The organism is Pseudomonas putida (genome assembly GCF_028682475.1).
Taxonomy (GTDB): domain Bacteria; phylum Pseudomonadota; class Gammaproteobacteria; order Pseudomonadales; family Pseudomonadaceae; genus Aquipseudomonas; species Aquipseudomonas putida_AG.
Window position 1 is genome coordinate 338,594 of the sequence record NZ_JANHLE010000001.1, and the last position, 54,689, is coordinate 393,282.

Annotated in this window: 56 protein-coding genes, 3 tRNA genes and 3 pseudogenes (1 of these 62 cut by a window edge); 31 read left to right on the forward strand and 31 right to left on the reverse strand. The window is 62.7% G+C overall.

Annotation, left to right across the window (positions count from 1 at the left end; translation table 11 throughout):
• Nucleotides 1–104: the 3' end of a hypothetical protein gene (locus NPS47_RS01670; RefSeq protein WP_274293391.1), read on the forward strand. Its footprint begins 721 nt before the window's first position; 104 of the gene's 825 nt are visible here — the last part of the coding sequence; the start codon falls outside the window, past its left edge; it ends in the stop codon at nt 102–104.
• A 460-nt stretch (nt 105–564) separates the two neighbouring features.
• On the opposite strand, the gene NPS47_RS01675 is transcribed toward NPS47_RS01670, so the two are convergent.
• From NPS47_RS01675 to thrS, 9 genes are all read right to left on the reverse strand, one after another.
• A tRNA-Pro gene (locus NPS47_RS01675) sits at nt 565–641 on the reverse strand.
• Between the two features lie 106 nt (nt 642–747).
• On the reverse strand, nt 748–1,104 hold the full coding sequence (locus NPS47_RS01680) for a MerR family transcriptional regulator (protein WP_010222411.1): 357 nt from the start codon (nt 1,102–1,104) through the stop codon (nt 748–750).
• Entirely contained in the window at nt 1,085–1,387 is a 303-nt protein-coding gene (ihfA, locus tag NPS47_RS01685) for an integration host factor subunit alpha (protein ID WP_002553164.1), read from the reverse strand. The genes NPS47_RS01680 and ihfA overlap by 20 nt, the downstream gene beginning before the upstream one ends.
• Before the next feature lie 3 nt (nt 1,388–1,390).
• Nucleotides 1,391–3,766 (reverse strand): phenylalanine--tRNA ligase subunit beta, encoded by a 2,376-nt coding sequence (gene pheT, locus NPS47_RS01690; protein WP_274293392.1) that lies wholly within the window; start codon nt 3,764–3,766, stop codon nt 1,391–1,393.
• A 36-nt stretch (nt 3,767–3,802) separates the two neighbouring features.
• Nucleotides 3,803–4,819 (reverse strand): phenylalanine--tRNA ligase subunit alpha, encoded by a 1,017-nt coding sequence (gene pheS / locus NPS47_RS01695; protein ID WP_028941672.1) that lies wholly within the window; start codon nt 4,817–4,819, stop codon nt 3,803–3,805.
• 102 nt (nt 4,820–4,921) lie between these two features.
• Entirely contained in the window at nt 4,922–5,278 is a 357-nt protein-coding gene (rplT, locus tag NPS47_RS01700; RefSeq protein ID WP_010222414.1) for a 50S ribosomal protein L20, read from the reverse strand.
• Nucleotides 5,279–5,307: 29 nt separating this feature from the next.
• Nucleotides 5,308–5,502, reverse strand: a complete 195-nt coding sequence (gene rpmI, locus NPS47_RS01705) for a 50S ribosomal protein L35 (protein WP_027620572.1) — start codon at nt 5,500–5,502, stop codon at nt 5,308–5,310.
• A 60-nt stretch (nt 5,503–5,562) separates the two neighbouring features.
• On the reverse strand, nt 5,563–6,114 hold the full coding sequence (infC, locus tag NPS47_RS01710; RefSeq protein WP_274293471.1) for a translation initiation factor IF-3: 552 nt from the start codon (nt 6,112–6,114) through the stop codon (nt 5,563–5,565).
• A complete protein-coding gene (thrS, locus tag NPS47_RS01715; RefSeq protein WP_274293393.1) occupies nt 6,114–8,036 on the reverse strand; it encodes a threonine--tRNA ligase in 1,923 nt (640 codons plus the stop codon). The genes infC and thrS overlap by 1 nt, the downstream gene beginning before the upstream one ends.
• A 320-nt stretch (nt 8,037–8,356) precedes the next feature.
• On the opposite strand from thrS, the gene NPS47_RS01720 reads away from it, so the two are divergent.
• On the forward strand, nt 8,357–8,656 hold the full coding sequence (locus NPS47_RS01720) for a hypothetical protein (protein WP_274293394.1): 300 nt from the start codon (nt 8,357–8,359) through the stop codon (nt 8,654–8,656).
• 160 nt (nt 8,657–8,816) lie between these two features.
• Complete coding sequence (locus NPS47_RS01725) at nt 8,817–9,029, forward strand: cold-shock protein (protein WP_007956027.1); 213 nt, start codon at nt 8,817–8,819, stop codon at nt 9,027–9,029.
• Nucleotides 9,030–9,178: 149 nt separating this feature from the next.
• Here the strand turns inward: NPS47_RS01725 and NPS47_RS01730 are convergent, their stop codons facing one another.
• Entirely contained in the window at nt 9,179–9,487 is a 309-nt protein-coding gene (locus tag NPS47_RS01730; protein ID WP_274293395.1) for an I78 family peptidase inhibitor, read from the reverse strand.
• 145 nt (nt 9,488–9,632) lie between these two features.
• Nucleotides 9,633–9,935: a hypothetical protein gene (locus NPS47_RS01735; RefSeq protein ID WP_274293396.1), complete on the reverse strand. Its 303-nt coding sequence runs from the start codon at nt 9,933–9,935 to the stop codon at nt 9,633–9,635.
• Between the two features lie 191 nt (nt 9,936–10,126).
• Here NPS47_RS01735 and NPS47_RS01740 point away from each other — a divergent pair, with 191 nt between their 5' ends.
• On the forward strand, nt 10,127–10,333 hold the full coding sequence (locus NPS47_RS01740; protein WP_274293397.1) for a hypothetical protein: 207 nt from the start codon (nt 10,127–10,129) through the stop codon (nt 10,331–10,333).
• Here NPS47_RS01740 and NPS47_RS01745 read toward each other — a convergent pair.
• The 7 genes from NPS47_RS01745 to NPS47_RS01775 form a co-directional block, all read right to left on the reverse strand.
• Nucleotides 10,305–11,279, reverse strand: coding sequence for a nucleoside hydrolase (locus NPS47_RS01745; RefSeq protein ID WP_274293398.1), 975 nt, complete (start codon nt 11,277–11,279; stop codon nt 10,305–10,307). The two genes, NPS47_RS01740 and NPS47_RS01745, sit on opposite strands and share 29 nt — an antisense overlap.
• Nucleotides 11,280–11,356: 77 nt before the next feature.
• Nucleotides 11,357–11,761, reverse strand: coding sequence for a D-ribose pyranase (gene rbsD / locus NPS47_RS01750; protein ID WP_274293399.1), 405 nt, complete (start codon nt 11,759–11,761; stop codon nt 11,357–11,359).
• The gene (rbsK, locus tag NPS47_RS01755) at nt 11,758–12,666 is read right to left on the reverse strand and encodes a ribokinase (protein WP_274293400.1); all 909 of its coding nucleotides are present in this window, start codon (nt 12,664–12,666) and stop codon (nt 11,758–11,760) included. Before rbsK ends, rbsD begins: the two co-directional genes overlap by 4 nt.
• 13 nt (nt 12,667–12,679) lie before the next feature.
• Nucleotides 12,680–13,702 (reverse strand): LacI family DNA-binding transcriptional regulator, encoded by a 1,023-nt coding sequence (locus NPS47_RS01760; protein WP_274293401.1) that lies wholly within the window; start codon nt 13,700–13,702, stop codon nt 12,680–12,682.
• A gap of 3 nt (nt 13,703–13,705) precedes the next feature.
• On the reverse strand, nt 13,706–14,698 hold the full coding sequence (locus NPS47_RS01765; protein WP_274293402.1) for an ABC transporter permease: 993 nt from the start codon (nt 14,696–14,698) through the stop codon (nt 13,706–13,708).
• Complete coding sequence (locus tag NPS47_RS01770) at nt 14,695–16,245, reverse strand: sugar ABC transporter ATP-binding protein (RefSeq protein WP_274293403.1); 1,551 nt, start codon at nt 16,243–16,245, stop codon at nt 14,695–14,697. The genes NPS47_RS01765 and NPS47_RS01770 overlap by 4 nt, the downstream gene beginning before the upstream one ends.
• 47 nt (nt 16,246–16,292) lie before the next feature.
• Nucleotides 16,293–17,249 (reverse strand): sugar ABC transporter substrate-binding protein, encoded by a 957-nt coding sequence (locus NPS47_RS01775; RefSeq protein ID WP_274293404.1) that lies wholly within the window; start codon nt 17,247–17,249, stop codon nt 16,293–16,295.
• A 334-nt stretch (nt 17,250–17,583) separates the two neighbouring features.
• Between NPS47_RS01775 and NPS47_RS01780 the strand changes: the two genes are divergently transcribed.
• From NPS47_RS01780 to NPS47_RS01790, 3 genes are all read left to right on the forward strand, one after another.
• Nucleotides 17,584–18,672: an asparaginase gene (locus tag NPS47_RS01780; protein ID WP_274293405.1), complete on the forward strand. Its 1,089-nt coding sequence runs from the start codon at nt 17,584–17,586 to the stop codon at nt 18,670–18,672.
• Nucleotides 18,673–18,838: 166 nt separating this feature from the next.
• On the forward strand, nt 18,839–19,108 hold the full coding sequence (locus NPS47_RS01785; RefSeq protein ID WP_045184252.1) for a DUF1654 domain-containing protein: 270 nt from the start codon (nt 18,839–18,841) through the stop codon (nt 19,106–19,108).
• A gap of 6 nt (nt 19,109–19,114) precedes the next feature.
• Complete coding sequence (locus NPS47_RS01790) at nt 19,115–19,810, forward strand: endonuclease I family protein (RefSeq protein ID WP_274293406.1); 696 nt, start codon at nt 19,115–19,117, stop codon at nt 19,808–19,810.
• A 3-nt stretch (nt 19,811–19,813) separates the two neighbouring features.
• On the opposite strand, the gene NPS47_RS01795 is transcribed toward NPS47_RS01790, so the two are convergent.
• From NPS47_RS01795 to NPS47_RS01810, 4 genes and pseudogenes are all read right to left on the reverse strand, one after another.
• Complete coding sequence (locus NPS47_RS01795; protein WP_274293407.1) at nt 19,814–20,239, reverse strand: GTP pyrophosphokinase; 426 nt, start codon at nt 20,237–20,239, stop codon at nt 19,814–19,816.
• 13 nt (nt 20,240–20,252) lie between these two features.
• Nucleotides 20,253–20,369, reverse strand: a pseudogene (locus tag NPS47_RS01800) (GNAT family N-acetyltransferase); the annotation flags it as partial.
• Between the two features lie 152 nt (nt 20,370–20,521).
• The gene (locus tag NPS47_RS01805) at nt 20,522–21,091 is read right to left on the reverse strand and encodes an SPOR domain-containing protein (RefSeq protein ID WP_274293408.1); all 570 of its coding nucleotides are present in this window, start codon (nt 21,089–21,091) and stop codon (nt 20,522–20,524) included.
• A gap of 129 nt (nt 21,092–21,220) precedes the next feature.
• A tRNA-Val gene (locus tag NPS47_RS01810) sits at nt 21,221–21,297 on the reverse strand.
• 262 nt (nt 21,298–21,559) lie between these two features.
• Between NPS47_RS01810 and NPS47_RS01815 the strand changes: the two genes are divergently transcribed.
• The 8 genes and pseudogenes from NPS47_RS01815 to NPS47_RS01845 all read left to right on the forward strand — a co-directional run bounded on the left by NPS47_RS01815 (nt 21,560) and on the right by NPS47_RS01845 (nt 28,667).
• Nucleotides 21,560–22,885: a hypothetical protein gene (locus NPS47_RS01815; protein WP_274293409.1), complete on the forward strand. Its 1,326-nt coding sequence runs from the start codon at nt 21,560–21,562 to the stop codon at nt 22,883–22,885.
• Between the two features lie 283 nt (nt 22,886–23,168).
• Nucleotides 23,169–24,236 (forward strand): annotated as a pseudogene (locus tag NPS47_RS25660) (HAMP domain-containing protein); the annotation flags it as partial.
• A 261-nt stretch (nt 24,237–24,497) separates the two neighbouring features.
• Nucleotides 24,498–25,094, forward strand: a pseudogene (locus NPS47_RS25665) (methyl-accepting chemotaxis protein); the annotation flags it as partial.
• Nucleotides 25,095–25,244: 150 nt separating this feature from the next.
• The gene (locus tag NPS47_RS01825) at nt 25,245–26,399 is read left to right on the forward strand and encodes an amine dehydrogenase large subunit (protein ID WP_274293411.1); all 1,155 of its coding nucleotides are present in this window, start codon (nt 25,245–25,247) and stop codon (nt 26,397–26,399) included.
• A 13-nt stretch (nt 26,400–26,412) separates the two neighbouring features.
• A complete protein-coding gene (locus tag NPS47_RS01830; protein ID WP_274293412.1) occupies nt 26,413–26,952 on the forward strand; it encodes a MauE/DoxX family redox-associated membrane protein in 540 nt (179 codons plus the stop codon).
• A 4-nt stretch (nt 26,953–26,956) separates the two neighbouring features.
• On the forward strand, nt 26,957–27,592 hold the full coding sequence (mauD, locus tag NPS47_RS01835; protein ID WP_274293413.1) for a methylamine dehydrogenase accessory protein MauD: 636 nt from the start codon (nt 26,957–26,959) through the stop codon (nt 27,590–27,592).
• Nucleotides 27,593–27,613: 21 nt separating this feature from the next.
• Nucleotides 27,614–28,135, forward strand: coding sequence for a methylamine dehydrogenase light chain (locus NPS47_RS01840; RefSeq protein WP_274293414.1), 522 nt, complete (start codon nt 27,614–27,616; stop codon nt 28,133–28,135).
• A 10-nt stretch (nt 28,136–28,145) separates the two neighbouring features.
• Entirely contained in the window at nt 28,146–28,667 is a 522-nt protein-coding gene (locus NPS47_RS01845) for a cytochrome C (protein WP_274293415.1), read from the forward strand.
• 426 nt (nt 28,668–29,093) lie between these two features.
• On the opposite strand, the gene NPS47_RS01850 is transcribed toward NPS47_RS01845, so the two are convergent.
• From NPS47_RS01850 to paaN, 6 genes are all read right to left on the reverse strand, one after another.
• A complete protein-coding gene (locus NPS47_RS01850) occupies nt 29,094–30,581 on the reverse strand; it encodes an aldehyde dehydrogenase family protein (protein ID WP_274293416.1) in 1,488 nt (495 codons plus the stop codon).
• Nucleotides 30,582–30,616: 35 nt separating this feature from the next.
• A complete protein-coding gene (locus tag NPS47_RS01855) occupies nt 30,617–31,015 on the reverse strand; it encodes a c-type cytochrome (protein ID WP_274293417.1) in 399 nt (132 codons plus the stop codon).
• A gap of 246 nt (nt 31,016–31,261) precedes the next feature.
• On the reverse strand, nt 31,262–32,179 hold the full coding sequence (feaR, locus tag NPS47_RS01860; protein ID WP_274293418.1) for a transcriptional regulator FeaR: 918 nt from the start codon (nt 32,177–32,179) through the stop codon (nt 31,262–31,264).
• 79 nt (nt 32,180–32,258) lie between these two features.
• Nucleotides 32,259–33,182 (reverse strand): phenylacetic acid degradation operon negative regulatory protein PaaX, encoded by a 924-nt coding sequence (gene paaX, locus NPS47_RS01865; RefSeq protein ID WP_274293419.1) that lies wholly within the window; start codon nt 33,180–33,182, stop codon nt 32,259–32,261.
• A gap of 83 nt (nt 33,183–33,265) precedes the next feature.
• Nucleotides 33,266–33,862 carry a phenylacetic acid degradation protein PaaY gene (paaY, locus tag NPS47_RS01870; RefSeq protein WP_274293420.1) on the reverse strand — a complete coding sequence of 199 codons (597 nt, stop codon included), beginning with the start codon at nt 33,860–33,862 and terminating at the stop codon, nt 33,266–33,268.
• A 10-nt stretch (nt 33,863–33,872) separates the two neighbouring features.
• Nucleotides 33,873–35,558: a phenylacetic acid degradation protein PaaN gene (paaN, locus tag NPS47_RS01875; RefSeq protein WP_274293421.1), complete on the reverse strand. Its 1,686-nt coding sequence runs from the start codon at nt 35,556–35,558 to the stop codon at nt 33,873–33,875.
• A 394-nt stretch (nt 35,559–35,952) separates the two neighbouring features.
• Between paaN and paaF the strand changes: the two genes are divergently transcribed.
• From paaF to paaZ, 15 genes are all read left to right on the forward strand, one after another.
• Nucleotides 35,953–36,726 (forward strand): 2,3-dehydroadipyl-CoA hydratase PaaF, encoded by a 774-nt coding sequence (paaF, locus tag NPS47_RS01880; protein WP_274293422.1) that lies wholly within the window; start codon nt 35,953–35,955, stop codon nt 36,724–36,726.
• A 43-nt stretch (nt 36,727–36,769) separates the two neighbouring features.
• On the forward strand, nt 36,770–37,561 hold the full coding sequence (gene paaG / locus NPS47_RS01885; RefSeq protein WP_274293423.1) for a 2-(1,2-epoxy-1,2-dihydrophenyl)acetyl-CoA isomerase PaaG: 792 nt from the start codon (nt 36,770–36,772) through the stop codon (nt 37,559–37,561).
• 3 nt (nt 37,562–37,564) lie between these two features.
• The gene (gene paaH, locus NPS47_RS01890; RefSeq protein ID WP_274293424.1) at nt 37,565–39,082 is read left to right on the forward strand and encodes a 3-hydroxyacyl-CoA dehydrogenase PaaH; all 1,518 of its coding nucleotides are present in this window, start codon (nt 37,565–37,567) and stop codon (nt 39,080–39,082) included.
• Complete coding sequence (gene paaI, locus NPS47_RS01895; RefSeq protein ID WP_274293425.1) at nt 39,075–39,524, forward strand: hydroxyphenylacetyl-CoA thioesterase PaaI; 450 nt, start codon at nt 39,075–39,077, stop codon at nt 39,522–39,524. Before paaH ends, paaI begins: the two co-directional genes overlap by 8 nt.
• A complete protein-coding gene (gene pcaF, locus NPS47_RS01900; RefSeq protein WP_274293426.1) occupies nt 39,517–40,722 on the forward strand; it encodes a 3-oxoadipyl-CoA thiolase in 1,206 nt (401 codons plus the stop codon). The genes paaI and pcaF overlap by 8 nt, the downstream gene beginning before the upstream one ends.
• An 86-nt stretch (nt 40,723–40,808) precedes the next feature.
• Nucleotides 40,809–42,122, forward strand: a complete 1,314-nt coding sequence (gene paaK / locus NPS47_RS01905; RefSeq protein WP_274293427.1) for a phenylacetate--CoA ligase PaaK — start codon at nt 40,809–40,811, stop codon at nt 42,120–42,122.
• Nucleotides 42,123–42,377: 255 nt separating this feature from the next.
• Nucleotides 42,378–43,370 (forward strand): 1,2-phenylacetyl-CoA epoxidase subunit PaaA, encoded by a 993-nt coding sequence (gene paaA / locus NPS47_RS01910; protein WP_274293428.1) that lies wholly within the window; start codon nt 42,378–42,380, stop codon nt 43,368–43,370.
• A gap of 27 nt (nt 43,371–43,397) precedes the next feature.
• Nucleotides 43,398–43,679 carry a 1,2-phenylacetyl-CoA epoxidase subunit PaaB gene (paaB, locus tag NPS47_RS01915; RefSeq protein WP_128324817.1) on the forward strand — a complete coding sequence of 94 codons (282 nt, stop codon included), beginning with the start codon at nt 43,398–43,400 and terminating at the stop codon, nt 43,677–43,679.
• 10 nt (nt 43,680–43,689) lie between these two features.
• Nucleotides 43,690–44,451 (forward strand): 1,2-phenylacetyl-CoA epoxidase subunit PaaC, encoded by a 762-nt coding sequence (paaC, locus tag NPS47_RS01920; protein WP_274293429.1) that lies wholly within the window; start codon nt 43,690–43,692, stop codon nt 44,449–44,451.
• Complete coding sequence (gene paaD, locus NPS47_RS01925; protein WP_274293430.1) at nt 44,438–44,971, forward strand: 1,2-phenylacetyl-CoA epoxidase subunit PaaD; 534 nt, start codon at nt 44,438–44,440, stop codon at nt 44,969–44,971. Before paaC ends, paaD begins: the two co-directional genes overlap by 14 nt.
• A gap of 26 nt (nt 44,972–44,997) precedes the next feature.
• The gene (gene paaE, locus NPS47_RS01930; RefSeq protein ID WP_274293431.1) at nt 44,998–46,074 is read left to right on the forward strand and encodes a 1,2-phenylacetyl-CoA epoxidase subunit PaaE; all 1,077 of its coding nucleotides are present in this window, start codon (nt 44,998–45,000) and stop codon (nt 46,072–46,074) included.
• 117 nt (nt 46,075–46,191) lie between these two features.
• Entirely contained in the window at nt 46,192–46,500 is a 309-nt protein-coding gene (locus NPS47_RS01935; protein WP_274293432.1) for a DUF485 domain-containing protein, read from the forward strand.
• Complete coding sequence (locus tag NPS47_RS01940) at nt 46,497–48,143, forward strand: cation acetate symporter (RefSeq protein WP_274293433.1); 1,647 nt, start codon at nt 46,497–46,499, stop codon at nt 48,141–48,143. Before NPS47_RS01935 ends, NPS47_RS01940 begins: the two co-directional genes overlap by 4 nt.
• A gap of 72 nt (nt 48,144–48,215) precedes the next feature.
• Entirely contained in the window at nt 48,216–49,400 is a 1,185-nt protein-coding gene (locus NPS47_RS01945; RefSeq protein WP_274293472.1) for an OprD family porin, read from the forward strand.
• 56 nt (nt 49,401–49,456) lie between these two features.
• Entirely contained in the window at nt 49,457–51,511 is a 2,055-nt protein-coding gene (gene paaZ / locus NPS47_RS01950; protein ID WP_274293434.1) for a phenylacetic acid degradation bifunctional protein PaaZ, read from the forward strand.
• A gap of 110 nt (nt 51,512–51,621) precedes the next feature.
• Here paaZ and NPS47_RS01955 read toward each other — a convergent pair whose 3' ends face one another.
• Together NPS47_RS01955 and NPS47_RS01960 are read right to left on the reverse strand one after the other, a co-directional pair.
• Entirely contained in the window at nt 51,622–52,059 is a 438-nt protein-coding gene (locus NPS47_RS01955) for a hypothetical protein (protein ID WP_274293435.1), read from the reverse strand.
• 178 nt (nt 52,060–52,237) lie between these two features.
• Nucleotides 52,238–52,314 (reverse strand) — tRNA-Val (locus tag NPS47_RS01960).
• Between the two features lie 187 nt (nt 52,315–52,501).
• Here NPS47_RS01960 and NPS47_RS01965 point away from each other — a divergent pair.
• Complete coding sequence (locus NPS47_RS01965) at nt 52,502–53,785, forward strand: NAD(P)/FAD-dependent oxidoreductase (RefSeq protein WP_274293436.1); 1,284 nt, start codon at nt 52,502–52,504, stop codon at nt 53,783–53,785.
• A 21-nt stretch (nt 53,786–53,806) separates the two neighbouring features.
• Here the strand turns inward: NPS47_RS01965 and NPS47_RS01970 are convergent, their stop codons facing one another.
• Entirely contained in the window at nt 53,807–54,550 is a 744-nt protein-coding gene (locus NPS47_RS01970; RefSeq protein WP_274293437.1) for a peptidase C39 family protein, read from the reverse strand.
• Between the last annotated feature and the right edge of the window lie 139 nt (nt 54,551–54,689).

Sequence of the window (54,689 nt, forward strand, 5' to 3'; positions counted from 1 at the left end):
TTGCCCAGGAACATAAGCTGTCTAGGACGAAAATCCTCGAACAGCTAATCCTCAACGAGGCAGAGACAGGCTTGCACCTTGGACAGATGCTCCACAAGGCTTAAGTACGGAATCCAGTATTCCAAACGGTATTCCAAACAAAAAAACAAACTTATTTTCTACAATAAAATCATGAAGTTATTGGTCCTGTTCAGATTACCCCGGCACATCGACTCACATTGGTAGCCAGGTGCTTGAGCCTTTCATCAAAGCTCGTCAGAGCGAAACTCTGGCAAGAGAAAACTACGCCTTGCTTTGCCTTGACATCCTTCATCAGGCTTCACGATCTGATGCACACGGAGTAACCGAGAAAGATCGCAAGGTACTATCACAAACCTCTGTTCCGGCGCCGAACGTGGTCATCTGATCCTGGCGGCAAACATGGCATCAACCACTGATTCGAGAGGGCCCGTGCTGCCAATTCTGGATAGGAGGCCAGGATGAAGAAAAAGGCGAAACCACCAAAAAGACACTAAGCCCAGAAACAACAAAGCCACCCGAAGGTGGCTTAGTCGTTCTAAATAATGGTCGGGACGGAGTGATTCGAACACTCGACCCCTTGCACCCCATGCAAGTGCGCTACCGGGCTGCGCTACGCCCCGACTGGGCTTGAAGCATGTTCCCCTAGTTGCTGAGAACGTTGAAGAATGTACCCTAACCTTTTGAATTATGGAAGCATTTTTTCCAAAATTCCCGGCCCAATACAGGCTACTTCTTCAGCACCACCAACACGTCTTCCAACTCGACAATCATCTGCCGGATCAGCTGTTTGTACTGGGTGGTGTCGTCCTTGGCTTCATCGCCAGAGAGGCGCAAACGCGCCCCGCCGATGGTGAAGCCCTGGTCGTACAGCAGCGCGCGGATCTGGCGGATCATCAGCACATCCTGGCGCTGATAGTACCGCCGATTACCGCGGCGCTTCACCGGGTTGAGTTGCGGGAATTCCTGCTCCCAGTAGCGGAGCACATGCGGTTTTACCGCGCAAAGCTCACTCACTTCACCAATGGTGAAGTAGCGTTTGCCTGGAATCGGCGGAAGCTCGTCGTTATGACTTGGTTCCAGCATAGGCCTCAACTCGGGCTTTCAACTTTTGCCCTGGACGAAAGGTGACGACTCGACGCGCCGTGATCGGGATCTCTTCCCCTGTCTTGGGGTTGCGGCCCGGCCGCTGGCGTTTGTCACGCAGGTCAAAATTGCCGAATCCGGACAATTTGACCTGCTCGTTGTCTTCCAGAGCGTGCCTGATTTCCTCAAAGAACAGTTCGACCAATTCCTTGGCTTCACGTTTGTTCAGGCCCAGCTCCTCGTACAGCCGTTCGGCCATCTCAGCTTTCGTCAGAGCACCCATACGCTATTTCCTTAACGTGGTGTTCAACCTTTGTTCGAGCGAGGTGAGGATGTTTTGTGTCGCAGTATTCACCTCTTCATCGTTAAGAGTGCGCGACGGATGCTGCCAGGTCAAGCCTACGGCCAGGCTTTTTCTATCAGGATCAATGCCTTTACCCTGATAAACATCAAACAGCCTGAGGTCCGTGAGCCATTCGCCTGCATTGTCACGAATTACTTCAAGCACCGAGCTCGAAGCAACATCACGTCCTGCGACCAAGGCCAGGTCACGACGCACTTCCGGGAATTTCGACAGTTCGCTGAACTTCGGCAGGCGGCCATCGGCCACTTCACCCAGGACCAGCTCGAAGACGAACACCGGACGGTCGAGGCCGAGGGTCTTGGCCAGTTCCGGGTGGATGGCACCCAGGTAGCCGACTTCGCGACCGTCACGCTCGATGCGTGCCGTCTGGCCCGGGTGCAGCGCCGGGTGTTTGCCCGGTACGAAGCTGAACTCGGCCAGCGAGCCGGAGAAGCCCAGCACCGCTTCTACGTCGGCTTTCACGTCGAAGAAGTCGATGGTGTCACGGCCGTTGGCCCAACCTTCCGGCAGGCGGCTGCCGCAGACGACACCGGCAAGCATTGGCTCTTGCTTGAGGTCGCCCAGCTGGCCTACGAAGCGCAGGCCGCTTTCGAACATGCGGACGCGGTCTTGCTGACGGTTGAGGTTGTGCTGCAGCGACTTGACCAGGCCCGGCCACAGGGAGGCACGCATGGCCGCCATGTCGCTGGAGATCGGGTTGGCCAGCAGCAGCGGCTCGACGCCAGGGGTGAACAGTTCGAACAGTTTCGGGTCGATGAAGCTGTAGGTGATCGCTTCCTGGTAGCCACGGGCAACCAGCAGACGGCGCAGGGCCGGCAAGTCGCCACGGGCTTCGGCCTTGGCCTGCGGGGCCAGGCGCGCTTGCGGGTAACGCACCGGCAGGCGGTTGTAGCCGTACAGGCGAGCCAGCTCTTCGATCAGGTCGACTTCCAGGCTGATGTCGAAGCGATGGCTTGGCACTTCGACCTGCCACTGGCCTTCGCCAGCGGTGGTTTTCAGGCCCAGGCCGTTGAGCAGCTGCTCGACTTCGGCGCTGGCCATTTCCATGCCCAGCATCTGGGTCAGGCGCTCGGCACGCAAGGTGATCGGCGCAACCTTCGGCAGGTGCGCTTCGCTGGTGACGTCAACCACTGGGCCGGCTTCGCCGCCGACGATTTCCAGCAGCAGGCCAGTGGCGCGCTCGATGGCTTCGCGGGCCAGCTGCGAGTCGACGCCGCGCTCGTAGCGGTGCGAGGCATCGGTGTGCAGGCCGTAGGAACGGGCCTTGCCGGCAACCGAGATCGGCTCGAAGAAGGCGCTTTCGAGGAAGATGTCGCGGGTGGTGGCGGAAACGCCGCTGTGCTCGCCACCCATGACGCCGGCGATAGCCAGGGCGCGGGAGTGGTCGGCGATGACCAGGGTGTCGCTACGCAGCGCCACTTCCTGACCGTCGAGCAGAACGAGCTTCTCGCCCTCCTCGGCCATGCGCACGCGGATGCCACCGTTGATCTCGGCGAGATCGAAGGCGTGCATCGGCTGGCCCAGTTCGAGCATCACGTAGTTGGTGATGTCGACGGCAGCGTCGATGCTGCGCACGTCGGAGCGACGCAGGCGCTCGACCATCCACAGCGGGGTCGGACGCGACAGGTCGACGTTACGGATAACGCGGCCCAGGTAGCGTGGGCAGGCTGCTGGAGCCAGCACTTCAACCGGACGCACTTCGTCGTGGGCGGCCGCAACGGCCGGCACCGCCAGGCGGGTGACCGGTGCGTCGTACAGGGCACCGACGTCACGCGCAAGGCCAGCCACCGACAGGCAGTCGCCACGGTTCGGGGTCAGGCCGATTTCGATGCTGGCGTCGTCCAGGTCGAGGTACGCGCGAATGTCTTCGCCAACCGGGGCGTCGGCAGCCAGTTCCAGCAGGCCGTCGTTCTCTTCGCTGATCTGCAGCTCTGCAGCCGAGCACAGCATGCCGTTGGACTCAACGCCACGCAGCTTGGCTTTCTTGATTTTGAAGTCGCCCGGCAGTTCGGCGCCGATCATCGCGAACGGGATCTTCAGGCCAGGGCGCACGTTTGGCGCGCCGCACACTACCTGGAAGGTCTCGCTGCCGTTGCTGACCTGGCACACGCGCAGTTTGTCGGCGTCGGGGTGCTGTTCGGTGCTCAGCACCTCACCGACGACGATGCCGCTGAACTGACCGGCAGCCGGGGTTACGCTGTCGACTTCAAGGCCGGCCATCGAAAGACGGGCAACCAGATCGTCTCGGGATACCTGCGGGTTGACCCAACCGCGCAGCCATTTTTCACTGAATTTCATCCTGCTCTCCTGAAAGATTCGTTACGGGTGCGCGACCTAGCGAAATTGCGCAAGGAACCGCAAGTCGTTGTCGAAGAACAGGCGCAAATCGTTGACGCCGTAACGCAGCATGGCCAGGCGCTCGGCGCCCATGCCGAAGGCAAAGCCCTGGAACTCTTCCGGGTCGATGCCAGACATGCGCAGCACGTTCGGGTGAACCATGCCGCAACCCATGACTTCCAGCCAGCCGGTCTGTTTGCACACGCGGCAGCCTTTGCCCGAGCACATCACGCACTGGATGTCGACTTCAGCCGATGGCTCGGTGAAGGGGAAGAAGGACGGACGGAAACGTACCGCCAGTTCCTTTTCGAAGAACACCCGCAGGAATTCTTCGATGGTGCCTTTGAGGTCGGCGAAATTGATGTCGCGATCGATCAGCAGGCCTTCGACCTGGTGAAACATCGGCGAGTGGGTCAGGTCCGAGTCGCAGCGGTAGACGCGGCCCGGGCAGACAATGCGGATTGGCGGCTGGCTGGACTCCATGGTCCGCACCTGCACCGGCGAGGTGTGGGTACGCAGCAGCATGTTGGCATTGAAGTAGAAGGTGTCATGCATTGCCCGGGCCGGGTGGTGGCCGGGAATGTTGAGGGCTTCGAAGTTGTGGTAGTCGTCTTCGACCTCAGGGCCTTCGGCGATGCCGTAGCCGATGTGGGTGAAGAACTGCTCGATGCGCTCCAGGGTGCGGGTGATCGGATGCAGACCACCGGAGGTCTGGCCACGGCCCGGCAGGGTCACATCAATGCACTCGGCAGCCAGACGGGCGCTGAGTTCGGCTTCTTCGAAAGCCGCCTTGCGCGCGTTGAGCACCTCGGTGACGCGTTCCTTGGCGTCGTTGATCAGCGCACCAACTTTTGGCCGCTCTTCGGCAGGCATGTTGCCCAGGGTCTTCATCACCTGGGTCAGTTCGCCTTTCTTGCCAAGGAATTGAACCCGGATCTGTTCCAGGGCATTGATGTCTTCAGCGCGTTCCACGGCCTCCAGGGCTTGGGAGACCAGCGCGTCCAGGTTTTCCATGTACAGACTCCAGATACAAAATAGGGGAAGAGCGCAGGCTCTTCCCCTATTAAGACGTTAACACCTGGCGCCGGAAATGACGCCGGGTGATTGTCGGGGTACTTAAGCCAGCGAGGCTTTAGCTTTCTCGACAATCGCAGCAAACGCCGCTTTTTCGTTCACTGCCAGATCAGCCAGAACCTTACGGTCGATTTCGATCGACGCTTTTTTCAGGCCAGCGATCAGGCGGCTGTAGGACAGACCGTTGATACGCGCACCAGCGTTGATACGAGCGATCCACAGAGCGCGGAACTGACGTTTTTTCTGACGACGGTCGCGGTAGGCGTATTGGCCTGCCTTGATGACCGCTTGCTTGGCAACACGGAATACGCGCGAGCGTGCGCCGTAGTAACCTTTAGCCAGTTTCAGAATTTTCTTGTGACGCTTACGAGCGATGACGCCACGCTTTACACGAGCCATGAGTAACTTCCTCTATCTAGAACCAAAAATTAACGAAGGCGCAGCATGCGCTCGACTTTTGCAACGTCCGACGCGTGCAGCAGGCTGCTACCGCGAAGTTGACGCTTACGCTTGGTCGACATTTTGGTCAGGATGTGGCTCTTGAAAGCGTGCTTGTGCTTGATGCCGTTAGCGGTTTTCAAAAAACGCTTGGCTGCACCGCTTTTGGTTTTCATTTTTGGCATGTTCGGATACTCCGCATTCAGTTGATAAACATAACCGCAAGGCCTGCCGTGCCCTGGTGGTTATTTCTTTTTCTTGGGGGCGATGACCATCAAAAGCTGGCGTCCTTCCATCTTCGGATGCTGTTCGACGGTCCCGTATTCGGCGAGATCAGCTTCGATCCGCTTCAACAGTTCCATACCCAGCTCCTGGTGGGCCATCTCACGACCACGGAATCTCAGAGAGATCTTGGTCTTGTCCCCATCACTAAGGAAACGTACCAGGTTGCGTAGTTTTACCTGGTAATCCCCTTCCTCCGTCCCTGGACGAAACTTGATTTCTTTGATCTGGATGATCTTCTGGTTCTTCTTCGCCGCAGCCTGCTGCTTTTTCTTCTCGAACAGGCTCTTGCCGTAGTCGAGGACTTTGCAGACAGGGGGTACAGCGTCAGCAGAAATTTCTACCAGATCCAGTTTCGCTTCTTCAGCGATACGAAGCGCTTCTTCAATCGAGACGATGCCCAACTGCTCACCGTCAGCGCCAATTAACCGAACCTCACGTGCCGAGATATTCTCGTTGATCGGGGCCTTCGGTGCAGCTCGTTTGTCTTGTCTCATATCACGCTTAATAGTAATTACTCCGAATCTTGGCGACCACGCCGGGAAACCGCTTGCGCGAGCAATTCCGTGAACTGGGCGACGGGCATCGAGCCCAGGTCTGCACCTTCACGGGTACGCACAGCGACAGTTTGCGTTTCGACTTCCCGATCCCCGATAACCAGGAGATAAGGAACCTTGAGCAAGGTATGCTCGCGGATCTTAAAGCCAATTTTCTCATTTCTCAAGTCGGACTTGGCACGGAAACCGCTTTCGGCCAGAGTTTTTTCCACTTGCTGAGCAAATTCAGCCTGTTTGTCGGTGATATTCATGATCACCGCCTGGGTTGGCGCCAGCCAAGCCGGGAACGCACCTTCGTAGTGCTCGATGAGAATTCCGACGAAGCGCTCGAACGACCCGAGGATGGCACGGTGCAGCATCACCGGATGCTTGCGGCCGTTGTCTTCGGAGACGAATTCGGCACCGAGACGGATCGGCAGGTTGAAGTCGAGCTGCAGGGTACCACATTGCCAGACACGGCCCAGGCAATCCTTGAGCGAGAACTCGATCTTCGGACCGTAGAAGGCGCCCTCGCCCGGCTGCAGGTCGTACGGCAGGCCGGCGCTGTCGAGTGCAGCGGCCAGGGCGGCTTCGGCGCGATCCCACAGCTCATCGGAACCGACGCGCTTTTCAGGGCGGGTCGAGAGCTTCATCACCACGTCGGTAAAGCCGAAGTCGGCGTAGACATCCATGGTCAGTTTGATGAACGCAGCGGATTCGGACTGCATCTGCTCTTCGGTGCAGAAGATGTGTGCGTCGTCCTGGGTGAAGCCACGCACGCGCATGATCCCGTGCAGGGCACCGGACGGCTCGTTACGGTGGCAGGCACCGAACTCGGCCAGACGCAGCGGCAGCTCGCGGTAGCTCTTCAGGCCCTGGTTGAACACCTGCACGTGGCATGGGCAGTTCATTGGCTTGATGGCGTAGTCGCGGTTTTCCGACTGGGTGGTGAACATGTTGTCGGCGTAGTTGGCCCAGTGGCCAGACTTTTCCCACAGCGAACGGTCAACAACCTGCGGCGTCTTGATCTCGAGGTAGCCGTTGTCGCGCTGAACCTTGCGCATGTACTGTTCCAGTACCTGGTACAGGGTCCAGCCGTTCGGGTGCCAGAACACCATGCCCGGCGCTTCTTCCTGGAGGTGGAACAGGCCCAGGCGCTTGCCGATTTTACGGTGATCGCGTTTTTCCGCTTCTTCGATGCGCTGAATGTAAGCAGCCAGCTGCTTCTTGTCGGCCCAGGCGGTGCCGTAGACGCGCTGCAGCTGCTCGTTCTTGGCATCGCCGCGCCAGTAGGCGCCGGACAGCTTGGTCAGCTTGAAGGATTTGAGGAAACGGGTGTTCGGCACGTGCGGACCGCGGCACATGTCGACGTATTCTTCGTGGTAGTACAGGCCCATGGCCTGTTCATCCGGCATGTCTTCGACCAGGCGCAGCTTGTAGTCTTCGCCGCGGGCCTTGAACACTTCGATCACTTCGGCGCGCGGCGTGACTTTCTTGATGACATCGTAATCGGTGTCGATCAGCTGCTGCATGCGCTGCTCGATGGCCGCCATGTCGTCAGGCGTGAAAGGACGCTCGTAGGCGATGTCGTAGTAGAAGCCTTCGTCGATGACCGGACCGATGACCATTTTCGCGGTCGGGTACAGCTGTTTGACCGCGTGACCGACCAGGTGGGCGCACGAGTGACGGATGATCTCCAGCCCCTCTTCGTCCTTGGGCGTGATGATTTGCAGTTTGGCGTCGTGTTCGATCAGGTCGCAGGCGTCGACCAGCTTGCCGTCGACTTTACCGGCAACGGTGGCTTTGGCCAGGCCAGCACCAATGGATGCTGCGACTTCGGCTACGGATACGGCCTTGTCGAAGGAACGTTGACTGCCATCGGGAAGAGTAATAATGGGCATGGCGCCTCCTCTCCTAGTGGTGACCCCTACCAAAGGTCACGTGGGTTGGGATGAGCCAGTACGCGATCCGCCCCTGTCTTTGCACAAGCAAAGCCTGCCTCACAGTGGCAGAAGCCCGAAAGCCTGCCAGGGAACGAACCAGAGTGACTGGAATAAAAAAAGTTGGGAGCCGCGCTACAGCAGGTGCTGGCGCGTTTCCGAGCTGAGCATGCTAGCACAAAGCGTTGCGGCGATTGCGGGGAACTTGGGTGGAAATTTTCCGCTCAGAGTTTGTGAAGCGTCCTACTCTTGTGAGACTAGACCCCAAGGAGTGTTTGGTTATGCGACTTCCGTCTCTTCTGGCCCTGGCAACTGCCTCTGCGCTGTTGCTGCCGCTCAGCGCCAACGCTGGCAAGCTGCCCGCCGACTATCAGGCTACCTGCGTGGCTCAGGCGCAAAAGCAGCAAGGCGTGACCAAGGAAAAAGCCGAAGCGCACTGCACCTGCGCCGCCAAGGTGCTGGAAAAAAACCTCAGCGATGACCAGATCAAAGACCTGGACAGCCTGGAGGATGGCGTAAATGCGACCCTGATGGAGAACACGCGTAAACAGGTCGCAGCTGCCTGCGCCCCGAAAAAATAGGCCTTTGGCCAGGTAATCCATCGCTATTTTGCTCCAGATCAGCAATCTGCGAAGGTAAAAGGGGCTACAAGCCCATAATTAGACTATGATGGTCGGCGTGCACCCTGTTGGCCTCGGCAACACCGCACTACTGAAAATCATGTTTCTTGGAGATACACCCATGTCTAATCGCCAAACCGGCACCGTAAAATGGTTCAACGATGAGAAAGGCTTCGGCTTCATCACTCCACAAGGTGGCGGCGACGACCTGTTCGTTCACTTCAAGGCTATCGAAACCGACGGTTTCAAAAGCCTGAAGGAAGGCCAGACTGTCTCCTTCGTTGCCGAAAAAGGCCAGAAGGGCATGCAGGCTGCACAAGTTCGTCCAGAGTAAGCTCTGACCGAATAAAAAAACCCGTCCATGTGACGGGTTTTTTTGTGCCTGCTGTTTGGGGTCGCTTTGCGCCCCATCGCTGTCAAGGCCAGCTCCCACATTGTGTGGCAGCGCTGCCATTGTGGGAGCCGGCCTTGCCGGCGATCGGATCAGCCGCAGTTGACGCTGGTGACCACGCCCTGGGCATCGGTGTGCAGGTTCAACCGCTCGGAGCGGTAGTCCATGGTCATGACATCACGCGGACCAAGGGCATGCGCCATTTGCGAGCCGCTGGCCTTGCGCGCCTGCTCGACCAAGGCCGGGGTAGCCTGCTTGCCGATGGCAAACGCGGCGCCACGCGCCTCGCAACGGCCATCGTTGTTCGCTGCCGCTTCTGGCGCCTTCGACGACGAACCACCAGTGCTGCAACCGGCCAGAACGGCAACCGCCAACAGGCTCATCAATGATGCACGGAACATGAATCCTCCTTTAAAAACAGAAATACTGCTGCCTATGTGACAGTCTCGCTGGTTTTTCGTTGCAAAACCCGTCAAGTCTGCCTGAGCCAGCGCTCTCAGGTAAAAGCGCAATCGTCACGGGATTTTGCACAAACGCCGTCGCCACTCAGTACAGGTCGATGTAATCGCTCGAGGGTTTCGGCCAGTTGGCCTTTAACACGTTGAACACCTGCAACACCCAGCGCTCGTCCGCCGCAGCCTGTTCACCGACACAGCCAGAGCCGGCCGCCCAGGTTTCCAGACGAAAGGCCAGGCCCTCCAGCTCGCGGCCACCGACCACCTGCGACAGCCAGGCAATGCCGCTACGGTTGACCCGCAGCTGGTTGTGCACGGCATTGCTGCCAGCGCCCAGCATGCTGCGCACCGCCTCAAGGGTGAACTGTTCAGGGTTGTTCAAATCGATCTGCACAGCGCGGTTCCGACTAGCTGGAAACCGTTAGTTTGCCACGACCCCCGCGCTTATGCCTAAGTCGCAGTGCCTTGGCAGGCAGCGGCATGATTTACTGCAGCCTACGGCGGAGCGCAATCAGGCCTCCCCTTTCAAACGCCAGGGCCCGGCATTTGAACCCACAGTGCGCGCAGTTATTACCGGAACAGCTTATGACAAGCCACATCATCGATGCCGACATCAAGGTCAAATGGCCCGAGGGCCAGAGCGCCTACAGCCCTGCCAGCGCCGAAGAGCTGATGCTGATTGCCGTCGACCTGCTGGTCAAAGACCTGGGCAACGACGCTGCGCGCAGCTTCGTCGAACAGGTCTTCGAGCGCTATTCGCACGCTACTTCAGACGCGCAAGCCGCGTACTGAGCAGGTCGAAAAAGCCCTGGGCATCGCCACTAGCGATCCACATCACATTGCTCGGCTGCTCAAGGGTGTTGTACCAGTCGGCAATGGTCTGGCCGTAGGTCGGGCCTTCGCGGCTGTCGACCTGCATATGTATCTGCCGTCCTTTGAACAGTTCAGGTTTAAGCAGGTAGGCAATCACGCTGGCGTCGTGCACCGGGCCGCCGGGCATGCCGTAGTGGTCCATGTCGGTCTTGATATAGGCATTGAGAATATCCACCACCAGTTTGCTGGCCTGGTTGTTCACCGCTGCCAGCTGGCTGAGGCGCGCGTCACTGGTCAGCACTTTATGGGTGACGTCCAGTGGCAGGTAAGTCAGTTTGACCCCGCTGCTGAGCACCACTTCGGCGGCCTCCGGGTCGGCGAACAGGTTGAACTCGGCCACCGGGGTGATGTTGCCGCCGTTGAAATGCGCACCGCCCATCACCACCACTTCCTTGATCCCACGGGTGATTTCGGGGGCCTGGATCAAGGCCAGGGCGAGGTTGGTCTGCGGGCCGAGCATGGCCAGGGTGATGCTCTTTGGCTCGGCCTTGCTCAGGGTATCGATCAGGTATTGCACGGCGTTGCCTTTGGCCAGGCCTGCCTTGGGCTCATGCACCGGAACACCAGGCAAGCCCTCCTCGCCATGAATGTTCGCCGCGTAGATGGGCTTGCGCAGCAAGGGTTTCGACGCACCGGCATACACCGGAATGTCCTCGCGCCCGCCCCACTCCCTGGCCAGCCGTGCGTTGCGCGAGGTCTTGTCCAGGCGCACGTTGCCGGCCACGGTGGTGATGGCGCGAATCTTCAGCTCATCGGGTGAAGCCATGGCCAGCAGCAAGGCCACTACGTCGTCGGCACCGGGATCGGTGTCGATGATCAGATCGATCGGTGCGGCCTGGGCGGCACCTGCCGACAACAGGGACATCAGCAGTACTCCTTGGAGCAAACGTTTGGCAGGTTGAATCCATTCAATCATTGGACAGGTCCTTGTAAGGCAAGCTTCTAGAAAGTCACGCCAGCGATCAAGACGATGTTGCTGTAGGGCTGGCATTCACCCGTGCGCACCACGGCGCGGGCACCACGGCTGAGCTGTTTGAACTCGGCGTGGCTGAGCAGGTTGCGGACACCGAGCTGGCCATGCGCATGGCATTGCTCGATGGCGGTCAGGGCCGGGGGATTGGCCTTGAAGATTTCTTCGGCGAGTACATGGCTTTCTACCTGCATCTCGCTCAACACAGTGCGCAGGACACTGGCAAAGTCCGGTATTCCTGGGGTCAGCGCGAGGTCAATCAGCTCGACGCCGGGCGGCACCGGCAAGCCGGCGTCGCCGATGACCAGGATGTCGCCGTGGCCCAGCGAGGCGATGACCCGTGACAGGGCGATATTGAGCAAGGGCGTCTTTTTCATGGCTGCAACTCGGCCAGGTAGGGAATCGAAGGCTGGGCGCCCGCACGGGTGACCGACAGGGCCGCAGCGCGCTGGCCGAAAGCAATGGCCTCACCCTCCTCCGCCCCGCGTGCCAGCGCCGCGGCAAAGCCGCCGACGAAGGTGTCGCCCGCCGCGGTGGTGTCCACTGGCTGCACTACGGGTGCCGGGAAGTGTTTGAACCCCTGGGCATTGGCAAACAACGCGCCTTGGGCACCAAGGGTGACGATGACGTTTTTCACCCCGAGGCTGCGCAGATGGCTGGCTACGGCTTCGGCGCTGGCAAGATCAGTCACCGGTAGCCCGGTCAGCGCCTGGGCTTCGCTTTCGTTGGGGATCAGGTAGTCGATGGCGCTGTACCAGTTCAACGGCAACGGGCCGGTGCATGGCGCCGGGTTGAGAATCACGGTCTTGCCCAAAGCACGGCCACGCTCCAGGGTATAGGCCACGGTCTGCGCAGGCACTTCCAGTTGGCAGATGATCACCTCGGCACCTTGCAGCAAGGCGTCGAAGGCTTGCACCGATTCAGGCAGCAACTGGCCGTTGCCACCGGGAATGATGACGATGGAGTTCTGGCTGCTGGCATCGACCACGATCAGCGCCAAGCCGCTCGATATCCCCGCGCACACCGCCACACCCTGACAGTCGATCTGTTCATCGAGCAAGGCCTGGCGCAGCTGTTGACCGTAAGCATCGTCACCGACGTTACCGATCATCGCCACCGGCGCGCCCAGGCGTGCTGCGGCCACGGCCTGGTTGGCGCCCTTGCCACCCGGCACCGTGGCAAACGACTCGCCGGCCAGGGTCTCGCCGGCACGCGGCAGGCGCTGGGCGCGGGCGACCAGGTCCATGTTGAGGCTACCTACCACTACGACCTTGGCGTGCATGGCTGTTCTGTTCTCAGCGGTAATCATTGAAAAGGTCTGGGCGCGGGGCGGTGGATTCACGCAGCACGATCTTCGGCGCGACGATGCGTTGCTCCGGGGCACCGCGCAGCGGTTGGGCGATACGCGACAGCAACAGGGCGGCGGCACTTTCGCCCAGTTCGCGAATCGACTGGCCGACCGTGGTCAGCGCCGGGAACACGTAGCGGCTGAGCTGGATGTCGTCGAAGCCGATCACCGACAGCTCGCCGGGCACGCAGATGTTGCGTTCGGCGGCGGCGCGCAATACGCCGATGCCGATCATGTCGTTACCGGCAAAAATCGCCGTCGGTCGCTGGCCGTCGAGCAATTGCGCGGCGGCGGCATAACCGCCCAGGCTGGTGAAATCGCTGTTGACGATGTGTTCGTCGGCCACCGCCACCCCGGCTTCAGCCAGGGCGCGGCGGAACCCGGCCAGGCGCAATTGCGCGGTACTGGTGCTGACCGGGCCGCCGATGCAGGCGATTTCACGGTGGCCTAGCTCGAGCAAATGCCGGGTCGCCAGGTAAGCGCCCTGCTCGTGGTCGATGCTCACCAGATCGGCTTCGACGCCTTCCAGGGCACGGTCGACGATCACCATCGGCGTGCGCACATTGGCCAGGCTGCCCTGCAGATCGCTGTCTTCACCCACCGAGGCGACGATCAAGCCGTCGATGCGTTTCTCCAGCAGCACGCGCAGGTAGCTGCGCTGCTTTTGCGGGTTGTCGTCGGAGTTGCACAGGATCACGCAGTAGCCGTTGCGCTCGCAGGCATCCTCGATGCCGCGGGCCAGCTCGGCGAAGTACGGGTTGACGCTGTTGGGCACCAGCAGGCCAATGGTGGCGGTGCTGCGCGCCTTGAGCGAACGGGCGACGGCGCTGGGCACGTAGTCGAGTTCAGCGATGGCCGCCTCGACTTTCAGGCGCACCGGTTCGCTGACCGGTCGGGTCTTGTTCAGTACATGGGACACGGTGGTGTAGGAAATCCCCGCCAGTGCCGCGACATCTTTGATGGTTGCCATGGGTCAGTTCCGCCGACTTGCACGTCGGCTACGGTAGGTATCGAGGACCACGGCGATCACGATGACCGCCCCGGTGATAATGCGTTTGGTGGGTTCCGAGGCGCCGATCTGGGCCAGGCCTGCGGCCAGCACGGAGATGATCAGTACGCCGAAGAAGGTGCTGATCACCGAGCCGCGCCCGCCCATCAGGCTGGTGCCGCCGATCACCACGGCGGCGATGACTTGCAGCTCAAGGCCGGAACCGGCATTGGGGTCGGCGGCTTCCAGGCGGGAAATCTGGAACAGTGCGGCAAGGCCGGCCAGCAGCCCCATCAGCGAGAACACCAGAATCTTGTACGGGCGCGGGTCGATACCGGCCAGGCGCACCGCCTCTTCGTTGGTGCCGATGCCGATCAGGTAGCGGCCGAACACCGTGCGGGTCAGCACCAGCTGGGCGAGGATGATCACCAGCAAGGCAATGATGAACGATGGCGATACGCCAAACGCCAGCGGATTGGAGAGCCAGGCAAAGGCGTCGCCGATGTAGGCGGTGCGCGAGTCGGTCAATTGATAGGCCAGGCCTCGGGCCATTTCCAGCACGCCCAGAGAAACGATGAACGATGGAATCCGCCAGGCCACGGTGATCGAGCCGGTGATACTGCCGGCCAGCGCCGCCACGCCCATGCCGAGCAACGCCGCCGGCAGCACGCTCCAGCCCCAGCCGAGGATCGCCACACTGACCGCCGAGGCCGCCAGGGCCAGCACCGACCCCACCGAAAGGTCGATACCGCCGATGATCAGCACGAAGGTCATGCCTACGGCCAATACCATCAGGTCGGGGATCTGGTTGGCCAGGGTGCTGAAGGTGCCGTAAGACAGGAAATGACTGCTGAGGAAGGAAAACAGCACGATCATTGCCAGCAAGGCGCCCGCCAGGCCCAGGTAGGTGCCCAGGCCGTAATAGCTACCGCTGCGTTTGCTGCTCGGGGCAGCGGTGTCCACGGGAGTGGTTTTCATATGGTTGTCCTGGGTGCCGCTTCATGCAGCAACGCATCACGTTTCTGATAGCCGGCAAAGGCTGCGGCCAGTAGTTGATCCTGGGTCCAATGTTCGCGTTCGAAGGTGTCGATCAGGTGTCCGGCACTGAGTACGCCGATGCGGTCACAGATCAGCATCAATTCGCGCAGGTCACTGGAGACCACCACCAGCGCCTTGCCCTGGCGCGCCAGTTCGGCGAGCAGGCCGTAGATGTCGAACTTGGCGCCGACGTCGATGCCACGGGTCGGTTCGTCGAACAGCAGCACCGTACAATCGCGCTCCAGCCAGCGGCCGATGACCACCTTCTGCTGGTTGCCACCGGACAGCTCGCCCACCACCTGATCGGGGCTGGAGCTGCGAATGCGCATGGCGCTGATCTGGCGTTGGGCCAACTCACGCTCGGCATTACCGTCGAGCACGCCAGCGCGGGAAATCGCCGGCAGATTACCCAAGGCGATGTTGGCGCTGATCGATTGCGACAGCAGCAGGCCTTCGCCCTTGCGGTCTTCAGTGATCAGGGCGATGCCTTCGCGCACTGCAGCTACAGGTGAATTGATCTGCACCGGGCGCAATGGCTGGCCCAGCTCGATAGAGCCGCTGTCGGCGCGATCGGCACCGTAGATCAAACGCAGCAGTTCGGTCCGACCGGCACCGATCAGCCCGGAGATGCCGAAAATCTCGCCACTGCGCACCTCGAAAGAGACATCACGTACCTTGTCGCCCCGGCTCAGGCCAGTGACCTTGAGAATCGGCGCGCCGATCCGGCGCTGGCCCAGGTCGATGTGCTCGGCCAGTTCGCGGCCGACCATCAGGTTGACCAACTCTGCGCTGCTGTAGCGCGCCATGGGCTCGACACACACCAGCTTGCCATCGCGCAACACGGCGATGCGCTGGGCGATGCGCTTGAGCTCTTCCAGGCGGTGAGAGATGTAGACGATGGCCACCCCACGCTGCTGCAGGCGTTCGATCTGGGTGAACAGCAACTCGACCTCGCGCGCAGTGAGCATGGCCGTGGGTTCATCGAAGATCAGCACATGGCAGTCGCCGATCAGGTTGCGGGCGATTTCCACCATCTGCTGGTGGCCGATGCCCAGTTCACCGACCGGAGTGTCCGGATCGATCGCATCGAGACCGACCTGGGCCATGGCGGCCCGGGCCTGTTCACGCAAGCGCTTGCGGCTGATCCAGCCGCCACGGCTGGGCAGGTTGTCGAGAAACAGGTTCTCGGCCACGGTCAGGGTTGGCAGCAGGTTGAGCTCCTGCATGACCATACGCACGCCAAGGCGCTCGGCAGCGGCACGGCTGCCGGGCTGGTAAGGCTGATTCTGGTAGCGCATCTGCCCGGTGGTCGGCAGCTCAAGGCCACCGATGATTTTCGACAGGGTGCTTTTGCCCGCGCCGTTCTCGCCGGTGAGGGCCAGCACCTCGCCGCGATACAGGCTCAGGTCGATATCGCCGAGCACCGGCTGCGCATAGGTCTTGCCGATTGCGCTGACTGAAAGCACGACATCCGCAGTCGCTGACATTGCTTGATCTCCTGGCGCCTGCCGTCGGGCAGGCGCACACCGTGCCGCTACTGGGTGACCAATTCGACCGGGGTCTGGATGACGTTGTCGGCATCGACGTCTGTTTTTTCTTTTTTGAGCATCTTCAACGCCGCCTCGATACCGAACACCGCCTGTTTGGCAGCGTACTGGTCGGCAGTGGCAAGCACACGACCGTCCTTGAGCATCGGCTTGATGGCGTTGATGTTGTCATAGCCGACCACCTGGACCTGGCCGGCCTTGCCCGCCGCACGCACCGCCGAGACCGCGCCCAGGGCCATGCTGTCGTTACCGGCCAGCAACGCCTTGAGCTCGGGATGGGCATTGAGCATGGAGGCGGCGACCGCGTTGCCTTTGGCAATTTCCCAGTCACCCGATTGCACCGAGACGATCTTGACCTGCGCCGCCTCCATCGCATCCTTGAAACCGGCGGTGCGCTGCTGGGCGTTGGTGGTGGTCGAGACACCTTCGATGATGCCGACCTCATCACCGGCCTTGAGTTTTTCCTTGGCCAGGTACTCACCCACCAGGCGCGCGCCTTTGCGGTTGTCCGGGCCTACGAACGGTACGCTGAGGTTTTTGCTTTTGAGGACGTCAGGGTCCAGGCGGTTGTCGATGTTGACCACGGTGATGCCGGCGTCCATGGCCTTTTTCACCACCGGCACCAGGGCCTTGGAGTCCGCCGGGGCAATCACCAGGGCGTTGACCCCGGAAACGATCATCTGCTCGACAATGCGAATCTGGTTACTGGAGTCGGTCTCATCCTTGATGCCGTTGGAGACCAATTCAAATTCACCCGCGTGTTCCTTCTGGTACGCCTTGGCGCCGTCTTCCATGGTCAGGAAGAACTCGTTGGCGAGGGACTTCATCACCAGCGCCACTTTGGGCTTGGCGTCATCCGCCTGGGCGTGGGACAAGGGCATCGCGAGGGAGAGCGATGACAGTACGGCAACCGCCAAAAGGCGTCCAGCGAACGGCAGCTTCATGTATTTACTCCGAATTTTATGATTTTTATCGGGTCGCAAACGTTTGCGTTAACTCACTATGGGAACGCAACCAGACTTTGTCAAATTCGACGGCGCAAACTTGCTGGAAGTTGCCTGTAGGAATTATCGTCAAATTACTCGGAAAACCGAACCCCCTAGATAGAGTTATTCGGATTTTCGAATGCCAAGCCCCTCATACGCCTTCGCCACGTCAAATGAAAGCTCATATAAATCAATAGATTGAACATGAAATACGACGAACGGCAGAGCTGGCTCGATTTCTGCTCTTTCCTGCGGGTTACACAGCGAACTCCAGTCATAAGAGAGAACAACAATGAAAGCTGCGCTTCACTCCTTCGTTCCGGGCGCTTTGGCCCTGCTGCTGTTACTGCCCGCAGGCGTCAACGCCAAGGAAGTCGAGAACCAACAGAAACTGGCCAACGTGGTGATTCTCGCCACCGGTGGCACCATCGCCGGCGCCGGCGCCAGCGCCGCCAACAGCGCGACCTACCAGGCCGCCAAGCTGGGCGTGGACAAGCTGATCGCCGGCGTTCCGGAATTGGCAAACCTTGCCCATGTGCGTGGCGAACAGGTGATGCAGATCGCCTCCGAAAGCATCAGCAACGACAACCTGCTGCAACTGGGCAAGCGCGTGGCCGAGCTTGCCGACAGCAAGGACGTCGACGGCATCGTCATCACCCACGGCACCGACACCCTGGAAGAGACCGCCTACTTCCTCAACCTGGTCGAGAAGACCGACAAGCCGATCGTGGTGGTTGGCTCGATGCGTCCGGGCACGGCGATGTCCGCCGACGGCATGCTCAACCTGTACAACGCCGTGGCAGTTGCCAGCAACAAGGATTCGCGCGGTAAAGGCGTGCTGGTCACCATGAACGACGAGATCCAGTCGGGTCGCGACGTCAGCAAGACCGTCAACATCAAGACCGAAGCCTTCAAGAGCGCATGGGGCCCGCTGGGCATGGTGGTCGAAGGCAAATCCTACTGGTTCCGCCTGCCGGCCAAGCGCCACACCGTGGATTCGGAATTCGACATCAAGAAAATCAGCAGCCTGCCCCAGGTGGACATCGCCTACGGCTACGGCAACGTGACCGACACCGCCTACAAGGCGCTGGCCCAAGGCGGCGCCAAGGCGATCATCCATGCCGGCACCGGCAACGGTTCAGTGTCGTCGCGTGTAGTGCCTGCCCTGCAGGAGCTGCGCAAGGAAGGCGTGCAGATCATTCGTTCCTCCCACGTCAACGCCGGCGGCTTCGTGCTGCGCAACGCCGAACAGCCTGACGACAAGAACGACTGGGTCGTGGCCCACGACCTGAACCCGCAAAAAGCGCGGATTCTGGCCATGGTCGCCCTGACCAAGACCCAGGACAGCAAAGAGCTGCAGCGGATCTTCTGGGAGTACTGATTCCAGTCCCCCGGCCACGCTTGCCCGCCCTGTAGGACGGGCAAGCGTACCTCCCCCACCCTCAGCAAATAAACTTTAAACAGACCGCAGCAAACTGCGCGGTTTGCGGTCACATGCGCTCTTTCACTGACGAGCTGTTGCGAAATTGCTTACAGTAAAATACTGTATGCGCATACAGCTAAATAAGGAACGTTTCGTGGCCACCACTTCCGCCCCTGCCAGCAGTTACGAGCAACTGGGCATCCGCATCCAGAAAATCATCAATTCACCGACCGCACAGAAAGCGCGGGCCGCCCTGATCTTCCGCCTGGAGCATGAGTCCCCCGACGACTGGGCGACCTTGCTTGAGGAAATTGCCGAGAACGACAACGTCACCCTCGCTTACCGCGATGACGGTGGCGTGCAGATTTTCTGGGTTGTGCCAAAGGAAGACTGAACCGGCATGAGAGTTTCGTTTTTTGCAGTCGCTTGCCTGCTGTTCAGTGTCACCACCAGCGCCTACGCCGATGCACCGCGCACCTTCAGCGAAGCCAAGAAGGTCGCCTGGCGCCTGTATGCACCGCAGTCCACCGAGTTCTACTGTGGCTGCAAGTACAACGGCAACAAGGTCGATCTCGCGGCGTGCGGCTACATCCCGCGCAAAAACGCCAACCGCGCTTCGCGCATCGAATGGGAGCATATTGTCCCGGCCTGGCAGATCGGCCATCAGCGTCAGTGCTGGCAAGCCGGCGGGCGCCAGAACTGTTCGCGCAACGACAAGGTCTACCAACGCGCCGAGGCCGACCTGCACAACCTGGTGCCGAGCATCGGCGAGGTCAACGGTGATCGCAGCAACTTCAGTTTCGGCTGGTTGCCCGAGCAGCGCGGGCAGTACGGCTCGTGCCTGACCCAGGTCGACTTCAAGGCCAAGAAGGTCATGCCGCGGCCGTCGATCCGCGGGATGATCGCGCGCACCTACTTCTATATGAGCAAACAGTACAACCTCAAGCTGTCCAAGCAGGACCGCCAGCTCTATGAAGCCTGGAACAAGACCTACCCGCCGCAGCCCTGGGAACGCCAGCGCAACCAGCGGGTGGCCTGTGTGATGGGCCACGGCAACGCGTTTGTCGGCCCGGTGAACCTCAGCGCCTGCGGGTAAGCCTCAGGCCAGCGTCTGCAGGTAGGCGCTGGCCTGCTGGTAACGGGCCAGGCGCGCCATGTCTTCAGGGCCGGGCATGGCGATGCGCGAGAGGTCGCTGTTGTCGGCCAGGTCAGCCAGCTTCACCACCCGTGCCAATGGATCGCCGCCGAGGCGAATGACGAACGCCTCATAGCTCTCCTGTTCACGGCGGCTCAGCGCCTGCACCGCCGCGAGGATCTTCAGGGCAAAGCCCTCGCGCGCCAGGTCCGACAAGGTCATGGAGGAATCCTCAAGCACATCGTGCAATACCGCAACGATGCGCTGCTCGACGGTCGAGACCCGCATCATCACCCGCAACGGGTGCAGGATATAGGCGGCGCCGCCCTTGTCCTGCTGCCCTTCGTGCGCCCTGGCCGCCACCGCAATGGCTCGTTCCAGCGTAGACATAAGGCCCTCCCGCTCAACGTTCGCGTCGTTGCAGACGCGCCATGCTGTAGACATCGGTCAACCTGCCGTCACGCATAGCATAGTCACGCAATTGCCCTTCGACTTCAAAGCCATGGCGCTTATACAGGGCCTGACGGGTGACTTGCGGATGACTGTACAACGCGACCAGCCCGTCGATGTGCTGTTCGGTGGCGCGCTGCAGGGTAATGGCGGGGGATGCTTCCTTCATCACGGCTCTCCTTGCGTTGAACCGTGAGTGTACGGGGCCGGGAAAGCTGCTGGCTAGCGCGGCGCGTCGTGCTGAATGACGATCGAGTCGGTGCCCAGGCGTGCCATTACATCCGCCTGCCTGGCTTCGGCTTCGGCTTTGCTCGGGAACGGGCCGAGCAACACCACCGGTTTACCGTCGCGGTACACCACTGAGGAAGGGATCTGTTTTTCGATCAGGCGCGCGGTCATATCGCTCAGGGCGCCCATGTTCGGGCCTTGCACGATTTCCACATCCCAGCCCTCAGGCGCAGGCTTGTCTGCCATGGCTTCGGCGCTGCGCTGCAGTTCTGCACCGCCACAGGCTTCACGAATGCGCAGGTTGCTGCCCTTGTCGGCGAGGACGATCTCGTAACCGTCAGCCTGCTTGAAGGCGACATAGCTGCGGTAAGGCAAGAAGGTGCCGGCGTCATCTTTACTGCGTACCTGACCGCAGATCGTGCCCTGCTTGTCGATTCGCACGTTGCCGAACTTGGCCGTCTTGGGATTGGGCAGCTGATCGGCAATCTGCTTGTGCACGCCTTCGACTGCATTCTCGCAGCCGGCCAGAGCCAGTACTGCCATTACCATCGCCACTTTGCGCACGCGTCTATCTCCTGGATACAAGCGGCGGATTTTAGCATTTGTGGGGAGGTCAGAGGTTACATTCGGCGGCCTTGCCGGCGATGAATGCAAAAAGGGCGATCCTTGCGGATCGCCCTTTCTGTCGAGATTTGGTAGGCACAATTGGACTCGAACCAACGACCCCCACCATGTCAAGGTGGTGCTCTAACCAACTGAGCTATGTGCCTGCTGTGGGGCGCATAATACGCAGGTGCTTCCCTTTCGTAAAGCGAAATTTTATAAAAAAATCAAAAAAATCAGCAGCTTTAGTCTGCCCTGAAAACGCCGCGCCTGCCCCTTGGGAACAAGCGCCTGAGGTGCAGCGACAATCTGGCAGACACACGCAAACGGATGGCAAGCAGGCAAAAGGATAGCCTGAAGCGACGACTTAGTATCCGGAACTACTCAATCGAGTTACCCGCCGACACTAATAAGAACGGAACCCCGTCCATGCTCAAGTCGCCCTTGCTTCGCCTCTCCACGCTAGCCCTGCTGATCACAGCTGCCACCCAGGCCAGTGCCTATGAGCTGTATGCCGATGACAACAGCCACCTGAACGCCAACCTCGAAGCGGTGTTCGGGCTGTTCCACAGCGAGGAAAACTACGCCATCAGCGGGCGCCTGCAAGAAGGGTCGTCCGCCTGGCGCGAGGGTTACATCAAATATGGATTGAGCGGCGACCAGGGCCTGGCCGGCGTCGGCACTGCCTATGGCGCATTCTCGCTGCTCAGCTCGGGAACCTGGGGCGACGGTGATGCCGCCGGTTTCAGCGATGGCTCCGAGCGCACCACCAAGATCGAAGACGCCTACCTCGGCTGGCGCTCCGGCAACCTCCTGCCAAGCCTTGGCGAAGACGGGATCGACTTCTCCTTCGGCCGCCAGAACATCAGCGTAGGTGACGGTTTTTTGATTCAAGGCGACGCGCTCAATCTGGGCAAAGGCCTGGCCGATGGTGAGTTCAATCGCGGCGGCGCCTACTACCTGGCCGCGCGCAAAGCCTTTGACCAGACCGCCGTGCTGCGCCTGGGTGGCAAACAAGGCTGGCGCAGCGACCTGATGTGGCTGAAGTCGGACAACCGCGCCCAGGCCAAGACCGAAATGTACGTCGCCACCCTGGAGCACGTGGCCGATGCCGGCACCGTAGGCCTGACCTACATCGACACCACGGATGTGGATGAAGAATTTGCGTCGCCGGCACAACTGGAACGCGACGGCATGAAGACCTACAGCCTGCGCGCCGCCGGTAACGCCGGGGTAGAAAACCTGTTCCTCTCCGGCGAATACGCCACCCAGGACAAGCCCCACACCAGCACCGAAAACGCCTGGTACCTGGAAGCCGGCTGGACCTTCGCCGACGTCGCCTGGTCGCCGAATGTCAGCTATCGCTACAGCCGCTACTCGGAAGCCTTCGACCCGCTGTTCAACGGTTTTAGCCGTGGCTACGGCACCTGGTTCCAGGGTGAGGTCGCCGGCAACTATGCCGGCCCGTTCAACAGCAACACGCGCGTGCAGAAAGTCGAGTTCAAGGTCTCGCCGCTGGAAAACCTGAACATCGGCCTGCTGGCGTTCAACTTCGACACCATCGACCGCAACCTGGGCATCACCGACGGTCAGGAATTCGACCTGTATGCCGAATGGGGCGTCAGCGAGCACCTGATGGTGATGCCGCTCGTTGGCCTGTACCAACCGGACAAGAGCGCAGAACAAGGCGGCACCCAACTGGGCAACACCAACAACAACCTGTACACCCAGCTGATCTTCGCCACTTCCTTCTGAAGCCTTGCGGGTGGCGGCAGCGCCGTCACCCGCAGAGCATTCTGCCTCGATCCGGGTCCCTCCCATGCGCGCAAGTCTCCTGACTATCCAAAGCAAGATCACCCTGCTCGCCAGCCTCTGCCTCCTGTTGATTGTCGCCCTGTTGGTGGGGCTGTCGCTGTACCAGGCCGGGGAAAGCAGCGAACAGGTCAAGCATTCCAGCAGCACCATGCTGGCCAGCGCCGCCGAAAGCCATATGCAGGCACTGGCCAAGGTGCAAGCCTTGCAGGTGCAACGCACCTTCATGCAAACCCACGAATACGGCCAGGGGCTGTCGCGCTACCTGCTCTATCTGCGCCAGCGCGCGCAGCACGGCGAGCTGGCGCCGCAGCAATTGCGCCAGGAACTGACCCGGCAACTGCGCCAGGCCTTGATCGACAAGCCCGACCTGCTCGGCCTTTATGTGATTTTCGAAGCCAACGCTCTGGACGGGGCCGACAGCCATTTCGCCGGCCAGACCGAGCTGGGCAGCAACGAGGCCGGACGCTACGCCCTGTACTGGGTGCAGAGCACGCCAGGCGAGCTGCAAGCGGTCATCGGCGACGAGGGCTTGCTGGCCAATACCCAGCCCGGCCCCAGCGGCAGTCCGTACAACGCGTTCTATACCTGCGCCCGCGACCGCCAGGCAGCCTGCGTCCTCGAACCCTATTTCGACGAGGCATCCGGTACGCGCAAGCTGGTCACCAGCATCGCCTTCCCGCTCGTGGAAAACGGCAAGGTCATCGCGGTGATCGGGCTCGACATCAACCTCGCCGCCCTGCAACAGAGCAGCGAAGCCAGCAGCCGTGGCTTGTTCGACGGCAACGGCCGGATCAGCATCCTCAGCCCGAGCGGCGTGATCGCGGCGCACAGCCAGGATGCCAGCCGACTCGGCCAGCGCCTGAACCAGGTGCTGGGCAGCGAGGCCGGCGAGGTACTGGCCGCACTGCAACAGCAACAGGCCAAGGTGTTCGTCGACCCGCAACAGATCAGCGTACTCGAGCCGTTGGCGCCCATCGCCGACGCCGCGCCCTGGGCCATCCTCGTCGGCGTGCCGCAGCACATCCTGCTGGCACCGACGGAGCGCCTGCAACAAGAGCTCGACCAGCACCGCGAACAGGCTACCACCCTGGAACTGCTGCTCGGTGGTGGCGCGGCCCTGCTCGGCGTGCTGCTGATCTGGCTGGCCGCGCTGCGCATCACCCGCCCGCTGCAGAGCCTGACCCACATGCTCGAAGACATTGCCGAGGGTGAAGGCGACCTGACCCGACGCCTGGCCGTGCAGTCGCGCGACGAGATCGGCCAGCTGGCCAAGGCGTTCAATCGCTTCGTCGAACGCATCCACAGCTCGATCCGTGAAGTCTCTTCGACCACCCGCCAGCTCAACGAGGTGGCCATTCGGGTGGTCAGTGCCTCCACGTCTTCCATGGCCAACAGCGACGAACAGGCCAGCCGCACCGGTAGCGTCGCCGCCGCGATCAACCAACTGGGCGCCGCCGCCGAGGAAATCGCGCGCAACGCCGCCCACGCATCGCATCAAGCCTCGGATGTCCGGCAACTGGCCGAAGAAGGTAGCCAGGTACTGAAAAGAACCATTGCCGCGATGCACCAGCTGTCGAGCAAGATCGGCGCTTCGAGCAGCACTATCGAGACGCTCAACAGCAAAACCGTGGATATTGGCCAGATCCTCGAAGTGATCAAAAGCATCTCCGAGCAGACCAACCTGCTTGCGCTCAATGCCGCCATCGAAGCGGCACGCGCCGGGGAAGCCGGGCGCGGTTTTGCCGTGGTCGCCGACGAGGTGCGCAACCTGGCCCATCGCACCCAGGCGTCGGCGCAGCAAATCCAGACGATGATCGAAGGCCTGCAGGTGGACGCCCGCGATTCGGTCACGACCATGAGCGAAAGCCAGAGCCACAGCGCAGACAGCGTGACCATCGCCAATCAGGCTGGCGAACGCCTGGGCAGCGTCACTCAGCGTATCGGTGAGATCGACGGCATGAACCAGTCGGTGGCCACCGCCACCGAAGAGCAAACCTCGGTGATCGAGGCCCTGAACATGGATATCAGCGAGATCAACACCCTCAACCAGCAAGGCGTGGAGAACCTCAACGCCACCCTCCTCGCTTGCGCCGACCTTGAACAGCAGGCGGCGCGCCTGAAGCACCTGGTGGACAGTTTCCGCATTTGACCCCCAGCGCCAGCACGGACTGGCACAGGTACACAACGGATTGGCAGGCACAACAATGCCGCCTGTACGCCCTCAGGGCAGACTAGACCTGCAAAACCCTGCCAATGCCTTCGCGATCCGCTAAATCCAATAATTAAGGGAGCCCCCCTGATGCGAATAACCAGGATCCTTGCCCAAACTACCCTGGCTCTTGGCGTGTCGCTCGCCGGCGCGTACCCCGCCCTTGCCGAGCTGCCCGCTGACAGCGGCATCGGCCAGACCGTGTTGCCGTTTCCGCCATCGCCGCACCGCGCCTATATGATCGATGTCGAGTTCGACAACTTTGTCACCGGCCGTGTGGTCGTGGTCGACCCGGACCAGAAGCGCTTCCTCGGCATGATCAGCACCGGCTTCGCCGCGCCTTCGACCCTGAGCCGTGACGGCAAGCTGCTGTACAGCGCCGACCTGTTCTATTCGCGCGGCACCCGCGGCACCCGCACCGACGTGCTGACCGCCTGGGATACTTCCAAGCTGGCGCCGGAATGGGAAGTGGTGATTCCGGCCAAGCGCGCCGAGTCGCTGACCCAGCGTTTCGGCCTGTCCACCAGCGCCGACGACCGCTTCGTCTACGTCTACAACTTCACCCCGTCGACCTCGATCACCGTGGTCGACACCCAGTCCAAGGCCGTGGCCGGCGAAATCGCCATTCCCGGCTGCGTGCTCAGCTACCCGGTGGGCAAGCGCCGCATCGCCTCGCTGTGCGGCGACGGCAGCATCCAGCTGCTGACCCTCGACGACAGCGGCAAGGAAACCGCGCGCACCCAGACCAAATTCTTCGACCCCAACGCGGAGAAGCTGGTCGAGCGCGGGGTAAACGTCGGCGACACCTTCTACTTCACCAGCACCACCGGCACTGTGCACACCCTCGATCTGTCCGGTAAGGAAGCGAAAATCCTGCCGACCTGGTCGCTGGTCAACGACGAAGAGAAAAAGGCCGGCTGGGCGCCGGGTGGCTGGCAGCTGCTGGCTGTCGCGCCGAAGCTCAACCGCCTGTACGTGCTGATGCACGACGCCCACGAGGCGATGAAGTGGGAAGACCCGAGCAACACCATCTGGGCCTTCGACCTGAAAACCCAGAAGAAGGTCGCCACCCTGAGCACCGAAGGCGCGCCGATCTGGAGCCTGCAGGCCACCAGCGACGACAACCCGCTGCTGCTCGGCATCAACGTTGGCGGCGGCATGGACATCTTCGATCTCAAGAGCGGCAAGCACACCGGCACGATGGAAAAGCTGCATAAAACCGCCACGCAGATTCTCAGCCACTGAGCGAGGTGAATTCATGCACACCGATCCGATCCTGATCATCGCCAGCGCGATCGCCGTTGCGGTGATCCTGGCCAGCGCCGCGACCCACAAACTCCGTGCGCCGGTGCGTTTTACCAAGCAGCTGGAGGATTACCAGTTGCTGCCAAAGGCGCTGCTCAAGCTGGTCGCCCGCGGCCTGCCGCTAGTGGAAATCGGCGTGGCCTTTGCCCTGCTGGTTCCAGCCAGCCGGCCGAGCGCCGCCCTGCTCGCCGCGGCGCTGCTGGCGCTGTACGCGGCGGCCATCGGCATCAACCTGTGGCGCGGTCGCGCCGACATCGACTGCGGCTGCTCGGGCCCCGACCAGGCGCAACCGCTGCGCCCGGTACTGCTTGCCCGCAACAGCGTGCTGGTGGCGTTGGCGCTGGTCGCCGGCATTGCCCCGCAAGCGCGCGATCTCGGCATCTTTGACGGTTTCGTGGTGATCGCCGCGAGCACCGTTGCACTGTTCATCTACGCAGCTACCGAAGGCCTGCTGGCCAACGGTCCTCGTCTGTTCAAACTGATTGGAAGGTAAAATTATGGAAGGCTTGATCGTCTCCAACATCCTGCTCTGGGCACTGCTGATCGCCCTCGCCTTTGCCGTGATGGGTCTGGTCCGCCAGATCGGCGTGCTGCACTCGCGTCTGGCCCCGGCCGGCGCACTGATGGTCGACAAAGGCGTTGCGGTCAACGAGCCGGCGCCACAAGTCACCGCCGCCGACCGCAACGGCCGCCCGGTCAACTTCGGCTATGCCGGTGAAAAAGCCCAACTGCTGTTCTTCCTCTCGCCGACCTGCCCGATCTGCAAATCGCTGCTGCCGGCGATCAAGTCGATCGCCAAGGAACAGGCCAACCGCCTCGACGTGGTGTTCGTCAGCGACGGCGACATGGACGCCCAGCAGAAGCTGATCCAGGAACACAAACTGGAAGACGCCACCTACGTGGTCGGCCCGCAGGTCGGCATGACCTACCAGATCGGCAAGCTGCCCTACGCGGCGCTGATCGACCAGAACGGCGTGTTGCGTGCCAAGGGCCTGGTCAACTCGCGCGAACACCTCGACAGCCTGTTCGAAACCGAGCACCTGGGCAGCGCCACCCTGCAGCAGTACCTGCACGGTAACGGCCATGCGCATGCACATGCGCACGATCACAGCACCCCACATTCCCACGCATAACGATAACGAAAGGACAGGCCCATGAAACTCCTCGACCTCCTGTTCGAGCGCTCTGCCCGCCACGTCGCCGACACCACCTCGCGACGCAAACTCCTCGGCCGCATCGGTTCGCTGATGATTGCCGGCGCGGCCCTGCCTGTACTGCTGCCGATCGACCGCACCAGCAAGGCCCTGGCCGCCGACAAGCCGATGGCTGGCGATCCGGGTGATCCGAACAGCTGCGACTACTGGCGCTATTGCTCGATCGACGGTTTCCTGTGCTCCTGCTGCGGCGGTAGCGTGACCTCCTGCCCGCCCGGCACCGAGGCTTCTCAGGTGACCTGGATCGGCACCTGCCGTAACCCTGCGGATGGCAAGGATTACATCATTTCCTACAACGACTGCTGCGGTAAGCACAGCTGCAACCAGTGCGCCTGTACCCGCAACGACAGCGAAGAGCCCGCCTATCGTCCGTTCAACAACAACGACGTGAACTGGTGCCTGGCCGCCAAGTCGCACATCTACCACTGCACCGTGTCGGTCATCCGCGGCATCGCGGTCTGAGGTGGCGAAGATGCGCTCTTTGCTGATCATCGGTCTGACCTGCGCCCTGGCAGCTCCGCTGGCCTTGGCGCGGGCCATTCCCGATCCGAACCAGAAGCACGCGCCTGGCAACGAAGCGGTGCAAACCCCGATCGCCCAGGCGGGTTACAGTGCTGCGGTGAACTATCAGTTGCAGTGCGCGGGCTGCCACCTCGGCGACGGCAGTGGCTCCAGGGCCAATGATGTGCCACGCATGAAGGACTTTGTCGGTAATTTCCTCAAGGTCGACGGCGGGCGTGAGTTTCTCGTGCGGGTGCCAGGGATGGCCCAATCGGCACTCAACGATGAACAACTGGCTGTGCTGATCAACTGGCTGATGCGTAAGGACGGTATTGCCGGTGCGAGTCTGCCTGAGCACTACCAGCCCTACACTGGCGAGGAGGTGGCGGCGGTGAGGCACAGGTCGGTGCTCAATGTGCCGAATGCTCGTGCCGGGCTGATCAGCCAGATGCGTGCCAAGGGTATCGCTATAGAAGACGGTATGAATTATTGAGTGTGCGCTCAGATTGAGCCCGCCTGTTGGCGGGCTTTTTTTATGGATGGGTTGAAACTGTGGGCTTATCCGGTTTGGGCGGCGTCTGCGCTGACGCATCTTCGAAAGCAGACGCTGGCGGAGCCAGGCTGATGCCATCGCGGGGCAAGCCCGCTCCCACCGGGGTAATGGGTCACCCGGTGGGAGCGGGCTTGCCCCGCGATATCGACCTGCCAGTTACATCGCATCACGGAAAAATGCGCTTCAAGGTGTTGATCTTGACCTTCATGCACACCTGTCCACCATGTGTCCGGTCCGTACACCAAGACAAAAGGGACCCGCCGTAAGGGCGGAAGGGGCCAACAGCCTCACCACACAAAATGGATAAGCTCACAACCCCACAAAAAAAAGGCAGACCCACGGCCTGCCCTAAGGAGCAAAAAACGATCAGTGAGCGATGCACACCGATTTGATCTCGGTATAAGCCTCAACCACCGCACGGCCAAACTCACGCCCCATGCCCGACTGTTTGACACCCCCAAACGGCATGTTCGGATCGAGCAACACATGGGCATTGACCCAGACCGTACCGGCCTCGATACGCGGCACCAGGTTCATCGCCTTGGTCAGGTCATTGGTCCACAGACTGGCAGCCAGCCCGTAGACACTGTCGTTGGCCATGGCAATCGCCTGGTCCTCATCATCAAACGGAATCACCGACAACACCGGACCGAACACTTCAGCGCGAGCCACGGCCATCTCATGGTTGACGTCGGCAAGCACCGTCGGCTGCACATAGAAACCGGCACTCTCCACCAGCTCGCCACCGGTGACCACACGAGCGCCTTCCTGCTTGGCCGTCTCAATGTGCTTGAGCACACTCTGCTGCTGCTTGCGCGACACCAGCGGGTTGACTGCCGCGGTGGTATCCATCCCCGCACCGATCGACATCCCGGAAACTGCAGCCGCCAGGCCGGCGACGAAGTCGTCGTAGCGCGAACGGTGCACATAGAAACGTGAAGCGGCAGCACACACCTGACCGTTGTTGAGCAGACCGCCCAGCAGCGCCCCCTGCACGGCTTTGTCGATATCGGCATCAGCAAGAATGATCATCGGGTTCTTGCCGCCCAGCTCGAGCGCGAAGCGGGTCATGTTCTGCACGGCAACGCCGCCGACGATCTTGCCCACGGCGGTGGACCCGGTGAACGACACCTTGTCGATCTTCTGGTGCGAAGCGAGCGCCTGACCGACGTTGCCAGCCCCGGTCACCAGGTTGAATACACCGGCGGGGATGCCTGCCTCGATGGCCAGCTCGGCCAGACGCAGGGCGGTCAGCGGAGTTTCCGGCGATGGTTTGATCACCACCGTGCAGCCGGTGGCCAGTGCCGGCATCAACTTCCAGGTGGTGATCATCAGCGGGAAGTTCCACGGCACGATGCCGGCAACCACACCCACCGGCTCGCGACGGGCAAACGCGGTGTAGCGCGCACCTTCAGGCAACGGGATAGAGACATCGAGGGCCTGCCCTTCAATCTTGGTCGCCCAACCGGACATGTAGCGCATGAACTCAACGGTGGCGTTGACGTCAAGCATCCGCGCCATGTTGATCGACTTGCCCTGGCACAAGGTTTCCAGCTGCGCCAACTCTTCGCCGTGCGCTTCCACCAAAGCAGTGAAGCGCAGCAGGATGCGCTCGCGATCGGCCGGGCGCAGCCCCGACCAGACCCGCGACTCGTGCGCCTTGCGCGCCGACAGCACAGCACGCTCGACCAGTTCCACGCTGGCATCGGCCACCTGGGCGATGGTTTCCCCGGTCGCCGGGTTCAACACCGGCGAGGTGCTGCCCTCAGGCACAACCCACTGGCCATCGATGAAGCAACCATGCCGACGCTGCAGAAAAGCGGCGACCTGCGGCAGTACATCAACCTTGCTCATTGTCATTCCTCATCATTCATTGAATCGACCCAGGCTCACTGCTGGGTCAGGAAACAGGCAACCGCTGCGCTGTCTTCTGCAGCGGCCATTCCCGTGTAGGGCATGTAGGTTCCAGGGACGAAGGCCTGTGGCTGGGTAATGAAGGCTTGCAGGCTTTCGGCTTTCCAGTTCACGGCCTTGTTCTTCATCGCCTGGGAGTAGCTGAAGCCGGGGACGGTGCCCGAGGTGCGGCCTGCCACGCCATGGAGGTTGACCCCCATCATGCCGGTTACGTCTTTCTGCACCGCGTGGCACACCGAGCACTCCTGAGCGAACAGCTTGCTGCCCTTGTCCACCGAGGCCGGCGCACAGGCAGCGGCCTGCACCTGAGAGACCTGGAGCAGCGCTAGCACGCAGAGACCGGCCAGGCACCGGCGAATCTTGTTGTTATGCATGAAACTGAAACCTCTGACCTGAGCATCCGCACTGCCCGCTGAAACTCCTGACATGGGGAGGCCATCGACCGCGCAGGACGGAAGATGGCTTTTGACCTGTCGATTTAATCCGGAGTGGGCACAGAAGGTTTTTTTCTGCGTGCCAGTCGTATTGGTCGCGCTGCCAATACGATGGGTACTGAGGGGGGAAGCGCGCTTTAGGCGCACACCCCTTCACGCGGGATCAGGGGTGTGCTGCGGAGGGGATCAGTGCTGGTAACGCTTGCGGTACTCGCCCGGCGACACGCCAAAACGGGCTTTGAAGGCAGTGGAAAAATAGCTGGCGTCGGAGAAACCCCAGGAATAGCCCAAGGCCGACAGCTTCTGTTCGCCGCCACCGTGGCGCAAGGATTCGGCGCAGAAATCCAGGCGCCGGCTCTTGATGTACTGGGCAACCACCAGGCCCTTCTTCGAGAACATGCGGTACAAACCGCGTACCGACACCCCGACTTCACGCGCCAGAAGCTCGGGGCACAATTCTTCGCTGCGAATGTTTTCATCGATGAACGCAAGGGTCTTGCGGAACATCCGCTCATGCACATCCGGATCGGCCTCGGTATTGCCAATGACCGGGCGCAACAGACTGATGATGGCATCCAGCGTGGCTTCGCTCTCGTGCAGACTGAGCGTATCCAGGCGGCTGGCCTCCAGCACCAGGCGATTGGCCAGCAGCGCAATCGGCGAGCTGGCATCGATCCGTTGAGCGCAGCGAATGCTACTGAAACGCTGGCTATGCTCGACCAGATGCCGGGGCAGAATCAACGACAGCTGGCGCGAGTTGTCGCTGTAAGTGAAATCACTCGGCAAGGTCGCGTCGATCAGGGTGATATCGCCAGGACGCAACGTCACGCGCTGGCCGTCCTGTTCCATTGCCGCATGGCCCTGCAGCTGGAACGCGGCGAAGAAATGCCGGCCCTCGCTCTGCTCCACCTCGCGCCCGGTGCGATAGAGACGCGCCTGAGCGACATCAACGAGGCTCAGCTTGATCGCCCCGACCTTGTGCTCCTTTACCGAACCGGAAAAGTCTGGCCCCAGGGTTGTGGCACAAAAGCGGCCACAGGCCTGGTTGATTTGCTGCAGCCATTCATCAAAACGGTCTGCCCTGAGTGCACTTGCAGTCATCATGATGTGACAGGCCTCTCTCTCTTTTTATTATTAGCCAGGCACCGACCTCATCGCGCCTGGGTTACCTCGTTGTCCGCGCCTATTTAAGCCCGCCGAAGCGCCGATAGAAACTTTCTCCGACCTCCGGTAGTGGACCGTCGGCGGTTTCCAGCGCGCTGCTGAGAAACTCTTCGCCTTTGGCCTGGACCAGACGGTAGATATTGCGGCACAGCTGACGCGCCGCCCGGCCTTCCCAGTCCCCCGGGAGCAACTCGTCGGGCAGCTGCGGATCACGCAACAGCAGCTTGCGGTATTCGTGAATCAGCAAGGTTCGCGCCAGAAAACAGTCCATCGGCTGCAACTCATCCTGCTCGCGCAGCGCTTGCCACAAGGGGCGGAACAACTGGATGAATTCGCTGTATTGCCCGGCCAGCGCCTCGATGTTCCAGCTCTCGCGCACCTGCATGCGCAACGCCTTGGAGGCCAGTACGTCCTGAGCAGTGGTTTCAAACAGAATGGTGTCTTCCAGCACCTCAAGGTCCTGCAGGGTCGCCACCACATCGGCGCGCTCACAGCGCGGGCACGCCAGCATCACCGGCGAAATCGCACCAAAACCTTGCCACTCCAGCTCTTCGCGCACCTGTTTGCGCTTGTCCTGCGGCAGTTGCGACAGCAGCGCCAGGGTCCAGGAACCATCCCAGGCGGGCAGCGCCGAGCTGTAAACACGCTTGAACGCCTTCTCGAAACGACGGCGACCGGTCCCGGTCAGGCTGTAGTAGCTGCGCCGGCCGACCTTCTCGGCGCTCAACCAACCTTCCTTGGTCAAGCGGAAAATAGAAGTACGGATCAGCCGCTCGTTGATGCCAATGGGTTCGAGCAACTGGATCAGGCTACCAAGCCACACCGTTCCACCGTGGGGTTCGATGGCATCACCATAGAGGGTGATGATCAACGAACTGGCACGCAGCGGGGTCTGTTGCTGGAAGCGGGCGATCAACTGATTGAGGGGAGCAAGGGACGTCATGGGAGAACCGGGCATGAGAGTGCTGCGAAATATACCCGCTGAGCGCCAGTCCTGACCATTGCCAGCAAGCTTGAGCGCACTGCTCATTGCCCCTCCCCTTTGGGCCGCAAGGTGCTGGCACTGATCCGCGGGCGTGCCGCTTCGACCTCACGCAGCGGCTCGCAAGCGACCAGGCCCTGGCGGCAGCGCTGGGCAAGGCGCTGGTATTCCTCGGTACCTGCCCGCTTCCAGGCCACCTCCTCGTCACTGAGGCGGCGCTTGACCTGCGCTGGCGAGCCGAGCACCAGCGACTGCTCGTCGCAGCGAAAGCCGGCTTTGACGAAGGTAGTGGCGGCAACGAACGAACGCGCACCGATCTCGGCGTTGTCCATGACCACCGCATTCATGCCGACCAGCACATCCTCACCGATGCGGCAGCCGTGCAGCACCGCGCCATGGCCGATGTGACCGTTACGCCCGACCACCGTGTCACTCTCGGGAAAGCCGTGCATTACACAGGTGTCCTGAATATTGGCGCCCTCTTCCAGAACAATGCGCCCGAAGTCGCCGCGCAGGCTGGCCAGCGGGCCGACATAGCAGCCGGCACCGATGATCACATCGCCAATCAGCACCGCACTGGGGTGCACATAGGCGCTGGGGTGGACGACCGGGGTCAGGCCGTCGAGACTGTAGCAGGTCATGGCAGTGTCCTCATTGGGCCGCGTGGCGGCGGCTCTGGACGACGACGAAGCGCCGGCTGACGAAGGCGCCGTCACTGATCGAGGCATTCGCCGCCGGGTTGCCGCCAGTGCCATGGAAGTCGCTGAAGGCCGCCGACTGGTTGACGAACACGCCGCCGTCGAGGTTCACCGACAGCGCCACAGCGACATCCTGAGCCAGGGCTTCGGCCTGCTCGAGGAATGCCTCGTCGGTGGAGTACACACCCAGGGTGATGGCGCCTTTGGCGGCGATCACTTCGCCGGCGAGCTGCAGGCTGTGCGCGCTGTCGTCGGTGGCAACGATGAAGGCGATGGGGCCGAAGCGCTCTTGGGTATACGCGTCGCGCTGCGCGGCGTCGACCTTCAGCAGCAGCGGTGTATGCACCCGCGCGCCGGGGAACTGCGGATGCTCGCGCACTTCGCTGTCGAGCAGCACTTCGCCCAGCTCGCGGCAAGCGTCGATACGTGCCGCCGTCGCGGGCGACTGGATGGCGCCGAGCACTGCGCAGGCGCGGTCGTTGTCGGCGAGCAAACCTTTGATCGCCGCGCTCAGCGCTTCGGCAACCTCGGCGAAGCTGAGTTGTTCATCGCCATTGCGGATACCGCCGCGTGGCACATAGATAGCCTGGGTGGTGGTGCACATCTGCCCGGAATAGAGGCTGAGGGAGAACGCCAGGTTCTTTGCCGCCGCCTTGAGGTCGCGGGTGCTGTCGATGATTACGCTGTTGATGCCCGCCTTCTCGGTGAACACCTGGGCCTGCTGCGCGTGACGCTCCAGCCACTCGCCGAAGGCATTGGAACCGGTGAAATCAACCAGCTTGACCCGTGGGTCGAGCGCCAGCTGCTGCGCCACCGGAGCCTCAGGGGTATCGACCACCAGGCTGACCAGCGCCGGGTCGAAGCCCAGCTCGGCGAGCACCTCTTGTGCCACCTTGACGCTCATTGCCACCGGCAGGATCGCCCCCGGGTGCGCCTTGACCAGTACCGGGTTGCCGGTGGCCAAGCTAGCGAACAGGCCCGGGTAGGTGTTCCAGGTCGGGAAAGTCGAACAGGCAACCACCAGCGACAGGCCGCGCGGCACGATGTGCCAGCGTTTTTCCAGCTGCAGTGGATCGAGCTTGCCCTGTGGCTTGACCCACTGCGCCGCCTGCGGCACCTCGGCCATCGCTCGCCAGGCATAGGCCAGCGCTTCCAGACCACGGTCCTGGGCATGCGCGCCGCCGGCCTGGAAGGCCATCATGAAGGCCTGGCCAGTGGTGTGCATCACCGCATGGGCCAGGGTCGGGCTCAGCGCGTTGAGACGTTCGAGGATTTCCAGGCAGGCGCCAACCCGCGCCTGCGGGCCGGCATCGCGCCAGGCAGGCAGCGCCTGCTGCTGACGTGCCAGCAACTGCTCGGGATCGTACTGATCGTAGCTGACGCCAAGATCGAAGCCATAAGGCGACCGCTCGGCACCGACGCGCCCTACCGGGGTCGGCCCCTGCAGCACGAACGGCCGGTTGAGCAGCGCTTCGAATGCCGCCTGCGCGCCCTCTACCGCCGCTTGTGGGTACTGCTTGAGCTGCTCGCTGTAAGGCGACCAGTAGCCGCGTTCGGCGATGGCCTGCAGGGCGCGGTCGAGCGTGGCGCGGTGGTGGTCGAACAGCTCCAGGGCAGCACGGGTGGCAGTGGACGGCATCGATGAATCCTCGAAAAGCGGGCGGCAACGGCACAAAGCTACAGAAAGCGATGCGCTTGATGAGATTTTCTGTATCACAACGCTTTTTTGAGAATAAGTAAATACACCTGTATCGGAATTTCGTCAGCGCGCAGGCCTGCGCCCTTCACTTGCAGCCCGCAAACACGGGAGCTTGCGCTTTATTTGCTGGGCATCGATCGATTTCTGGCGCCACAAAAACGCCAACACATAAGACACAAAATAATTGTTTTGCATTGTTGTTTTGTATCGCTTTGTGCGTATACTCGGAAAAAGTCGGCCCCGGCAGGCGCCCTCGTCGCTGCCTGCCAGACCGCCGCAACCACCAATAACTAGCCGGCCAACCAAGCCGTGCGTGCAGCCTGAGGAGCGTTCGATGCCTCGCACCCTTGCCGTTCTTGCCCCCGAAGCGGGCGTCCGCCTGATTACCCTGCAGCGCCCGGAAGCGCTGAACGCCCTGAACACCGAGCTGCTCGGCGAACTGGCGGCCGAACTGGAACTCGCCGAACGCGATCCCGACACCCGCGCCGTGGTCATCACCGGCAGCCGCAAGGCGTTTGCCGCCGGCGCCGATATAAAGGAGATGGCCGAACGCGATATGGTCGGCATCCTCAACGACCCGCGCGTCGCCCATTGGCAGCGCATCGCCGCCTTCTCCAAACCATTGATCGCCGCGGTCAACGGCTTTTGCCTGGGCGGCGGCTGTGAACTGGCGATGCACGCCGACATCCTCATCGCCGGCGAAGACGCGCGCTTCGGCCAGCCGGAAATCAACCTCGGCATCATGCCCGGCGCCGGTGGCACCCAACGCCTGCTGCGCGCAGTCGGTAAATCGCTGGCCATGCAGATGGTGCTCACCGGCGAAGCCATCGATGCACGCTTCGCCCAGCGTGCCGGGCTGATCAGTGAAGTGACCCAGCCCGAGTTCACCGTCGATCGCGCCATCGCCATCGCTCGCGTGATCGCGCAGAAAGCGCCCTTGGCGGTGCGCCTGGCCAAGGAAGCGCTGCTCAAGGCCCAGGACACGGACCTGGCCAGCGGCCTGCGCTTCGAGCGCCACGCCTTCACCGTGCTGGCCGGCACTGCCGACCGCAATGAAGGCATCGCCGCTTTCCAGGCCAAGCGCCGCCCCGAATTCACCGGCCAGTAAGCCTGGCTGCCTCTTCCCTGGTTATCCCTAGAGCACCCCTGCGATGAATTTCCAGCACATCCTGTTTGCCATCGAGGAAGGCGTTGCCACCCTCAGCCTGAATCGCCCGGAACAACTCAACAGCTTCAACGCACAGATGCACGCTGAAGTGCGCGAAGCCCTCAAACAGGTACGGCAGAACCCCGACGTGCGCGTGCTGTTGCTCAGCGGCGAAGGCCGTGGTTTTTGCGCAGGCCAGGACCTTGGCGACCGCAACGTCGCCCCTGGCGCCGCCGCGCCGGACCTGGGCGAATCCATCGAGCAGTACTACAACCCGCTGATCCGCGCCCTGCGCGACCTGCCGCTGCCGGTGATCTGCGCGGTCAACGGCGTCGCCGCCGGGGCCGGGGCGAACATTCCGCTGGCCTGCGACCTGGTCCTGGCGGCGCGTTCGGCCAGCTTTATCCAGGCCTTCTGCAAGATCGGCCTGATCCCCGACTCCGGCGGCACCTGGACCTTGCCGCGCCTGGTCGGCACCGCCCGCGCCAAAGCGCTGATGCTGCTCGGCGAGCGCCTGAGCGCCGAACAGGCCGAACAGTGGGGGCTGATCTACCGCGTGGTCGACGACGCCGAACTGCGCAGCGAAGCGCTGAAGCTGGCGCGCCACCTGGCGACCCAGCCGACCTACGGCCTGGCGCTGATCAAGCGCAGCCTGAACGCCAGCCTGAACAACAGCTTCGACGAACAGCTGGAGCTTGAGCGCGACCTGCAGCGCCTGGCCGGACGCAGCGAGGATTACCGCGAAGGCGTCAGCGCCTTCATGGCCAAACGCACCCCAGCCTTCAAGGGACGCTAAGCGATGAGCGCACTGAATCTCAGCACCGTCGTCGCCGTGATCGGCGCCGGCGCCATGGGTGCCGGTATCGCCCAGGTGGCGGCGCAGGCCGGCCATCCGGTGAAACTGCATGACGCCCGTCCCGGCGCTGCCGCCCAGGCCATCGACGGCATCGACCGGCAGCTCGGCAAACTGGTGGAAAAAGGCCGGCTCAGCGCCGAGGCGCGCGCCGCCACCGTGGCCCGCCTGCAACCGGCCGACGCCATTGAAGCACTGGCCGATGCCGGCCTGGTGATCGAGGCGATTGTCGAGAACCTTGAGGTCAAACGCGGCCTGCTGCGCCAACTGGAAGCGCTGTGCAGCGCCGACTGCATCTTCGCCAGCAACACTTCGTCGCTGTCGATCACCAGCCTGGCCGCCGGTCTCGCCCACCCCGAGCGGGTGATCGGCATGCACTTCTTCAACCCGGCGCCGCTGATGGCGCTGGTCGAGATCGTCTCCGGCCTGGCCACGCCACGCGCACTGGCCGAACAGCTGTACGCCACCGCAAGCGCCTGGGGTAAACAGCCGGTACACACCAAATCCACCCCCGGCTTCATCGTCAACCGCGTGGCCCGGCCGTTCTACGCCGAAAGCCTGCGCCTGCTGCAGGAAGGCGCCGCCGACTGCGCGACCCTCGATGCCCTGCTGCGCGACGCTGGCGGCTTTCGCATGGGTGCCTTCGAGCTCACCGACCTGATCGGCCACGACGTCAACTACGCCGTGACCTGCTCGGTGTTCGCCGCCTATTACAACGACATGCGCTTCCAGCCGTCGCTGATCCAGAAGGAGCTGGTCGATGCTGGCCGCCTCGGACGCAAAAGCGGCCACGGCTTCTATAACTATGCTGAAGGTGCCGAACGTCCACAGCCGGCCGAACTGAGCAGCACCGCCAGCGTCGACTGCTGCGTGGTCGAAGGCCACCTGGGTGTCGCCGAACCGCTGGTCCAGCGCCTGCAGGATGCCGGCGTGCAGGTGGTACGGCGTGACGGCAGCGGCGTGTTGCGGGTCGGCGATGCGTTGCTGGCCCTGTCCGACGGACGTCTGGCCAGCCAGCGCGCTCAAGAAGATGGCGTGCGCAACCTGGTGCTGATCGACCTGGCGCTGGACTATGCCAACGCCGGCCGCCTGGCCATTGCTTGCGCCGCCGACACCAGCGACACCGCCCGCGACCAGGCCGTGGCCCTGTTGCAGCGTGCCGGCATCAAGGTCAGCCCGCTCGCCGACCTGCCTGGCCTGGCCGTGCTGCGCAGCGTTGCGATGCTCGCCAACGAAGGCGCCGACGCGGTGCTGCAGGGTGTCGGCAGCGCCGCCGATATCGACCTGGCGATGCGCGCCGGAGTGAATTACCCGCAGGGCCCGCTGGCCTGGGCCGATGCGATTGGCCTGCCGGGCGTGCTGCGCATCCTGGAAAATCTGCAGGCCAGCTATGGCGAGGAGCGTTATCGCCCTTCCCTGCTGCTGCGCCGCCTGGTCGCCGAAGGGAGACGCTTCCATGACTAACCACGAGGCTTTGTCACTGGCCACCCGCTGCGCCGAGGAAATGTTCGAACGCGATACCGCCAGCCAGCGACTGGGCATGCGCCTGCTGTCGGTCGCGCCAGGCCGGACGATGATCGGCATGAGCGTGCGCGAAGACATGATCCAGGGCCACGGCACCTGCCATGGCGGCTACCTGTTCGCCCTCGCCGACTCGGCGTTCGCCTTCGCCTGCAACAGTTACAACGACGCCTGTGTGGCGATCGGCTGCAGCATTGATTACGTCGCCCCGGCACGCCTGGGCGACACCCTGACCGCGCACGCCAGCGAGCTGAGCCGCAGTGGCCGCACCGGCAACTACGACGTACGCATCGAAAACCAGCACGGCCAGTTGATCGCCCTGTTCCGTGGCAAGTCCTACAAAGTGCGCGGCACCGTGCTGGCGCAGGAGACCCCGAATGAATGACGCCCTGATCATCGACGCCATCCGTACCCCCATCGGCCGTTACGCCGGCGCCCTCTCCAGCGTGCGTGCCGACGACCTCGGCGCGATCCCGCTGAAGGCCCTGCAACAGCGCCACCCGCAACTGGACTGGAGCGCCATCGACGATGTGATCTACGGCTGCGCCAACCAGGCCGGCGAAGACAACCGCAACGTCGCGCATATGTCTGCGCTGCTCGCCGGCCTGCCGGTCAGCGTGCCGGGCACCACGCTGAACCGCCTGTGCGGTTCCGGCCTGGACGCCATCGGCTTCGCCGCACGCACCCTCCGCTGTGGCGAAGCCGGGCTGATGATCGCCGGCGGCGTCGAGTCGATGTCGCGCGCCCCGTTTGTCATGGGCAAATCCGAGCAGGCCTTCGGCCGCAGCGCGGAAATCTTCGACACCACCATCGGCTGGCGCTTCATCAACCCGCTGCTGCAGGCGCAATTCGGCACCGACTCGATGCCGGAAACCGCCGAAAACGTCGCCGCGCAGTTCAATGTCTCGCGCGCCGACCAGGACGCCTTCGCCCTGCGCAGCCAGCACAAGGCCGCCGCAGCCCAGGCCAGCGGCCGCCTGGCCAAGGAGATCGTGGCGGTAGAGATCGCCCAGCGCAAAGGCCCGGCCAAACGCGTCGAGCACGATGAACACCCACGCGGCGACACTACCCTTGAGCAGCTGGCCAGGCTCGGCACGCCGTTCCGCCAGGGCGGTAGTGTCACCGCCGGCAACGCCTCGGGGGTCAACGATGGCGCCTGCGCGCTGCTGCTGGCCAGCCCGCAAGCCGCCGAACGCCATGGCCTCAAAGCCCGTGGCCGGGTGGTGGCGATGGCCACTGCCGGGGTCGAGCCGCGCCTGATGGGCATCGGCCCGGTGCCGGCCACGCGCAAAGTTCTGGAACTGGCCGGCCTGAGCCTGGCCGACATGGACGTCATCGAACTCAACGAAGCCTTCGCCGCCCAGGGCCTGGCGGTATTGCGCGAGCTCGGTCTGGATGACGACGACGCGCGGGTCAACCCGAACGGCGGCGCCATCGCCCTCGGCCACCCGCTGGGCATGAGCGGCGCGCGCCTGGTCACCACCGCGCTGCACGAACTGGAAGAACGCCAGGGCCGCTACGCACTGTGCACCATGTGCATCGGCGTCGGTCAGGGCATTGCACTGATCATCGAGCGGCTCTGACACGTCAGCCGCCGAAGGTTATTCTGCTCATCAGCACTCAAAGGCCTGCGTGCGGGCCAATGCACAAAAATAATTCGAGTGAAACCATGAATATGATTGCTAACACATCCCCGCTTGATCCGATGGAAACCGCCAGCATCGATCAGTTGCGCCAGCACCAGCTGGAGCGCCTGCGCTGGAGCCTCAACCACGCCTACCAGAACGTGCCGCTGTACAAGCAGCGCTTCGACAGCCTGGGCGTGCACCCGGACGACCTGAAATCGCTGGATGACCTGGCCAAATTCCCGTTCACCGGCAAGAACGACCTGCGCGACAACTACCCCTACGGCATGTTCGCCGTGCCGATGCACGACGTCGTGCGCCTGCATGCCTCCAGCGGCACCACCGGCAAGCCGACCGTGGTTGGTTATACGCAAAATGACATCAACACCTGGGCCAACGTGGTCGCCCGTTCGATCCGCGCGGCCGGCGGCCGGCGTGGCGACAAGGTGCAGATCTCCTATGGTTACGGGCTGTTCACCGGCGGCCTGGGCGCGCACTACGGTGCCGAGCGCCTGGGTTGCACGGTGATCCCGATGTCCGGTGGCCAGACCGAGAAGCAGGTTCAGCTGATCCGTGATTTCCAGCCGGACATCATCATGGTCACCCCTTCGTACATGCTCAATATCGCCGACGAGATCGAGCGCCAGGGCATTGACCCGCACAAGCTGGCGCTGCGCCTGGGTATTTTTGGCGCCGAACCCTGGACCGCCGAACTGCGTCGCGCGGTCGAGGAGCGCATGGGCATCACCGCCCTCGACATCTACGGCCTGTCGGAAATCATGGGCCCAGGCGTGGCCATGGAATGCGCCGAAACCAAAGACGGCCCGACCGTCTGGGAAGACCATTTCTACCCGGAAATCATCGACCCGGTGACCGGCGCGGTGCTGCCGGACGGCGAATACGGCGAGCTGGTGTTCACCTCGCTCAGTAAAGAAGCGCTGCCGATGGTCCGCTACCGCACCCGCGACCTCACCCGCCTGCTGCCGGGCACCGCACGGCCGATGCGGCGCATCGACAAGATCACCGGGCGCAGCGACGACATGCTGATCATCCGCGGGGTCAACGTGTTCCCTACGCAGATCGAAGAGCAGGTACTGAAAATAAAACAACTTTCAGAGTGCTACGAGATACATCTGTATCGCAATGGCAACCTCGACGGCATGGATGTGCACGTGGAACTCAAGCAGGAGCTGCAAGGCCTGGACGCCGACCAGCAGAAACTGATCGGCAACGAGCTGAGCAAACAGATCAAGACCCATATCGGCATCAGCGCGCGCGTGCTGATCCAGCCTGCACACAGCCTGAAACGCTCTGAGGGCAAGGCCTGCCACGTGTACGACAAACGCAGCCAGGGCTGATCACAGCCGGCACCCAGCCCCGCTCCGGCGGGGCTTTTTTTTGCCTTCTGTCCCGGTGGGAGCGGGCTTGCCCCGCGATTCGCGGGGCAAGCCCGCTCCCACCGGTCTGCCCGAAAAGCGTCAGGGCCGACGACGTGATACAAAAATCACATGCGACACACAATTTAATGTTTGATATTTATTTTTGTATCATTTAAAAATACAGCCATGGCCAAGGCCTCCCGACAAAAACCTTTAAAAGGCTGGAGACGCAGCATGTACGCACAACTGGTTGAGACCGGCGTTAAGCGGGTCAAGGCGCTGGACGAAATGTCCCCCGAGGAGCGCGCCTTCCAAGAGAAGATCGACGCCGAGATCAAGATCGAGGCAAAGAACTGGATGCCCGACGCCTACCGGCAGACCCTGATCCGCCAGATCTCCCAGCACGCCCACTCGGAAATCGTCGGCATGCTGCCCGAAGGCAACTGGGTAACCCGCGCGCCGACCCTCAAGCGCAAGCTGCAGCTGATGGCCAAGATCCAGGACGAAGCCGGTCACGGCCTGTACCTGTACAGCGCGATGGAAACCCTCGGCGCCGACCGCGACGAGGAAATCGCCAAGCTGCACAGCGGCAAGGCCAAGTACTCGAGCATCTTCAACTACCCGACCCTGAGCTGGGCCGACATGGGCGCAGTCGGCTGGCTGGTCGACGGTGCGGCGATCGTCAACCAGGTGGTGCTGCAGCGCACCTCCTACGGCCCCTACTCGCGGGCAATGATCCGTATCTGCAAGGAAGAGAGCTTTCACCAGCGCCAGGGCTACCAACTGCTGCTGACCATGATGAAAGAAGGCACCCAGGCGCAGAAGGACATGGTCCAGGACGCGATCAACCGCCTGTGGTGGCCGGCGCTGATGATGTTCGGCCCAAGCGACGAACACTCGCCGAACAGCGCCCAGTCGATGGCCTGGAAGATCAAGCGCCAGGGCAACGATGAACTGCGCCAGCGCTTCGTCGACCAGACCATTCCGCAACTCGAGCTGCTCGGCTGCACCGCACCGGACCCGGACCTGAAGTGGAACGAAGAACGCGGCCACTACGACTTCGGCGCCATCCAGTGGGACGAGTTCTACGACGTGCTCAAGGGCAACGGCCCGTGCAACGCCGAACGCGTCGCCACCCGCCGCAAGGCCATCGAGGACGGCGCCTGGGTGCGCCAGGCCGCGATCGCCCACGCCAAAAAACAACAATCCAAGCGCGACGCCGCTTGATCCAGCCCTGATTTGGAGAACCCCGCCATGTCCGAATGGACCCTGTTCGAAGTTTTCGTGCGCAGCAAGCACGGCCTCAACCACAAGCACGTCGGCAGCGTGCATGCCGCCGACGCCGCCATGGCGATCGAGAACGCGCGCGAGCTGTACACCCGCCGCAACGAGGGTGTGAGCCTGTGGGTGGTGCCTTCGGCGCTGATCACCGCGTCCTCGCCGGACGAGAAAGACCCGCTGTTCGTGCCCTCGGAAGACAAGGTCTACCGCCACGCCAGCTTCTACGAGCTGCCGGCCGAAGTCGGTCACATGTGAGGCCACTGCCATGACCCAACGAGAAGACCTCATCCAATACCTGCTGCGCCTCGGCGACAGCGCCCTGATCCAGGGCCAGCGTCTGTGCGAATGGTGCGGCAAGGCCCCGGCACTGGAAGAAGAACTGGCGCTGATGAACGTCGGCCTCGACCTGGTCGGCCAGGCGCGCAACTGGCTGGACTACGCCGCCGAGCTGCTGGCCGACGGCCGCGATGCCGACCACCTGGCGTACCGTCGCGACGAGCGCGCCTACCGCAACCTGCTGCTGGTCGAACAACCCAACGGCGACTACGCGGTCACCATCGTCAAACAGTTCCTCTACGATGCCTGGCACTTCCAGGTATTGAGCGCCCTCAGCAGCTCCAGCGACGAGCGCGTCGCCGGCATCGCTGCCAAGGCACTGAAAGAAGTCACCTACCACCTGCGTCGCTCCGGCGAGTGGGTCGAGCGTCTGGGCGACGGCACCGAGGAAAGCCACCGGCGCATGCTGGCGGCCATCGAGCAGGTATGGCGCTTTACCGTCGAACTGACAGATGGCGACGAGGTAGAGCAACGCCTGGCCGACGCTGGCGTCATCGCACAGCCGCAAGCCATCGCCAGTGCCTGGCGCGCCAAGGTCGACGAAGTGTTCACATCGGCCACCCTGCCGGTACCGGCAGCGCCCAGCCACTTCTACCTCAGCGGACGCCGCGGTGTGCACAGCGAGCACCTGGGCATCCTGCTGGCCGAAATGCAGTTCTTGCCGCGAGCCTATCCCGATGCGACCTGGTGAGCTGATCGCCAGCGACCTCGGCGCGCGCCCGTTGCAGGCCAACGACCTGGAGCAGGCCTGGGCGGTGCTCGGCGAAGTGATGGACCCGGAAGTCCCGGTGGTCAGCGTGGTCGATCTCGGCATCGTGCGCGGCCTCGACTGGCAAGGGGGCCACTTGCATGTGGTGGTCACCCCGACCTATTCCGGCTGCCCGGCCACCGAGGTGATCGAGCAAGACATCGCCGACGCCCTGCAACAGGCTGGCTTCGCCGCGCCGCAACTGGAACGCCGGCTGACCCCGGCGTGGACCACCGACTGGATCAGCGACAGCGGCCGTGAGCGCCTGCACGCCTATGGCATCGCCCCACCTGCCGGCAGCACCAGCAAGCGCAGCCTGCTCGGTGAGAACGATGCGGTGTGCTGCCCGCAGTGCGGCAGTGCGCACACCGAACGCCTCAGCGAATTCGGCTCGACCGCCTGCAAGGCGCTGTACCGCTGCATCGACTGCCGCGAGCCTTTCGACTACTTCAAGTGCATCTGAGCAGCGCGCTGCCGGAGACAAAAACAATGAGCAAGTTCCACAGCCTGAAGATTAAAGAAGTGCGCCCGGAGACCCGCGACGCGGTGTCGATCGCCTTCGACGTACCGGCCGAGCTGGCCAACGATTTTTCCTTCACCCAGGGCCAGCACCTGGTGATGCGTACCCACCTCGAAGGTCAGGAAGTACGCCGCTCGTACTCGATCTGCACCGGGGTCAACGACGGCGAGCTGCGTGTAGCGATCAAGCGCGTGCCCGGCGGGTTGTTCTCCGCTCACGCCAACGACAGCCTCAAGGCCGGGCAGAGCCTGGAAGTGATGCCGCCGTCCGGACACTTCTACGTGCCACTCGATGCCGCTCGCCACGGCCGTTACCTGGCGGTGGCCGCCGGCAGTGGCATCACGCCGATCCTGTCGATCATCAAGACTACCCTGGAGCGCGAACCGCACAGCAGCTTCACCCTGCTCTACGGCAACCGTTCGAGCAACTCCGCGCTGTTTCGCGAACAGCTCGAAGACCTGAAAAACCGCTACCTGCAGCGCCTCAACCTGATCTTCGTGTTCAGCCGCGAGCAACAGGACGTCGACCTCTACAACGGCCGCATCGACGCCGACAAATGCGCGCAGCTGTTCAGCCGCTGGCTCGATGTCAAGGCGCTCGACGCCGCCTTCATCTGCGGCCCGCAGGCGATGACCGAAACCGTGCGCGACCAGCTCAAGGCCAACGGCATGCCCGCCGAGCGCATCCACTTCGAACTGTTCGCCGCCGTTGGCAGCACGCAGAAACGCGAAGCGCGCCAGGCCGCCGCCCAGGTCGACAGTGCCAAGAGCCAGATCACCGTGATCAGCGACGGCCGCGAGCTGTCCTTCGAGCTGGCGCGCAACAGCGCCAGCGTGCTCGACGCCGGCAACGAACACGGCGCCGAACTGCCCTACTCGTGCAAGGCCGGGGTGTGCTCGACCTGCAAGTGCAAGGTGATCGAAGGCGAAGTGGAAATGGACAGCAACTTCGCCCTCGAGGACTACGAGGTGGCGGCGGGCTATGTGCTGTCCTGCCAGGCGTTCCCGATCAGCGACAAGGTCGTCCTCGACTTCGACCAGCTCTGACCCGCCCGGTCCTAGGCAGGCATCACTTCCCTGGCGAAGTGATGCCTGCCTAGGTCTGGGCTTTGCCGTACCCCTGAAAACACTGACTCGACAATCACAACAAGAGAGCGTGAAACCATGACCCCACAAGACCACGAGCGTCTCCGACAGCATCCGGACTTCATCCAGCTGGTGCGCCGCAAGCAGCGTCTGACCTGGTCGCTGACCCTGACGATGCTGGCGATCTACTACGGCTTCGTGTTGACGATGGCATTCGCCCCCGGGTTGCTTGGCCAACCACTCAACGGCGGCGCCACCAGTATCGGCATTCCTGTGGCGGTGGTGGTCATCCTGCTCTCGTTCATTCTCACCGCCTTCTACGTGCGCCAGACCAACCAGGTGCTCGACCCGCTCGTGGCAAAACTGCAGCAGGAGGCTCAGCAATGAAGACTTCTCGTCTGCTGTTGCTCGGCGCTGGCCTATTGGCAAGCGGCGCCGCCGTGGCCGGCGAAGCCGCCGCGCGGCCGCTGAACTGGAACGCCATCGGCATGTTCCTGGTGTTCGTCCTGTTCACCCTTGGCATCACCCGCTGGGCCGCCCTGCGCACCCGCTCGGCCAGCGACTTCTACACCGCCGGCGGTGGCATCAGCGGCCTGCAGAACGGCCTGGCGATTGCCGGCGACATGATCAGCGCCGCGTCGTTCCTGGGCATCTCGGCGATGATCTTCATGGCCGGCTACGATGGCCTGCTCTACTCCCTGGGCGTGGTCGCGGCCTGGCCGATCATCCTGTTCCTGATCGCCGAACGGCTGCGTAACCTCGGCAAGTACACCTTCGCCGACGTGGTCTCCTACCGCCTGGAGCAGACCCCGATCCGTATCGTCGCCGCTGTCGGCACGCTGATCGTCGCGCTGATGTACCTGATGGCGCAGATGGTCGGCGCCGGCAAGCTGATCGAACTGCTGTTCGGCATCAGCTACCTGCATGCGGTACTGCTGGTGGGTGTGCTGATCGTTTTCTATGTGACCTTCGGCGGCATGCTCGCCACCACCTGGGTACAGATCATCAAGGCGGTGATGCTGCTCTGCGGCGCCACCTTCATGGCCTACGCGGTGCTCAAGCACTTCAACTTCAGCACCGAGGCGATGTTCGCCGGCGCTGCCGCCGTGCACTCCAAGGGCCAGGCGATCATGGCTCCGGGCGGACTGCTGGGCAATCCCATTGACACCCTTTCGCTCGCGGTCGGCATGATGTTCGGCACCGCCGGCCTGCCGCACATCCTGATGCGCTTCTTCACCGTCAAGGACGCCCGCGAAGCGCGCAAGAGCGTGCTCTACGCCACCGGCTTCATCGGCTATTTCTATGTGCTGCTGATTGCCATCGGCTTCGGCGCTATCGTCATCGTCGGTACCGACTCGACATTCCGCGATGCCAGCGGCGCGATTGTCGGTGGCGGCAACATGGTTGCGGTACACCTCGCCCAGGCAGTGGGCGGCAACCTGTTCCTCGGCTTTATCTCGGCGGTGGCCTTCGCCACCATCCTCGCCGTGGTCGCCGGCCTGGCGCTGTCCGGCGCCTCGGCGGTGGCCCACGACCTGTACGCCTGCGTGATCCGCAAGGGCCAGGCCAGCGAACGCGAAGAGATGCGCATGTCGCGCCTGGCCACTCTGGTTATCGGCGCGCTGGCGGTGATTCTCGGCTTGCTGTTCGAGTCGCAGAACATTGCCTTCCTGTCCGGCCTGGTGCTGGCCATCGCCGCCTCGGTCAACTTCCCGGTGCTGTTCCTGTCGATGTTCTGGAAGGGCCTGACCACCCGTGGCGCCGTTGCCGGCAGCCTGGTCGGCCTGGCTTCCGCTGTCGTCCTGCTGGTACTGAGCCCGGTGGTCTGGGTCGGGGTGCTGCACCATGAAAAGGCGCTGTTCCCCTACTCGAACCCGGCGCTGTTCTCCATGAGCCTGGCGTTCCTCGGTGCCTGGGTGTTCTCGGTGACCGACCGCTCAGCCCGCGCCGAAACCGAACGTGGCCGCTACCTGGCCCAGTTCATCCGCTCCATGACCGGCATTGGTGCAGCTGCCGCCAACCGTCACTGACTCAACGGAACAACAATAACAATGACCAATATCCGTTACCCCGCGCCGCTGCTGGCGGCGCTTGGCCTGGCCATGTCCCCCGTGGCCATGGCCGGCTTCATCGAAGACAGCAAAGGCACCCTGGAGCTGCGCAACCACTACCTCAACCGCGACTTCCGCCAGAGTGGCGCGCCGCAGGCCAAGGCCGAGGAATGGGGCCAGGGCTTCACCGCGCGCCTGGAATCCGGCTTCACTGAAGGTGCTGTCGGCGTGGGCGTGGACGCCATCGGCGAGCTGGGCATCAAGCTCGACTCCAGCCGCGACCGCCGTGGCACCGGTCTGCTGCCCTTTGGCCCGAACAGCCACGAACCGGTGGACGACTACAGCGAGCTGGGCCTGACCGGCAAGCTTCGAGCCTCCAAGAGCACTCTGCGTATGGGCACCCTGCAGCCGTTGCTGCCGGTAGTCACCTACAACGACACCCGCTTGCTGTCCGCCACTTTCCAGGGCGGCATGTTGACCTCCCAGGAGATCGACGGGCTGACCTTGAACGGCGGGCGCCTGACCCGCGCCAACCTGCGCGACTCGTCCAGCCGCGACGATATCGGCTTCGGCGCGGCCAGCAGCGACGCCTTCGATTTCGCCGGTGGCAGCTACGCGATCAATCCGCAGCTCGCCGTCAGCTACTACTACGGCAAGCTGGAAGACATCTACCGCCAGCACTTCGTCGGCCTGATCCACACCCTGCCGCTGGGCAGCGGCTTCAGCCTGCGCAGCGACCTGCGCTACTTCGACAGCAGCGAAGACGGCCAGAAGCGCGCAGGGGTGATCGACAACCGCAACTTCAACGGCATGCTCAGCCTCAGCCACGGCGGCCACCGGTTCAGCACGGCCTGGCAGCGCATGTCCGGCGACAGCGCCTTCCCCTTCCTCAATGGCGGCGACCCCTACTCGGTGAACCTGGTGACCTTCAACACCTTCACCCGCGCCGAAGAGGACGCCTGGCAACTGCGCTACGACTACGACTTCGCCGCCCTCGGCGTACCCGGTCTGAGCTTCATGACCCGCTACGTCGACGGCCGCAACGCCAGGACTGCAAGCGGCGACCACGGCGAAGAATGGGAACGCGACAGCGACCTCGCCTACGTGGTGCAGAGCGGCCCACTGAAGAACCTGAGTTTGCGCTGGCGCAACGTCACCTTCCGTTCCGGCAACGGGCTGACCACCGACGTCGACGAGAACCGCCTGATCCTCGGCTACACCCTGGCCCTCTGGTAAGACTTGCGGCCGGCCCCAAGGGCGCCCGGCCGCCCCCGACACCCTGGAGAATTTTGATGAGCAACAACCCCACCCTGCAAAGCTTCATCGGCGGCCGCTGGATCGGCCAGCACGGCGCCCAGACCCTGCGCAGCGCGATCAATGGCCAGCCGCTGGCGTGCACCCATGAAGAGGTGCTGGACTTCGCCGAAGCCGTCGCACACGCCCGCCAGCGCGGCATCGCCGAACTGATGGCGATGGACTTCCAGCAGCGTGCCGCACGCCTCAAGGCCCTCGGCAAGTTCCTGCTCGAGCGCAAGGAGCAGCTTTACGCGCTGTCCCACCACAGCGGCGCAACCCGCGCCGACAGCTGGATCGACATCGAAGGCGGCGCCGGCACCCTGTTCGCCTACGCCAGCATGGGCAGCCGCGAGCTGCCGTCCGGCAATGTGGTGCATGAAGGCCCGGTCATCCCGCTGAGCAAAGGCAACACCTTCGCAGGCAGCCACATCCTGGTACCGCGCGGCGGCCTCGCCGTGCACATCAACGCCTTCAACTTCCCGATCTGGGGCATGCTCGAAAAGTTCGCCCCAAGCTTCCTCGCCGGCATGCCGTGCATCGTCAAACCGGCCACCGCCACCAGCTACCTGACCGAAGTTGCGGTACGCCTGATGGACGAATCCGGTCTGCTGCCGGCCGGCAGCCTGCAGTTGATCGTCGGTGGTACCGGTGACCTGCTCGACCGCCTGCAGGGCCAGGACGTGGTGACCTTCACCGGTTCCGCCGACACCGCCGCCAAACTGCGCGTCAACGCCAACCTGGTGCGCAACTCGATCCCGTTCAATGCCGAGGCCGACTCGCTGAACTGTGCGATCCTCGCCCCGGAAGTCACCCCGGACGACGAGGAATTCGACCTGTTCGTCAAGGAAGTCGCCCGTGAGATGACCACCAAGGCCGGCCAGAAGTGCACCGCGATTCGCCGTGCCATCGTCCCGGCCAAGCACATCGATGCGGTCGCCGAGCGTCTGCGCGAACGCCTGGCCAAGGTAGTGGTCGGTGACCCGTCGGTGGAAGGCGTGAGGATGGGCGCACTGGCCTCGCATGCCCAGCAGGCCGACGTCGCCGAGCGCGTCGAAGCACTGCTGCAATCGAGCGACCTGCTGTTTGGCGCCAAGGACGGTTTCGCCCCACGTGGCGAAGGTGTCAACGAAGGCGCGTTCTTCGCCCCGACCCTGCTGCGCAGCCGCGACCCGCATGCCGAAGGCGGCGCCCACGACATCGAGGCATTCGGCCCGGTGAGCACCTTGATGGCCTACGACGACCTCGACGAAGCCATCGCCCTGGCCGCCCGTGGCAAAGGCAGCCTGGTCGCCAGCCTGATCACCAAAGATCCACGCGTCGCCGCCAAGGTAGTACCGGCGGCCGCCGCGCTGCACGGCCGCCTGCACATTCTCGACCGCGAATCGGCGGCCGAATCCACCGGCCACGGCTCGCCGCTGCCGCAGCTCAAGCACGGCGGCCCGGGGCGTGCCGGCGGTGGCGAAGAGCTCGGCGGCCTGCGTGCGGTCAAGCACTACCTGCAGCGCACTGCGGTACAAGGTTCGCCTAGCATGCTGATGGCGGTCACCGGCGAGTATGTACGCGGTGCCAAGGTCTACGAGAGCGAGGTGCACCCGTTCCGCCGCCACTTCGAGGACCTGCAGATCGGTGAATCGCTGCTGACTCACCGCCGCACCGTCACCGAGTCGGATCTGGTCAACTTCGGCTGCCTGTCCGGCGACCACTTCTATATGCACTTCGACGATATTGCCGCCAAGGACTCGCAGTTCGGCAAGCGTATCGCCCACGGCTACTTCGTGCTGTCGGCGGCCGCCGGCCTGTTCGTCTCCCCTGGTGTCGGGCCGGTGCTGGCCAACTACGGCCTGGACACCCTGCGCTTCATCACCCCGGTGGGCATCGGCGACACCATCCAGGCGCGCCTGACCTGCAAGCGCAAGATCGACCAGGGCAAGGTCAGCCCCAAAGGCGAGCCGCAAGGCGTAGTGGCCTGGGACGTCGAGGTGACCAACCAGAACGGCGAGCTGTGCGCCAGCTATGACATCCTCACCCTGGTGGTGAAGCGCAACGCCTGACTCCGGTGGGAGCGGGCTTGCCCCGCGATTGCGGTGTGCCAGTCACATCGTATCGCGGGGCAAGCCCGCTCCCACAGCGCGGTGAGCGGGCACAACGTCATACCAGAACACTAGATGACATTGGCACAGAACAGATCGTGATTGCCGTCGGTAGCACTCCCGCGCACCACCAGGGCATAGCTGCCCGAGCGAAGGCTGTTGAGCGACAAGGGCGCGACCTTCACCAGCGCGATGCCAGAGCCATTGAGGTCTGAACGCACGGTTTCATTCATCGAATAAGCCGGCTTGCCACTCAGGCCGCCGCACGCCCCTGCATAAAGATAGGTATACAGACGCGCAGGCATTGCCGTGTTGTCGGGTACGCCACTGACAGCGATGCGAATTTCCGTCTCGCTACCCCTTGCTACCAAGGTGGCATCGGCAATCTGCCCGGCATTGTAGTGGGTTGCATTCAGAGGGACGCTGACGACCTGATGATCAGGCGCTGTAGCGCAACCTGACATCCAGCCAACGGCCGTCACCAGCGCCAGTGAAGATAAAATCTTCATCGCAGGACTCCTTACAAGCAAGATGCATGGAAGTTATCCCCCTCTTAATTCTAGCGTTGCTGCCTGTAGCGGCTGTGCTTCGGATAGCCGGTCTGTAGCAGAACGGAATCGCAGAAAGCAAAAAAGGCGACCCTTTCGGATCGCCTTTTTTGTACCGCCAGCAGGGGCGGATTTGATTTGGTAGGCACAATTGGACTCGAACCAACGACCCCCACCATGTCAAGGTGGTGCTCTAACCAACTGAGCTATGTGCCTGCTGTGTGGCGGCATTCTACGGAATCGGCTGCCCGTGTCAACTCTTTTTTTCAAGCTAAGCCACTGAATAACAAACGTATTTGTGAAAACCCGGGGTAAAGGATTTTCAACACACGACTAGCGGGTGTTTATTATTATTGATAGCATCGGTACAGTCGTAAAAAATATAAAACAGAGGTTTCGCAGCATGGCCAATACCCCCTACCCTCAGTCCTACTACGCCGCATCGGCCAATCCGGTTCCGCCGCGCCCGGCGCTGCAGGAAGAGGTTCAGACCGATGTCTGCGTGATCGGCGCCGGCTACACCGGTCTGTCCAGCGCCCTGTTCCTGCTGGAAGCGGGCTTCAGCGTGACCGTGCTCGAAGCCGCGAAAGTCGGTTTCGGCGCTTCGGGCCGCAACGGTGGCCAGATCGTCAACAGTTACAGCCGCGACATCGACGTCATCGAACGCACCGTCGGCCCCAAGCAGGCGCAACTGCTCGGCCAGATGGCCTTCGAAGGCGGGCGCATCATCCGTGAGCGCGTGGCCAAATACAACATCCAGTGCGATCTGAAAGACGGTGGCGTGTTCGCCGCCCTGACCGCCAAGCAGATGGGTCACCTGGAATCGCAAAAGCGCCTGTGGGAACGCTTCGGCCACACCCAGCTGGAGCTGATGGACCAGAAGCGCATTCGTGAAGTGGTCGATTGCGATCAGTACCTGGGCGGCATGCTCGACATGAGCGGCGGCCATATCCACCCACTGAACCTGGCGCTGGGCGAAGCCGCAGCCGTCGAGTCGCTGGGCGGCAAGATCTATGAACAATCCCCAGCCGTACGCATCGAGCGTGGCGCCAACCCGGTGGTGCACACCCCGCAAGGTAAAGTACGCGCCAAATTCGTCATCGTTGCCGGTAACGCCTACCTGGGCAACCTGGTGCCGGAACTGGCGGCCAAGTCGATGCCATGCGGCACCCAGGTGATCACCACCGAGCCGCTGGGCGAAGAACTGGCGCGCAGCCTGCTGCCGCAAGACTACTGCGTCGAAGACTGCAACTACCTGCTCGACTACTACCGCCTGACCGGCGACAAGCGCCTGATCTTCGGTGGCGGCGTGGTCTACGGTGCCCGTGACCCGGCGAACATCGAAGCGATCATCCGTCCGAAGATGCTCAAGGCCTTCCCGCAGCTCAAGGACGTGAAGATCGACTACGCCTGGACCGGCAACTTCCTGCTGACCCTGTCGCGCCTGCCACAGGTCGGCCGTCTGGGCGACAACATCTACTACTCCCAGGGTTGCAGTGGCCACGGTGTCACCTACACCCACCTGGCGGGCAAGGTACTGGCCGAGGCCCTGCGTGGTCAGGCCGAGCGTTTCGACGCGTTCGCCGAACTGCCGCACTACCCGTTCCCGGGTGGTCAGATGCTGCGCGTACCGTTCAGCGCCATCGGTGCCTGGTACTACAGCCTGCGCGACCGTCTGGGCTTCTAAGCCCGAGCCCGGCCTGCGCCGTCATTGCCCCAGGGCGCTGACGGCCTGGCGGGCCGCTTGTTCCTGGCCCGCCTGGGCCAGGTCATTGGCCGCCTTCAGCCAACGCTGACGGTCAACCTGAGCCGGCAACAGGCTCGGTGGCTGCACCAGTACCGCCCAATTCCCCTGCTTGTCCCACGCCGATGCGAAGTCGTCGAAGTCCATCAACAGACGTCGACTGTTCCCCGCCCGCAGCAGCACCCGTTGCTTGTAGCTGTCGTAACCGACCAGCAAGGCATAACGCGGCTCGCCCCAGAACGCCGAACCCTGCTCGAAACGTAGCAGCACCGGATTGCCGGCAGCCACCTGGGTCAGCAGCGCATTCAGCTTCGGCTCCAGCGGGTAAACCACCATGCCGTACTGGCGGGCGACGGTCTGCATCGAGCCCTGCAGCTTGTCGACGCCCTGCGGCAGGCCCAAGGGTTGCTCGAGCAAACCCGGGGTAATCCGCACGCCCTGCTGCGACAGGATCGCTGCCAGCGCCATCGGCGCGCTCTGGTTGGCATTGCCGCGGTAGAACGGCACCGAACCGATTTCCACCCGTTGTGGCAAACCCTTGGTCGTTGCAGCAGGCTGGCTGGCGCAACCGGCCAGGGCCAGGGCCATCGCGCAGGCCGCCAGCAGGCGGCGCGGGGCGATAGCGGAGAAAGAGGTAGACAGTGGCAGCATGAACACTCGCTTGTGCTGATGCCCGGCAGACAGCGCCCGGCCCTGGGGTGCGATCATAGGCCCGCAGGCCGCGTGGGTATAGTGTGGAGGCGGCTTAGAACAAAGCGGCCCAAGGGCTAGACCATCGGTCAATGGTTTAAAAGACGGCTTCGGCTAGACTCTAGGGGTGTCCGCGTGGCCAGCATCATGGGCTGAC

What these genes read in the sequence shown, in the direction of transcription:
- NPS47_RS01680 (WP_010222411.1), bottom strand. Translation starts at nt 1,104, where the DNA reads ATGCTGGAACCAAGTCATAACGACGAGCTTCCGCCGATTCCAGGCAAA.
- ihfA (WP_002553164.1), bottom strand. Translation starts at nt 1,387, where the DNA reads ATGGGTGCTCTGACGAAAGCTGAGATGGCCGAACGGCTGTACGAGGAG.
- pheT (WP_274293392.1), bottom strand. Translation starts at nt 3,766, where the DNA reads ATGAAATTCAGTGAAAAATGGCTGCGCGGTTGGGTCAACCCGCAGGTA.
- pheS (WP_028941672.1), bottom strand. Translation starts at nt 4,819, where the DNA reads ATGGAAAACCTGGACGCGCTGGTCTCCCAAGCCCTGGAGGCCGTGGAA.
- rplT (WP_010222414.1), bottom strand. Translation starts at nt 5,278, where the DNA reads ATGGCTCGTGTAAAGCGTGGCGTCATCGCTCGTAAGCGTCACAAGAAA.
- rpmI (WP_027620572.1), bottom strand. Translation starts at nt 5,502, where the DNA reads ATGCCAAAAATGAAAACCAAAAGCGGTGCAGCCAAGCGTTTTTTGAAA.
- thrS (WP_274293393.1), bottom strand. Translation starts at nt 8,036, where the DNA reads ATGCCCATTATTACTCTTCCCGATGGCAGTCAACGTTCCTTCGACAAG.
- NPS47_RS01720 (WP_274293394.1), top strand. Translation starts at nt 8,357, where the DNA reads ATGCGACTTCCGTCTCTTCTGGCCCTGGCAACTGCCTCTGCGCTGTTG.
- NPS47_RS01725 (WP_007956027.1), top strand. Translation starts at nt 8,817, where the DNA reads ATGTCTAATCGCCAAACCGGCACCGTAAAATGGTTCAACGATGAGAAA.
- NPS47_RS01730 (WP_274293395.1), bottom strand. Translation starts at nt 9,487, where the DNA reads ATGTTCCGTGCATCATTGATGAGCCTGTTGGCGGTTGCCGTTCTGGCC.
- NPS47_RS01740 (WP_274293397.1), top strand. Translation starts at nt 10,127, where the DNA reads ATGACAAGCCACATCATCGATGCCGACATCAAGGTCAAATGGCCCGAG.
- NPS47_RS01745 (WP_274293398.1), bottom strand. Translation starts at nt 11,279, where the DNA reads ATGTCCCTGTTGTCGGCAGGTGCCGCCCAGGCCGCACCGATCGATCTG.
- rbsD (WP_274293399.1), bottom strand. Translation starts at nt 11,761, where the DNA reads ATGAAAAAGACGCCCTTGCTCAATATCGCCCTGTCACGGGTCATCGCC.
- rbsK (WP_274293400.1), bottom strand. Translation starts at nt 12,666, where the DNA reads ATGCACGCCAAGGTCGTAGTGGTAGGTAGCCTCAACATGGACCTGGTC.
- NPS47_RS01760 (WP_274293401.1), bottom strand. Translation starts at nt 13,702, where the DNA reads ATGGCAACCATCAAAGATGTCGCGGCACTGGCGGGGATTTCCTACACC.
- NPS47_RS01765 (WP_274293402.1), bottom strand. Translation starts at nt 14,698, where the DNA reads ATGAAAACCACTCCCGTGGACACCGCTGCCCCGAGCAGCAAACGCAGC.
- NPS47_RS01770 (WP_274293403.1), bottom strand. Translation starts at nt 16,245, where the DNA reads ATGTCAGCGACTGCGGATGTCGTGCTTTCAGTCAGCGCAATCGGCAAG.
- NPS47_RS01775 (WP_274293404.1), bottom strand. Translation starts at nt 17,249, where the DNA reads ATGAAGCTGCCGTTCGCTGGACGCCTTTTGGCGGTTGCCGTACTGTCA.
- NPS47_RS01780 (WP_274293405.1), top strand. Translation starts at nt 17,584, where the DNA reads ATGAAAGCTGCGCTTCACTCCTTCGTTCCGGGCGCTTTGGCCCTGCTG.
- NPS47_RS01785 (WP_045184252.1), top strand. Translation starts at nt 18,839, where the DNA reads ATGCGCATACAGCTAAATAAGGAACGTTTCGTGGCCACCACTTCCGCC.
- NPS47_RS01790 (WP_274293406.1), top strand. Translation starts at nt 19,115, where the DNA reads ATGAGAGTTTCGTTTTTTGCAGTCGCTTGCCTGCTGTTCAGTGTCACC.
- NPS47_RS01795 (WP_274293407.1), bottom strand. Translation starts at nt 20,239, where the DNA reads ATGTCTACGCTGGAACGAGCCATTGCGGTGGCGGCCAGGGCGCACGAA.
- NPS47_RS01815 (WP_274293409.1), top strand. Translation starts at nt 21,560, where the DNA reads ATGCTCAAGTCGCCCTTGCTTCGCCTCTCCACGCTAGCCCTGCTGATC.
- NPS47_RS01825 (WP_274293411.1), top strand. Translation starts at nt 25,245, where the DNA reads ATGCGAATAACCAGGATCCTTGCCCAAACTACCCTGGCTCTTGGCGTG.
- NPS47_RS01830 (WP_274293412.1), top strand. Translation starts at nt 26,413, where the DNA reads ATGCACACCGATCCGATCCTGATCATCGCCAGCGCGATCGCCGTTGCG.
- mauD (WP_274293413.1), top strand. Translation starts at nt 26,957, where the DNA reads ATGGAAGGCTTGATCGTCTCCAACATCCTGCTCTGGGCACTGCTGATC.
- NPS47_RS01840 (WP_274293414.1), top strand. Translation starts at nt 27,614, where the DNA reads ATGAAACTCCTCGACCTCCTGTTCGAGCGCTCTGCCCGCCACGTCGCC.
- NPS47_RS01845 (WP_274293415.1), top strand. Translation starts at nt 28,146, where the DNA reads ATGCGCTCTTTGCTGATCATCGGTCTGACCTGCGCCCTGGCAGCTCCG.
- NPS47_RS01850 (WP_274293416.1), bottom strand. Translation starts at nt 30,581, where the DNA reads ATGAGCAAGGTTGATGTACTGCCGCAGGTCGCCGCTTTTCTGCAGCGT.
- NPS47_RS01855 (WP_274293417.1), bottom strand. Translation starts at nt 31,015, where the DNA reads ATGCATAACAACAAGATTCGCCGGTGCCTGGCCGGTCTCTGCGTGCTA.
- feaR (WP_274293418.1), bottom strand. Translation starts at nt 32,179, where the DNA reads ATGATGACTGCAAGTGCACTCAGGGCAGACCGTTTTGATGAATGGCTG.
- paaX (WP_274293419.1), bottom strand. Translation starts at nt 33,182, where the DNA reads ATGACGTCCCTTGCTCCCCTCAATCAGTTGATCGCCCGCTTCCAGCAA.
- paaY (WP_274293420.1), bottom strand. Translation starts at nt 33,862, where the DNA reads ATGACCTGCTACAGTCTCGACGGCCTGACCCCGGTCGTCCACCCCAGC.
- paaN (WP_274293421.1), bottom strand. Translation starts at nt 35,558, where the DNA reads ATGCCGTCCACTGCCACCCGTGCTGCCCTGGAGCTGTTCGACCACCAC.
- paaF (WP_274293422.1), top strand. Translation starts at nt 35,953, where the DNA reads ATGCCTCGCACCCTTGCCGTTCTTGCCCCCGAAGCGGGCGTCCGCCTG.
- paaG (WP_274293423.1), top strand. Translation starts at nt 36,770, where the DNA reads ATGAATTTCCAGCACATCCTGTTTGCCATCGAGGAAGGCGTTGCCACC.
- paaH (WP_274293424.1), top strand. Translation starts at nt 37,565, where the DNA reads ATGAGCGCACTGAATCTCAGCACCGTCGTCGCCGTGATCGGCGCCGGC.
- paaI (WP_274293425.1), top strand. Translation starts at nt 39,075, where the DNA reads ATGACTAACCACGAGGCTTTGTCACTGGCCACCCGCTGCGCCGAGGAA.
- pcaF (WP_274293426.1), top strand. Translation starts at nt 39,517, where the DNA reads ATGAATGACGCCCTGATCATCGACGCCATCCGTACCCCCATCGGCCGT.
- paaK (WP_274293427.1), top strand. Translation starts at nt 40,809, where the DNA reads ATGAATATGATTGCTAACACATCCCCGCTTGATCCGATGGAAACCGCC.
- paaA (WP_274293428.1), top strand. Translation starts at nt 42,378, where the DNA reads ATGTACGCACAACTGGTTGAGACCGGCGTTAAGCGGGTCAAGGCGCTG.
- paaB (WP_128324817.1), top strand. Translation starts at nt 43,398, where the DNA reads ATGTCCGAATGGACCCTGTTCGAAGTTTTCGTGCGCAGCAAGCACGGC.
- paaC (WP_274293429.1), top strand. Translation starts at nt 43,690, where the DNA reads ATGACCCAACGAGAAGACCTCATCCAATACCTGCTGCGCCTCGGCGAC.
- paaD (WP_274293430.1), top strand. Translation starts at nt 44,438, where the DNA reads ATGCGACCTGGTGAGCTGATCGCCAGCGACCTCGGCGCGCGCCCGTTG.
- paaE (WP_274293431.1), top strand. Translation starts at nt 44,998, where the DNA reads ATGAGCAAGTTCCACAGCCTGAAGATTAAAGAAGTGCGCCCGGAGACC.
- NPS47_RS01935 (WP_274293432.1), top strand. Translation starts at nt 46,192, where the DNA reads ATGACCCCACAAGACCACGAGCGTCTCCGACAGCATCCGGACTTCATC.
- NPS47_RS01940 (WP_274293433.1), top strand. Translation starts at nt 46,497, where the DNA reads ATGAAGACTTCTCGTCTGCTGTTGCTCGGCGCTGGCCTATTGGCAAGC.
- NPS47_RS01945 (WP_274293472.1), top strand. Translation starts at nt 48,216, where the DNA reads ATGTCCCCCGTGGCCATGGCCGGCTTCATCGAAGACAGCAAAGGCACC.
- paaZ (WP_274293434.1), top strand. Translation starts at nt 49,457, where the DNA reads ATGAGCAACAACCCCACCCTGCAAAGCTTCATCGGCGGCCGCTGGATC.
- NPS47_RS01955 (WP_274293435.1), bottom strand. Translation starts at nt 52,059, where the DNA reads ATGAAGATTTTATCTTCACTGGCGCTGGTGACGGCCGTTGGCTGGATG.
- NPS47_RS01965 (WP_274293436.1), top strand. Translation starts at nt 52,502, where the DNA reads ATGGCCAATACCCCCTACCCTCAGTCCTACTACGCCGCATCGGCCAAT.
- NPS47_RS01970 (WP_274293437.1), bottom strand. Translation starts at nt 54,550, where the DNA reads ATGATCGCACCCCAGGGCCGGGCGCTGTCTGCCGGGCATCAGCACAAG.